The organism is Aquimarina hainanensis (assembly GCF_042684685.1).
GTDB lineage: Bacteria > Bacteroidota > Bacteroidia > Flavobacteriales > Flavobacteriaceae > Aquimarina > Aquimarina hainanensis.
Genome location: NZ_JBHULX010000021.1, coordinates 288,356 through 346,026, shown reverse-complemented (window position 1 = coordinate 346,026; position 57,671 = coordinate 288,356). Strand labels below are relative to the sequence as shown.

Annotated in this window: 34 protein-coding genes and 1 tRNA gene (2 of these 35 running past the window's edge); 23 read left to right on the top strand and 12 right to left on the bottom strand. The window is 36.5% G+C overall.

Annotated features, from left to right (window positions below; genetic code table 11):
• From ACFSTE_RS12155 to ACFSTE_RS12125, 7 genes are all read left to right on the top strand, one after another.
• Positions 1-2,473 carry the 3' portion of a hypothetical protein gene (locus tag ACFSTE_RS12155; protein WP_378257132.1) on the top strand. Its footprint begins 3,695 nt before the window's first position, so only the last 2,473 of its 6,168 coding nucleotides appear in the window; its start codon lies off the left edge, out of view; its stop codon occupies positions 2,471-2,473.
• Positions 2,474-2,547: 74 nt separating this feature from the next.
• A complete protein-coding gene (locus ACFSTE_RS12150) occupies positions 2,548-9,099 on the top strand; it encodes a leucine-rich repeat domain-containing protein (protein WP_378298158.1) in 6,552 nt (2,183 codons plus the stop codon).
• 14 nt (positions 9,100-9,113) lie between these two features.
• The gene (locus tag ACFSTE_RS12145; protein ID WP_378257126.1) at positions 9,114-9,830 is read left to right on the top strand and encodes a hypothetical protein; all 717 of its coding nucleotides are present in this window, start codon (positions 9,114-9,116) and stop codon (positions 9,828-9,830) included.
• A gap of 12 nt (positions 9,831-9,842) precedes the next feature.
• Positions 9,843-20,045, top strand: coding sequence for an RHS repeat-associated core domain-containing protein (locus ACFSTE_RS12140; RefSeq protein ID WP_378257124.1), 10,203 nt, complete (start codon positions 9,843-9,845; stop codon positions 20,043-20,045).
• Between the two features lie 5 nt (positions 20,046-20,050).
• Positions 20,051-20,797: a hypothetical protein gene (locus ACFSTE_RS12135; protein WP_378257122.1), complete on the top strand. Its 747-nt coding sequence runs from the start codon at positions 20,051-20,053 to the stop codon at positions 20,795-20,797.
• A gap of 537 nt (positions 20,798-21,334) precedes the next feature.
• The gene (locus ACFSTE_RS12130; RefSeq protein WP_176028724.1) at positions 21,335-21,583 is read left to right on the top strand and encodes a type II toxin-antitoxin system Phd/YefM family antitoxin; all 249 of its coding nucleotides are present in this window, start codon (positions 21,335-21,337) and stop codon (positions 21,581-21,583) included.
• Positions 21,584-21,844 (top strand): Txe/YoeB family addiction module toxin, encoded by a 261-nt coding sequence (locus tag ACFSTE_RS12125; RefSeq protein WP_176028725.1) that lies wholly within the window; start codon positions 21,584-21,586, stop codon positions 21,842-21,844.
• A gap of 245 nt (positions 21,845-22,089) precedes the next feature.
• Here the strand turns inward: ACFSTE_RS12125 and ACFSTE_RS12120 are convergent, their stop codons facing one another.
• The gene (locus ACFSTE_RS12120) at positions 22,090-23,169 is read right to left on the bottom strand and encodes a hypothetical protein (RefSeq protein ID WP_378257119.1); all 1,080 of its coding nucleotides are present in this window, start codon (positions 23,167-23,169) and stop codon (positions 22,090-22,092) included.
• Positions 23,170-23,462: 293 nt separating this feature from the next.
• Positions 23,463-24,881 carry a cytochrome P450 gene (locus tag ACFSTE_RS12115; protein WP_176028727.1) on the bottom strand — a complete coding sequence of 473 codons (1,419 nt, stop codon included), beginning with the start codon at positions 24,879-24,881 and terminating at the stop codon, positions 23,463-23,465.
• A 778-nt stretch (positions 24,882-25,659) separates the two neighbouring features.
• On the opposite strand from ACFSTE_RS12115, the gene ACFSTE_RS12110 reads away from it, so the two are divergent.
• Both ACFSTE_RS12110 and ACFSTE_RS12105 read left to right on the top strand, forming a co-directional pair.
• Entirely contained in the window at positions 25,660-26,376 is a 717-nt protein-coding gene (locus ACFSTE_RS12110) for a hypothetical protein (RefSeq protein WP_378257115.1), read from the top strand.
• A gap of 371 nt (positions 26,377-26,747) precedes the next feature.
• Positions 26,748-26,996 carry a hypothetical protein gene (locus ACFSTE_RS12105; protein WP_176028729.1) on the top strand — a complete coding sequence of 83 codons (249 nt, stop codon included), beginning with the start codon at positions 26,748-26,750 and terminating at the stop codon, positions 26,994-26,996.
• Between the two features lie 204 nt (positions 26,997-27,200).
• On the opposite strand, the gene ACFSTE_RS12100 is transcribed toward ACFSTE_RS12105, so the two are convergent.
• Entirely contained in the window at positions 27,201-31,523 is a 4,323-nt protein-coding gene (locus ACFSTE_RS12100; RefSeq protein ID WP_378257113.1) for a T9SS type A sorting domain-containing protein, read from the bottom strand.
• A 492-nt stretch (positions 31,524-32,015) separates the two neighbouring features.
• On the opposite strand from ACFSTE_RS12100, the gene ACFSTE_RS12095 reads away from it, so the two are divergent.
• The 5 genes from ACFSTE_RS12095 (at position 32,016) to ACFSTE_RS12075 (ending at position 39,417) form a co-directional block, all read left to right on the top strand.
• Positions 32,016-33,836, top strand: coding sequence for a type VI secretion system Vgr family protein (locus ACFSTE_RS12095; protein ID WP_378257111.1), 1,821 nt, complete (start codon positions 32,016-32,018; stop codon positions 33,834-33,836).
• 12 nt (positions 33,837-33,848) lie between these two features.
• On the top strand, positions 33,849-34,553 hold the full coding sequence (locus tag ACFSTE_RS12090; protein ID WP_176028732.1) for a PAAR domain-containing protein: 705 nt from the start codon (positions 33,849-33,851) through the stop codon (positions 34,551-34,553).
• Positions 34,554-34,711: 158 nt separating this feature from the next.
• A complete protein-coding gene (locus tag ACFSTE_RS12085; protein ID WP_378257108.1) occupies positions 34,712-37,918 on the top strand; it encodes a toxin VasX in 3,207 nt (1,068 codons plus the stop codon).
• Positions 37,906-38,655 carry a hypothetical protein gene (locus ACFSTE_RS12080; protein ID WP_176028734.1) on the top strand — a complete coding sequence of 250 codons (750 nt, stop codon included), beginning with the start codon at positions 37,906-37,908 and terminating at the stop codon, positions 38,653-38,655. Before ACFSTE_RS12085 ends, ACFSTE_RS12080 begins: the two co-directional genes overlap by 13 nt.
• Before the next feature lie 27 nt (positions 38,656-38,682).
• The gene (locus ACFSTE_RS12075) at positions 38,683-39,417 is read left to right on the top strand and encodes a hypothetical protein (protein ID WP_378257106.1); all 735 of its coding nucleotides are present in this window, start codon (positions 38,683-38,685) and stop codon (positions 39,415-39,417) included.
• Between the two features lie 178 nt (positions 39,418-39,595).
• Here the strand turns inward: ACFSTE_RS12075 and ACFSTE_RS12070 are convergent, their stop codons facing one another.
• Both ACFSTE_RS12070 and ACFSTE_RS12065 read right to left on the bottom strand, forming a co-directional pair.
• Positions 39,596-40,471 (bottom strand): clan AA aspartic protease, encoded by an 876-nt coding sequence (locus ACFSTE_RS12070; protein ID WP_378257104.1) that lies wholly within the window; start codon positions 40,469-40,471, stop codon positions 39,596-39,598.
• Between the two features lie 268 nt (positions 40,472-40,739).
• Positions 40,740-41,822: an amidohydrolase family protein gene (locus ACFSTE_RS12065; RefSeq protein ID WP_176028737.1), complete on the bottom strand. Its 1,083-nt coding sequence runs from the start codon at positions 41,820-41,822 to the stop codon at positions 40,740-40,742.
• Positions 41,823-42,224: 402 nt separating this feature from the next.
• Here ACFSTE_RS12065 and ACFSTE_RS12060 point away from each other — a divergent pair, with 402 nt between their 5' ends.
• From ACFSTE_RS12060 to ACFSTE_RS12050, 3 genes are all read left to right on the top strand, one after another.
• Positions 42,225-42,698: a T9SS type A sorting domain-containing protein gene (locus tag ACFSTE_RS12060; protein ID WP_176028738.1), complete on the top strand. Its 474-nt coding sequence runs from the start codon at positions 42,225-42,227 to the stop codon at positions 42,696-42,698.
• Positions 42,699-42,708: 10 nt separating this feature from the next.
• Positions 42,709-44,415 carry an Lcl C-terminal domain-containing protein gene (locus ACFSTE_RS12055; protein WP_378257101.1) on the top strand — a complete coding sequence of 569 codons (1,707 nt, stop codon included), beginning with the start codon at positions 42,709-42,711 and terminating at the stop codon, positions 44,413-44,415.
• A gap of 663 nt (positions 44,416-45,078) precedes the next feature.
• Entirely contained in the window at positions 45,079-45,288 is a 210-nt protein-coding gene (locus ACFSTE_RS12050) for a hypothetical protein (RefSeq protein ID WP_378257099.1), read from the top strand.
• A gap of 488 nt (positions 45,289-45,776) precedes the next feature.
• Here the strand turns inward: ACFSTE_RS12050 and ACFSTE_RS12045 are convergent, their stop codons facing one another.
• The 3 genes from ACFSTE_RS12045 to ACFSTE_RS12035 form a co-directional block, all read right to left on the bottom strand.
• Positions 45,777-48,431: a fibronectin type III domain-containing protein gene (locus ACFSTE_RS12045; RefSeq protein ID WP_378257097.1), complete on the bottom strand. Its 2,655-nt coding sequence runs from the start codon at positions 48,429-48,431 to the stop codon at positions 45,777-45,779.
• Between the two features lie 487 nt (positions 48,432-48,918).
• Positions 48,919-49,089 carry a hypothetical protein gene (locus tag ACFSTE_RS12040; protein WP_176028742.1) on the bottom strand — a complete coding sequence of 57 codons (171 nt, stop codon included), beginning with the start codon at positions 49,087-49,089 and terminating at the stop codon, positions 48,919-48,921.
• A gap of 169 nt (positions 49,090-49,258) precedes the next feature.
• A tRNA-Cys gene (locus ACFSTE_RS12035) sits at positions 49,259-49,331 on the bottom strand.
• A 1,092-nt stretch (positions 49,332-50,423) separates the two neighbouring features.
• Here ACFSTE_RS12035 and ACFSTE_RS12030 point away from each other — a divergent pair.
• Positions 50,424-50,654, top strand: a complete 231-nt coding sequence (locus tag ACFSTE_RS12030; protein WP_176028743.1) for a hypothetical protein — start codon at positions 50,424-50,426, stop codon at positions 50,652-50,654.
• Positions 50,655-50,751: 97 nt separating this feature from the next.
• On the opposite strand, the gene ACFSTE_RS12025 is transcribed toward ACFSTE_RS12030, so the two are convergent.
• Positions 50,752-51,294 (bottom strand): flavodoxin, encoded by a 543-nt coding sequence (locus tag ACFSTE_RS12025; RefSeq protein WP_176028744.1) that lies wholly within the window; start codon positions 51,292-51,294, stop codon positions 50,752-50,754.
• Between the two features lie 97 nt (positions 51,295-51,391).
• On the opposite strand from ACFSTE_RS12025, the gene ACFSTE_RS12020 reads away from it, so the two are divergent.
• From ACFSTE_RS12020 to ACFSTE_RS12005, 4 genes are all read left to right on the top strand, one after another.
• Entirely contained in the window at positions 51,392-51,742 is a 351-nt protein-coding gene (locus ACFSTE_RS12020; RefSeq protein ID WP_176028745.1) for a hypothetical protein, read from the top strand.
• A gap of 248 nt (positions 51,743-51,990) precedes the next feature.
• Positions 51,991-53,178 carry an enoyl-ACP reductase FabV gene (gene fabV, locus ACFSTE_RS12015; protein ID WP_176028746.1) on the top strand — a complete coding sequence of 396 codons (1,188 nt, stop codon included), beginning with the start codon at positions 51,991-51,993 and terminating at the stop codon, positions 53,176-53,178.
• Positions 53,179-53,296: 118 nt separating this feature from the next.
• Positions 53,297-54,418, top strand: coding sequence for a pentapeptide repeat-containing protein (locus ACFSTE_RS12010; RefSeq protein WP_378257093.1), 1,122 nt, complete (start codon positions 53,297-53,299; stop codon positions 54,416-54,418).
• Positions 54,419-54,488: 70 nt separating this feature from the next.
• A complete protein-coding gene (locus tag ACFSTE_RS12005) occupies positions 54,489-55,067 on the top strand; it encodes a nitroreductase family protein (protein ID WP_176028748.1) in 579 nt (192 codons plus the stop codon).
• A 91-nt stretch (positions 55,068-55,158) separates the two neighbouring features.
• Here ACFSTE_RS12005 and ACFSTE_RS12000 read toward each other — a convergent pair whose 3' ends face one another.
• Positions 55,159-55,605: a hypothetical protein gene (locus tag ACFSTE_RS12000; protein WP_176028749.1), complete on the bottom strand. Its 447-nt coding sequence runs from the start codon at positions 55,603-55,605 to the stop codon at positions 55,159-55,161.
• Between the two features lie 193 nt (positions 55,606-55,798).
• On the bottom strand, positions 55,799-56,194 hold the full coding sequence (locus tag ACFSTE_RS11995) for an endonuclease domain-containing protein (RefSeq protein WP_378257090.1): 396 nt from the start codon (positions 56,192-56,194) through the stop codon (positions 55,799-55,801).
• Between the two features lie 154 nt (positions 56,195-56,348).
• On the opposite strand from ACFSTE_RS11995, the gene ACFSTE_RS11990 reads away from it, so the two are divergent.
• Positions 56,349-57,113, top strand: a complete 765-nt coding sequence (locus ACFSTE_RS11990) for an XRE family transcriptional regulator (RefSeq protein WP_176028751.1) — start codon at positions 56,349-56,351, stop codon at positions 57,111-57,113.
• On the opposite strand, the gene ACFSTE_RS11985 is transcribed toward ACFSTE_RS11990, so the two are convergent.
• Positions 57,114-57,671: the 3' portion of an App1 family protein gene (locus tag ACFSTE_RS11985; protein ID WP_176028752.1), read on the bottom strand. The gene runs 438 nt beyond the window's last position; 558 of the gene's 996 nt are visible here — the last part of the coding sequence; its start codon lies off the right edge, out of view; the stop codon is at positions 57,114-57,116.

Sequence of the window (57,671 nt, the reverse complement as noted above, 5' to 3'; positions counted from 1 at the left end):
AACAAGTTATGTAGAAAAACCATTTGGAAAAGCGTTCTTCCCTAATGCCAAGGTTACCTATGGAAGAGTCACAGTAAAAAACCTGAAAAGAGAAGGTATTACCAGACATGCAACAGGAAAAGTTGTAACAGAATTCTATACAACCAGGGATTTTCCTACCCGGGTAGACTATACCAACATTCATAATCAGTTAAGTAGTAACAAGGATCAGGTGCTTCAGAATTTGATCAAGAGCTTTTTAGGAATGCCGGTAACAGTCACTAATGATTTTACCCTGTCTCAGGGATATGTTATCCGTACCAATGATATGGATGGGAAGGAAAAAGGGAGTTACGTATATCAGGAAGGGATGAAAGACCCTATCTCTACCGTAAGAAATATATATCATACCAATACATCAGATGCTACCCAATTAGAAAACAAAGTACCGGTACTATACAAAGACGGACGTATAGAAACCAATCGTCAAATAGGAGTCACATATGATGTAATTAATGATTTGAGAGAGAGTTATTCTTCTTCCAGATCCGCAGGATTTAATGCCAATGTAGCCGTATTCTTTCTGGCGATTATTCCTACTATTTTTCCAACAGATAATACCCATATCAATATTGCACATAGTGCTATTACTACCAAGGTCATTCATCAAACGGGAATTCTTAAAGAAAAAATAGTAACAGATTTAGGAGCTCAGGTTAGGACGACTAATGAAGTATGGGATGCAGAAACCGGACAGATATTATTGACCAAAACGGTCAATGAATTTGATGATCAGTATTATTCTTTTAATCTTCCGGCATACTGGAGTTATGAGAATATGGGGCAGGCATCCAGAAACCTGGGGAATAAAGGAACGTTAACAGCTTCCGGAATTTACTTTATGCTGGCAGATGCCCATAAATATCTGACGACAGGAGATGAATTATTAATTCAATATCTGGATGGAAGAGAAGAGCGTGCATGGGTTGCCCGATTTAATGAATCAAACACAGGAGTGGTTTTACTGGATCATAAAGGAGTGGTCATAAACTCAGAAGGAGGAGCTATCCGATTTAAAGTAATGCGCTCCGGGTATCGCAATTTACAACAGGCAATGATGGGAGGAATTACGATGATGAATCATCCGCTTAAAAATACGAATGGTCAGTGGGTTCCTCGTCTTACGGAGCAAAGCTTTTATCAGGCAGCAAATGGAAATCCGTCGGATCAATTACGAATTGTAAATGCCAATGCCGTTGCATACGATGACTTCTGGAACTGTCCTTGTGAATATGGTTTGGAAAGCATTCCATATGCGAGTCCGGATTCAGAGGAACTGGCAGACCTTCCGGTTGAGGAATATGGATTTAACCCTTATTTATACAATGTAAGAGGAAATTGGAGAGCAGAGAAATCATATGCTTATCAAACAGAGCGAATAGGAGTTATACAAGGAAATTCAACCAAGAAAAACACCCGTAAAGAAGGATATTATAAAGAATTTACTCCATTCTATACACTACAAGGGGATCGTTGGGGATCACATCCCGAAGCCTTGAATCAATGGGCTTTTGCCAGTGAAATAACCCAGTATAATGCATTTGGGACAGAGTTAGAAAATAGAGATGCATTGAATCGTTTCTCATCTGCACAGTTTGGGTATAATCATACACTACCGGTAGCAGTAGCTTCTAACAGTAAGTATCGCTATATGGGGGCAGACAATTTTGAAGATTACAGCTTTCTGAATACAGATCAAGGTCATTTTTCCTATAAAGAGCCTGTTACAGAAGACGGTAATGAGGGGATTCAGGTATCTACGGATCATGCTCATACAGGAAATACCAGTTTATTAGTTCCAACTAATAATCAGGCAGGAGTTACTACACAACTTCAGGGAGAAACCATCCCGGATAATGATTATGATGATGACGGATGGAATAATGATGAAGATAATTGCCCATTTACTTTTAATAGTGATCAGGCAGACTATGATAAAGATGGAATCGGAGATGTATGTGATGATACCGCAGAACCTATTATTGTGAGAGAATCAATCCAAAAAACAGGACAGTTTGGAAGATGGAGAAAGCAAGCAACTTTTACAATCCAGGGAACACCTAATACCGAAGTCGTATGCAAAATTACGGTGAATAATCAAGGTTATGAAGGAGGTTGGGTATATGTGAATGGATGGCTGGATACCGATAGATGGTTTAACAGGGATAAAATGGAATTTACCGTCACTTTAGACCCTACCGGACGTGCTTTTATTCAGTTTGAGGCGAGAGCACATCGGGCGACAGATAGTACCGGAGCCTTTAGATGGGCCACTATTCCTAATAGAATTAATCTGGACTTTAGAATTCTTGGGGTGATCCATGCTAATAATGTTCAAACTCCTGTAAGTAGTAGTGAAGTGATACAATTGGACCCAGTCGGATGGAAAAGCCATGGGGGAGGACAAGGACTTTTTAGTATTCCTGGAGAATAGCGATTTATTGAAAATATTCAATTAGTCTCATAAGAAAAATACCAAACTCTATTTGATAAAATAATAATAGATACATGAAAACAATATTCAAATATTTTCAACTTGTATTCCTTTTTGCGTGGATGACAGAGGGATATGCAGATGATATAATACCCACGTATCCAAGTCAGGCATCATGTACTGTCTCAGAAACAGAAAAACAAGCGTTACTGGATTTTTATACGGCGACAGATGGTGCAAACTGGAAGAATACTCGTGCCAACAATAAGGCTTGGAAGTCAGACATTCCCATATGCGATTGGCATGGAGTCACTGTTACGAATGGTCATGTGACCAGAATTAACCTTCCGAATAATAATCTTAATGGCGAAGTTCCTTCAAGTATCTCTAATCTCACAAAACTATCTTATTTGGCACTTAACACCAATAGGGTATCAAAATTACCAGAAACTATTGGGAATTTATCAGAATTAAGAACCCTGGCATTAGTGCGAAATAACCTGACTACTCTCCCAAATGGGATCGTGAATTTACCGAGGATTGAAAGTCTTGTTTTTAGTACAAACGGGTTGAGCAGTTTACCTGCTGGAATAAATAAGCTAACGACACTCAAAGGGTTGAACCTTACTCAGAATAAATTTTCAGGAAATATTCCAGAAGAAATTTTTGAATTGGTAAACCTACAGACATTAACAATGCGACAAAATAAGCTGTCAGGAGTAATTTCTCCTAAGATAGGAGCGCTAAAAAGGCTGAATCATATCGATATAGGGTTTAACAATTTTACGGGGGCTATCCCCAAGGAAATACAAAACCTGACATTACTGACTACCCTCAAAATGGATAACAATGCTTTGGTTGCAATTCCTGATGAAATTCAGGCTCTCAAGGCGATGATAACGTTGGAGCTTAGCAAGAATCAAATAAAAGCAATTCCTAATGGGATCACCAGGCTTCCTAGGCTTAAGTTACTGTATTTGTCCAATAACAAAATACAAGGTTCTATCCCTAAAGATTTTGTGAATAATACTGCCTTGGTAGGGATTTATTTATCATTTAATGAATTAAGTGGAACGATTCCTTTGGAATTAGGGAATATGCCTTCTTTAAAAACATTGACGGTTGATAATAATCAACTAACGGGAACGGTTCCAGAGAGTTTAGCTGCGAAACTGAGCGGTTTTAATTTTCATGAGAATAAATTAGAAGGAAGCATCCCTTACTTTACTAAAAGTGATCTTAGATCATTCTCTTTTTATGGGAATAAATTTGTGTTTTCTGATTTTGAAAATAATCATGTTAGTTATAAAAACCGGGCCAGGAATAATTATCGGTATGCTCCTCAAGCTAAGGTAGACCAACCAGTGAGCAAAACAATAGATGCCGGACAAACGATCACCTTATCAAGTACGGCGTTGACAAGTCCTAATAATAGTTATCAATGGTATAAAACAGTTGGAGGGACTACCACAGCCATTACAGGAGCCACTAATAAGAACCTGGTTATTTCTAATGCCAGTACAGCGGATGCCGGAGTGTATCATTTTTTAGCGACAAATAGTATTGTTACAGATCTGACATTAGAGCGCCACCCGATTACCTTGACAGTCATTGAAGATACTTGTGGAGTTTCTGAAGTGGAAAAGCAGGCACTATTAGACTTCTATACCGCTACCGGAGGACCTAACTGGAAAAATACAGTAGAAAATAACAAACCCTGGGACCCTGCTATTCCTGTATGTGATTGGTATGGAATAACAGTGACCAATAGAAAAGTAGTAACGATCCATCTAAGTAATAATAATCTTTCTGGACATATTCCTTCAGGAATTGAAAGGTTGATTAATCTGAAAACACTCCGTTTAACATACAATAGTGAACTATCTGGAGAAATACCAATATCTATAGGGAAATTAGAAAACCTTAGAACACTTTCTTTGACTAATAATAATTTGTCAGGAGCGATTCCTAAGGAATTAGGAAGTTTAACAAACCTTACTCGATTAGTTCTAAATAGTAATAATCTGACGGGAACAATTCCTGTAGAACTAGGTAATTTAAAAAAGATGGTTTCCATGCTAATTAGAGCAAATAAACTAACTGGGGTTGTACCTAAAGAATTAGCAACAATCGATGGATTATGGGAGCTGTTTTTGGATGGAAATGAGTTGACGGGAAGTTTGCCTTCTGATATAGGAAGACTTACTAATCTTAATCACCTTTCTTTATCTAATAATAAATTAACGGGAACGATTCCTGTAGAATATGGAGGATTACTAAAATTGACATATTTAGCATTGTCTAATAACAAATTATCGGGTGTAATACCATCAGAAATTTTTAGTATTCAGAGTTTGGAAAAAGTTATTTTGGATCGTAATAGTTTTGAAGGGAATATTCCGTCAGGAATTTCAGAATTACCAAATTTAGAGCGATTATTGATAAATAATAACCATTTCGAAGGAAAGCTTCCAAAAATAAATTCCTCCTTACTTCGGTATTTGCATATTCAACATAATGATTTTGTGTTTTCTGATGTAGAAGATGATCAAGTATATTATAAAGAAAAGATTCAAACTCGCTACATATATAATCCTCAGGCAAAAGTGGATCAGATAGAAGCTAAAAACGTTAGTATAAACCAATCTATTACTTTAACAACGTCAGATTTAACAAGCCCTAACAATAGTTATCAATGGTATAAAACCGTGGGAGGAACCACCACAGCGATAACAGGGGCTACAGATAAAGAGTTGACCATTTCTAATGCTGATATGACAGATGCCGGAGTGTATCATTTTTTAGCGACGAATTCAATAGTAGAGGGTCTGACATTAGAGCGTCACCCGATTACCTTGACAGTCATTGAAGATACTTGTGGAGTTTCTGAAGTGGAAAAGCAGGCACTATTAGACTTCTATACCGCTACCGGAGGACCTAACTGGAAAAATACAGTAGAAAATAACAAACCCTGGGACCCTGCTATTCCTGTATGTGATTGGTATGGAGTTATAGTAAATAATGGAACAGTAACAGGATTAAACTTAGGGAGGAACAATTTGTCAGGAAACTTAGTATTAGCTCCCTTAGCTTCATTGCCAGAATTAAGTCATTTGAGCTTAGGAATCAATAATCTGTCAGGAGAGATTCCTATGAGTGTCGAAAACTTATTCAAGCTCTCATATATCAACCTAGAAAGTAATAAACTAACAGGAAGCATTCCCGAGGTATTGGCAGATTTAAAAAAATTAAGTTTTATATCGTTTGCCAAGAATCAGTTAACGGGAGAAATCCTTCCTGAATTAAGTGCATTGCCAAATTTAAAAAACTTATACTTAAACAATAATCAATTAACAGGAGGCATTCCTAATGACCTGGGTATAATAACGAATCTGGAATACTTGGATATAAGTTTTAATAAGTTATCCGGTAGTATTCCTAGCTCATTAGGACAACTAACAAAATTAAAATGGCTAGCGGTAAATAACAACCAATTAGAAGGTGTACTTCCTGCTACACTAGGGCAACTGGTAAACTTAAATCGTTTATATGCATCCAATAATCAGTTATCAGGAGAACTTCCGGTAGCGTTAGGAACGCTTACTGCCTTGAATATTCTGGATTTAGCAAACAATAAGTTATCCGGTAGTATTCCGGGATCGCTTGGAAACCTGACTAATTTGACCAATGTATATCTTAATAAAAACGAGCTGTCAGGCAATTTACCAGAAGAATTGACGCGATTGACCCGATTAAAACAATTATTTCTACATGATAATAAACTATCAGGAAAAATCCCTGCTGGTTTTACCAATATAAGTTTTGTAAAATTATTTTTTAATACCAATCAATTCGTGTTTTCCGATTTCGAATCAGAATATACTACTTACAAACAGAGAATTCAGTTTTTTGAATATGCCCCGCAAGCAAAGGTAGATCAGCCGGAGAACCACATAATTCAGCTAGGAGGGGAGATTATATTAACCACCACTGATTTGACCAGTCCTAACAATAGTTATCAATGGTATAAAACCGTGGGAGGAACCACCACAGCGATAACAGGGGCTACAGATAAAGAGTTGACCATTTCTAATGCTGGTATGACAGATGCCGGAGTATATCATTTTTTAGCGACGAATTCAATAGTAGACGGTCTGACATTAGAGCGTCACCCGATTACTTTGATCGTGAAAGAGCCTCAGGATTGTAGTGCGCTTACTTGTGAGGAGGTTATCGTAGATGCGTTAAATTTTGTAAAGAATAATAATGGGATTACTAATACTCAAGTACCATTTGTACTAACAGATGTTCCTTCGTTTTTTGATACTTGTATTGATGAGTTTTTTAAGATAGGACAAGAAGATACTTTGGTTTGGGAAAATATCAATGGACTAAATTATAGTTTTGTTCTTAGGTTAAATGATGCCATTATTTTTAAAGTAGATAGCTCATCACCTGCGATGTATAGTGAATCAATAGTGTCTTTTTCGGCAATTAATGTTGCGAATACATATCAGGAAATTGTATTTATTAATACGGACGGAGTAGAAACAATCATGCGTACTAAGGGATTCGAAATCAATTGTAATCCATGTACTGATTGCCCGGTAGGCTTTGATTTGTGCCTGGGAGGGAATACCGAAGAATATCCGATTGTCTATAATTTGATTCCACATGGAGATCATATCAACTGGTATCTGACAGAAACAGGAGGAACACCATTAGAGGATAACACCCCAATTTCTACAGAGGCAGAAAACCCGGGAGGGGTTATTTATTGGTGGGACGATACTACGGATGGGTCTGATACTCGAATACCTCAGGTAGTTACGGTAAGTACCAACCTGCCAGAAGTAGAGGAATTTCAGATATTTTCGGCAGGAATGCAAGCCACCATTGGAGACTTACAAGCTACAGGAAATAATATCGAATGGTATTTACATCCAGCAGAAGGAAACCCACTTCCTGCAGATACCCCTTTAGAGCATTTACAAAGTTATTTTGCTCAGGGAGCCGATGCTACCTGTCGAGCTGCTGTAGTGGTAATGCTACAGACAGACACCCCACAAGGAGACGGGTATCAGACACTTTGTAAGGGAGCTACTTTGGCAGATATTGTATTACAGGTAGCTGCAGGATCCTCTATTAAGTGGTATAATCAGCGCACAGGAGGTCAGTTACTTCCTGCTACTACAGCATTAGTGCATGGGGTTACATATTATGCGACCCAATTAGATCAATATGGAGGAGAAAGCGAAGATAGAAAAGAAGTAACAGTCAATATTATTGAAGTATTTCCTCCTTATGTACCTTCTACAGAACAAGTGTTTTATGCCAATCAATCTCATACCATAGCAAATTTATTGGCAATAGGAAATGGGATTCGTTGGTATGATCAGGAAGAAGGAGGAATTGCTTATGCACCTACTGAGACATTAGTAGATGGACAATATTATTACGCTGCACAGCAATCCGAAGCCGGTTGTACAGGAGACAGGCAGGCAGTATTGGTTCGTATTCTGGCAGAAGAAGCCCCTACCTTATTCGGGTGTGAAAAGTTTAAACCCCGTATTGGAGATCGATATGTGGTTAATGCCTGGGTACGAGAGCAAGGAGTTACTCCTGTAAACCCAGATATCAGAGCATTTAATGATAGTGAAATAAGCCAATTATTTGTCGAGTTATTAAATCATTTAAAAGATAAAGTACTTAGTGCTGATTCAGATATATATCATATTCCAGCCATATATATACCACATAGTGAAACCGCAAACCTGAATTTTGATCCTATCGTATCTTATATAAAAGATACAGAAATTGACGAGCGAAAATTAACCGTCTATAATTTCTCTTTGGAGAAAGACACCTATGGTCGTACGATTGGTTTTTCTTTTTTCTTAAATAAAAACCAAACAGCAAAAATAATGTACCAATCCCCCAAAGTAAGAAAGAGGGGAACTCTGGGAGGAGTAAGTATTCTTGATTATCGCTATCCCATCAGAGATAATGCAGACAACATACGAATAGATTTTACAGATGTAAAAGTAGTAAATGACCAACTTCAGCTTATATCCGATTTTGAGATGAATAATGCAGGAGCTTACTCGACCTCATTAACCAATCATACCGATGTGGTTTCAGGAGTTTCCCCGGTAGAAGAAACAGTTACTTTCTACGAATATGAAGAGATTCCGGGGTATCAGCCAATCACCTATATGAACGCACTGGTGGAGATACAATATAAAGATGCTAATGAAACGGTTATGGAGGCAGATAAACTGGTATTTATTCCTAAGGGACCTGTTATTGATGGATGGCAGCAAGTTTCTGGAACTTTTGTGATTCCAGTAGCAGCACATCAGATGACGATGTCACTAAAAAATATAGCCTCGGATATTAATGTGTACTTCGATGATATTCGTTTTCATCCCTATGATAGCTCTATGAAAACATTCGTATATGACCCGATAACACAACGATTAATGTCAGAATTAGATGAAAATAATTTTGCAACCTTCTATGAATATGATGCAGAAGGAGGATTGATCCGGGTGAAGAAAGAAACTGCCAAAGGAATATTTACAATTCAGGAGAGCAGATCAGGAAACGTAAAAGCAACAGACTAATAAAAGAACAAGCGATGATATCATTATATAGATATATCCTCATGCTCACATTACAAGTAACAATTGGGTGTTACAGCTGTTTTTCACAGAAAAGTGCAGCGGCAGTGTTAGCAGATTTTGAGAAAAACTACACGACAAATGATTCCTATGATTTGGCATTGGTATATACTATGTATAAGGGATTTACAGGTCATAAAATAACAGAGCAATATAAAGGAAGTTTGTACAAGGAAGGGACTACTTTTCGTATGACGGCTATGGAAAATGAAGTGGTTCAGTTTGATAAGAAACAATTAAACATAGATCATCAAACGAAGCAAATATATATAAGAAATAAAGTAAAAGAGGTAGAAAACCCAACCCATATTGTCAGGTTACTACAATATTATGCACCGGTAACAATGCAGACAAAAGCAGATCGCTACATCATAGAAATGGCTATCAAAAACAGCCAGTTACCGCTCCCTTTCCAGAAAATGAGGTTACATATCCACAAAGAGACAAAAATACTATTGAAACAAACATTGTTTTTTGCACAGAAACAGGCATTTGTAACAACCGATGGAAATGAATTAGACACAGCTCGACTCGAAATAGAGATCGAAGAGCAGGCATTGGAAAAACGAGTTTCACCGATTACACTTTCAGACTATGTTATCACTGGAAACTCAGGATATATAGCTGCAGACAATTACAAAAATTATAACATAATAGATCAAACCAATCGATAGCACACTATTATTATGTACGATACGAAACATTATTTTAACCGCATTTTTATAGGATTTTTTATCCTGCTTTTAGGACCGTTTAGGCTTCTTGCTCAGGAAAAAGAAACGTTTACACCTGATCAGATACAACAAGCACATCAGGGGCAGACCTCTTTAACATATACTTCTCCCTTACTGGAGGCACCTCAGACAGTAGATGAAGATGTATATGGATATGTACGTTTGGAAATAAACAAGGACACCCCTCCGTATACCCGTTATGACTTCTCAATAACTTTAGAAGTGCAGCAAGTACTTGCTGATGGACGTATAGCGACAGATGTAGAAGTACATAAATTAACAGTAAAAAACAATCGAAAAGGAGGTGCAGGACATCATATTGCTCAAAAAGCATGTATTCTTAGGGGAGCATATGGTGCTGTTGTAAATATACGTACCTATTCCTATAAAGACATTGCCAATGGCGGTATGGTAGATACAGAAGGAACCATTCCGGCAAATATTCAGTTGACGATAGGGCATGCCAAAGAACGTTTTGAAACGCTATCGACAACTCCTCCACTGGTATCCACCCCTGTGATACATAATAAAGAAATACAATTTGCATGGGAACCAGTAGCAGGGGCTAAAGCATATGAACTGGAATGGACCTGGATAGATAATTACGGAACACAACATACAACCCCTTTAGGAGCAGATCAGATAGCTCTGTCAGAAAAAACATTTCGTCAGAATAATACCAGGGTTCGGGTATCCGGTAGAACCTACCGTATTCCTTTGGTATACGACAAAGGATATTTAATATACAGAATTCGGGCAGTTGGTCATTTTTTGGAAGATACAAACCGGGAGAGATATGGAATGTGGAGTAGTGGAGACATACCAAAAAATACAGTAGCAGACTGGCCACATACTTATGAAATAACAGCGGAACATGAAGCGGCTAAAAACTGGCAGTTCCAGACTTCCTATGCAGAAGAAGGAAAGAAAAAAGAAGTGGTAAGTTATTTTGATGGAAGTTTACGTAATCGTCAGACAGTTACTAAAATAAATACAGATAATCATGCGGTGGTAGGAGAAGTAATCTACGATGCACAAGGAAGGGCAGCTGTAGAAGTATTACCCGTTCCAACAGCAGATGAAAAATTACAGTATTATCAGAATTTTACACGAACACATTCCGGGCAGGCTTATACATATGCCGCTTTTGATAAAGACACTCAAAATAGAATTGATACCCCTAATGACGATAAAAGAATGGGCACCCAGTCGGGAGCTGCTCAATACTACTCATCAGAAAATACACTTACGGATCCCTTTAGAAACAGGGTGCCGGATGCCAAGGGATACCCTATGTCGCAAATCGAATATACAGCTGATAATACAGGACGTATCCGAAGAAAAGGAGGAGTAGGTGAAACACATCAGTTGGGGTCAGGACATGAGATGGAATATTTTTATGGGGTTCCTGAACAAAAAGAATTAAACCGCTTGTTTGGATACTCAGTAGGAAAAGCTTCTCATTACAAGAAAAATATGGTGCTGGACCCTAATCGTCAGTTAAGTATAAACTATATAGACCCGGAAGGGCGCACGATTGCTACGGCCTTGGCTGGATATAGCCCTGATGCTGTGATCGGATTGGATGATGAGAAAGATGAAAGTGGATTACATAAGCAGTTATTAACAGATTTATTAGGGAAGATCAGACGAACTGATACAGATACAGCCGAGGATAATAATAATTTGCAGAATACAGGCAATTGGGGAGAAATAAGAGATAGATTGATGTATGCGGCCAATAAGATGGCGGTGCATCAAGAAACCAGAAAGTTTATGTATGCCCTTACTCATGATCAACCAACCTTTATTTTTGAAACTGCAATAGGAGAAAATCAAGTATGTGAAGCGCATTATCCAATGGCATATGAGTTATCGATAGATATAGTAGATGAGGAAGCAAATAGCTTGATGCCTACAGCAGTTGATCGTATGCCGATTATTTTGGAAGGCACAGCATCCAATGGGATAACATTAGACCCTTTAGAGGTACCAGTACAGCGAGGAAGTTTTGCCATTAGTAAGGCACTAACGGTACATAAGGATAAGTTGCAAGAATATGCAGATGCCTATATCGCCCGGTTACAGAATCCGGAAGATCCATGCTATGTAGCACCTACCAGTGTTTATACGACCCCTTTGTTATTAGATGGATGTTTCAGTACCTGTGAAGAATGTACGGATAGTTTGTTGGCAGGACATGCTTCAGTAACGGTTGCCAGACAGGCATATGTAGAGGAAGAAATAGCGAGTTATGATCCGGCACAGTTAGCACTACTAACCGCAGAAGAAAGAACACAGTTAGAAGAAAGTCTCGCTAAACAATGGGATCAGGCATTGGAAGCCTGTAATGCTCCTTGTGCTGATGGAAGTGTAGGCGCAGATGAAGATACTACAGGGTCAATTAGTTGTCAGTCAGCCAGACAACAATTATTGCAAGATATGAGACCTCTGGGACAGTATGGAGGAGAATTGCAGGCAGGGGGTACTAATTTGATTACTGTTTTTAACGACAATAATCGATTGTTAAGCACCCGATTAACAGAAGAGGTACATAATAGCTGGAGAAACCCCAGACATGATATCTATGATTCCAATCCTACATCAGGGACAGCATTATATACCGCTGGACACTATTATGACAGAGAAGGTACCATTAGCTATGTAACAGTGCAGCGAGAAGTAACCATTACACAAGATGGAGAAGAACTAATCAATTATATACCAGAGATAGTGGAAGGAAGCCCTCTAGAGGAAGATGCTGATGACCCTTCTAAAGCATATGTAGAACCTCAATACCTCAAAGAAGTAGCAGATTTTTTGCATCCTGACAGATGGCAGGATAGCTGGGCCAATTCTTTATTGGTATACCACCCGGAGTATGAATATTTACGTTATAGTCAGGCTGTGTGCGACCTAAAAGTAGCTAAGGCGGGAACAACAGATGTCTTTTTTAATCCTGATGGGTATGATACATATCTGCATTCGATTACCAGTTTTGACGAAGCAGTGCAGAAAGGAATGTTATCCGCTACGGCAACTACTTTATCAGATCAGGACCCGTATTTTTCAAGAGCACTTTCAGGAGGCTATGAAAGTAATACACTTTTTACTGCCAGAAAAACAATTATAGAAGAAGCGTTGACCAGTAATTATGACGGATCTAATGCCTCATTGATGTCTTCTGTATACAAAACCATTGCATGTAATACCTTACAGACATGTACGGTACCGGCAACTACTGCAGCTATTTTTGGAGCAGTAAGTAATTTGCAAGAAGAGCAGAGAAACAAATTTTGGAATTCCTATAAGACAAATTACATCGCGGTAAAACAACGTATTCTGTCTACATTTAGAGATGCGTATGCAATGAAAAATGGGTTTTACAATGGATGTATTGGGGTGTCAGAAGCTCCGGCAAGTATTATTACCCGATTAGATACCTATCACTATACAGCAGTATCTGCTTTGCAAACCTATCTGAACGGAACAACAGATGCCCTATGCGAGTATTCCGAAGTTACTGCCTATAGGCATAAGCAAAAACGTTTTGAGCCTACTGATATGTATTATAATTCCGGAGCAAGTATTGAGACCGTACTTGCTGATATGGAAGAACAGATTAACTACAATTATTATATCAATACCGGAGTATGTCCATTAGCAAGAGATTTGGAAATGTACTGGGAAGGATACTTTATGGCGATTAATGAGCAAGGGATTAGTCCGGTATCTGCCTATGAATATCAGGGGAACTATTTTACAATTGCCTTGTATGAAGAAATGGGAGGTGTCTTTCCTGCGAGTGAGGCTGTACAGATCGTAGGGTCGGTTAGCGGGAACCAATTAACCCAGCAACTACAGGTAGGAACCGTAATAGAAGGAGCGACACATACACTTAATATTCCGTCAGGGCTTAGTTGGAACGATTATGGACAGGGATGGCACATTACTCATATAGGAAATATATACTCCGTGTATAATGCTTCTCAAAAGAACTTTTCCTATCAGCTAGCAGCAATGATAGAAGATCAGGGAGTACAGAAAGAAATTATTGTATCTGGAACCACAGAGGCTCGTATCGCCGAATGTAGTGTTGGAACTCCGAATGGGGTGGGAGTGTTTTTAGGAGCAGGAAATACCTGGGATGAGACAGGAGACTGTAATATAGAAAGTGCTGTGTCAAAAGTATTACCTACCTTATTAAATGAGCTGATCTCTTTAGGACAACTTAATGCAACCTCTTATGAAATAGGTCAGTTAACAGCATATGCAGATAGTTATCTGGCTCAGTTTTTTGGTACAGGAAGCAGTGTGCTTTGGAATACAGAAGGAACAGGAGTCTATACAATTACTGTAGATGGGGTAGAGAAAATGCGATGGAATCTGGACGAATCATTTCCGAATCAGGGAGAAGTCAGTGCCGTTAGTTTTGGCCTGCAAGAAGGGGTGTCCAATACCATCATAGGGCAGACCGTACAAATTACCTGGGCAGGAAAAGAACTTACGATTGCAGGAAGTGCAGGAGAAAATGAAGAACGCATTCTTAACTTTTTGTGTTGTGGGGATATAAATGATCATTTGAGTCCTGCGAATCCGATATGTATTGATGATTCTCTGGAACAGCGATTTGGAGAGGATATAGTTATTCTTATTAATAAAGCATTATCAGAAGAGATATTAATATCAACAAATGAAAATAAGCTTTTGCCTATTAAGGGATATTTGGAATATACTGAGTTTCTGCAAAAGTTTTTGACAGCTAATACAGCTTATCATTGTGAGAAAAATCCTCGAAATAATTGTAATGATAGAATAGATTATTCAAATCAAAATCATGTGTATTTACATTTTAATAGGTACGGGAGGAATTTATTATTAGGGATTTGGTTTTCAGATATACATTTTGTGAGTTTTAATATTACTGGAGGAGTTCCTAAAGATAATTTTGAAAGTGTAAGAGAAATAACAAGAATAGAAAGGGTTAATGACTATAGTAATTTCAGGATTTTTTATAAAAGTAAAGGGAATGACGAAGAACTTTCAATGTATTCTAGATTAGTGCAAGCAAGGATGGATATTCCTATTGTTTCCCATTTTAGAGAAGTTTCATTTGATTGTGAACTATTAGATAAATATTTACAGGTACCCTTACAAAGAGAGCCTGATAATCTTGACAATATAGATGTATCTGTTTGTCTAGAGAATGATATTATAGAGAATCAATTAGAAGAAGTATTAAAGAGAGTGTTTAATGCACAGTTAGAAGCAACCCGAACAAATACAAATGTTCCAGATACAGTTTTTGATGAGTTGTTTTTTGATGAACCAATTAGACTTAATGATCGTTTTAAATACATATTAGAACCATATTATTCCACAGCTAATCATTTGATTGATAAAGGACTTATATATCAAAATGAATTTGATAAGTATAGAGGGTATTCTAAAGATGATTTATCAGGGGGAGTAATTGGATTTTCTAGTACGATTTCCATTGATTTAATATCAGGGCAAGAACCATACCAGTCACTTTTATATCTTAATTTATGGTTTGAAGAAGACTTTTATGATGTAGAAGAAATTCTTGATCTACGAATTTTAAGGTCAGGTGATACTCATTTGAATTATACTAGTGTAGGAGGAAGTATGTTAGCAATTGAATATCGGGATATTCATGGAATAACTCATCTGGCTAAAAATGTACAGTTTTCAATCAACCGGTCTGAAGTAGGTTTTAGTGAACCCTTTTCTAGATTTCAATTTCAAATACCATTATGTGAATTACTATCGGTAGATATAAATACTGTAGCGAGCAGAGCTGAAAGTACAACTAAGGGAGAAGTTCATTTTAATGAAGTTGAACAAACAACAGGTATAGAAGAAGTAGAGGTTCCTGCTCCGCAAAAAACAGTATTTACCAGAGTTTCTCAAACTACTTTTGCTACACGAGTTAATGCGTCTTGTGAAGAACCTTGTGTCCCACAACCACTACCTCCGGTTAGTTGTACGGGTGCTTTCGCTACCTATGAAACTATTTTACAACGTATAGGAGATACCGAACAAACCTATACTCAGGAAGATTTTTGTAAGTACCACCTAGGGTATTTGGTCTCAGATTATAATTATTATTTACAGCGTTTTAATGTCCGGGATACTCAATCCTTATTTTATATGACGATTATGGATTTTGGAGCTACAGATTTTAATTATGGCTATAGCGATATGGAATCTGTAATCAATGCCTATAAAGTTTATATAGATGGAACAACTGCCGACAACAGGGATTCCTGGAGAGAATTTACAACCAGTCATTTACTGGCACTACAAGCTACAGGAAGCTGTATCCCGGTTCCGGATCCTTTCCTGATCGATATGGGAGGAATATCAGCACCTGATCAGGAGCCTAGTTGTGAAAAACTGACCAAGAGTATTCATGAGACGTATATGCAGGATACTTATGAGGTGTATTTGGAACAGCAACGAGCTCGGTTTATCAAAGCCTATATTCAGCAGGCAACTGCAGGAGTCGTAGAACAGTTTGATATGGAATATTTTGATAAGGAATATCAATATACACTGTACTATTATGATCAGGCAGGAAACCTGATACAGACCGTACCTCCTCAGGGAGTAGATCGATTTACAGATGAAGAATTAGAAACAGATTCGGGAAGTGGATCTCTGAATGATCGTATTAATAGTTATCGGGCTGCTAATACCGAAATAGAAGATGCTTCTTTATTACCGGATCATACATTGCAAACGCAGTATACATATAATGCACTAAATCAATTAGTATGGCAATCTACTCCGGATGGAGGAGTCACCCGATTTGCCTATGACCCTCTGGGACGTATTATTGCATCTCAAAATGCAAAACAGTTAGCAAGTAATACGTTTAGTTACTCAAAATACGATGGACTAGGAAGAATAGTAGAAGCAGGGGAGTTTGTACCCAAAGTACCAGTTGCGATTACAGGTACTACCGGAAAATTAGTGAATACAACGACCGGAGAAGTGGTGTCATTGCAATCGTATCCGGATGCGATTTCTGATATCAGACATGAGGTAACCCGAACGCGATATACAGAACCGGTAAGTTATGCAGCTGATATTTTTAATACAATTCCTGTATTGGATGAAACGGTTGCTGCTACAGCACGTAATCGGGTAACTGCCGTTTTCTATTATGACATTTGGAAAGATGATACAACCCGGGAGCGCAATTATCAACATGCGACGTATTATCACTATGATATTCATGGAAATGTAAAAGAACTGGTACAGCACAATAGATTATTGGCTTTGTCTCAGGAAGATCCGTTTTCCGGGATAAAACATGTAGAATACGAATACGACCTGATCAGTGGGAATGTAAATAGGGTTGTTTATCAAAAAGGAGCAGTCGATCAGCTGATCCATCGATATACATATGATGCGGATAACCGGATTATTGAGGTAGCGACCTCTACCGATGGGTATCTGTGGGAGAAAGATGCAGGATATGCCTATTTTGCTCATGGTCCATTGGCACGTACGGTATTAGGAGAAGAACAAGTACAAGGACAAGATTATACCTATACCCTGCAAGGATGGTTAAAAGGAGTTAATTCGGATATGCTGAATTCAGAAAATGACCCGGGTGCTGATGGAGTAGCACAAACGGCTAAAGATGTATATGGATATGCATTGGGATATTTTGAACAGGATTATCAACCCATTGGTGCGATCAATGCATTTGTAAAAACAGCTGCAGCAACCCAGAACCCGGCAGACCTGTATAATGGGAATATCAAGCAGATGACAACAGCACTGCTGAATCATAAAGAAAAGCCCAAAGGATTACAGTTCAATCATTATCGATATGATCAGCTAAACCGAATTAAGTCCATGCAGGGGTATGATATTGCCGGAGCAACAGTAGCAAACTATGCGAGTTCTTATAGTTATGATCGCAATGGAAACCTACAAACCCTGAACCGAACGGCAGTAAACAAAAAAGGGAAACCGGTACGTATGGATGAATTGAGTTATACCTACAAACCGAATACAAATCAGTTGGATCATGTTACAGATGCAGTTCGCAGAAAGAAGTTTAATGATATTACCACTCAATCAGCAGGGAATTATACCTATGATGCTATCGGGCAATTGACCAAGGATGAAGCAGAAGGAATTACAGCCATTACATGGCGGGTAGATGGTAAGGTTAAATCAATAACCAAATCCGATCAAACCCGAATCCGATTTGCATATGATGGATTAGGAAACCGAATTGCCAAGATTGTAGCACGCCCGAATAAAAAAGAAAAAGTAACTACCTATGTCCGGGACGCACAAGGGAATGTAATGGGGGTGTATACGACGAATGAATCCGATCCGGAGCAGATTTCTGCTCAGAAGAAAGTAACACTGACAGAGCATCACCTCTACGGAAGCAGCCGCTTAGGACTGGAAGAAAAGAAGGTACGAATAAAAGCACAACCAGCAATGGCTCCAAGAAAAGTAACGCAGAAGTTAGGAGATAAACGTTTTGAACTAAGCAACCATTTAGGGAATGTGCTGAGTGTGGTTTCTGATCGAAAAATCACCGGTACTGGATCAACAGGTCAGATCCTGCATACATATGATTTTACCGGTTGGGAGCGGATACAGGATTACAATGACTGGAATCCATATGGACCAGCTGTCATTACCACTACTGATGATGTACTGCATGCAGCAGTTGATGATGCCAGGGAAGGAATTATCCATACGATGCTTACCGAACCAGGGAAACAATATACTGTGGCATTTGATCTGGAATTACTTACCTCCCCCGAAATACGAGTGGAAACCGAAGTTTTTGGAGAACTGCTTACTCATATGATTATTCAGCAAAGTGGAAGACATCAGATTTCTTTTACGGCGACTCAGGTAGTAACCAATATCAGTTGGGCACGAACCAGGGATAAAGATGAGGTAGTAGATACTTTTATCTTGGATAATGTAACAATTACGACTTCTGACGAAGTAGATAGTGATGTAAAAAATAATAATGTTATCTTTACAGCAGACGTTCTTAGTTATAATGATTATTATCCTTTCGGCTCTTTGATGCCTGGGCGTCACGGGAATTCATCTGACTATCGCTACGGATATCAAGGTCAAGAAATGGACAATGAGGTTAAGGGTGAAGGAAATAGTTTAAATTATAGATTTAGAATGCATGATCCGAGAGTGGGGAGATTCTTTGCAGTTGATCCGTTAGCTAGTCAATATCCTTATAACTCTCCTTATGCTTTTGCCGAAAATCAGGTTATTTATGCAGTCGAACTCGAAGGTTTAGAGAAAAGAATTATCATAAATAATAATCTTCATGGGTATGATAAATCGAAAATTTTTGTTGTTGAGCCCAAAGATTTACAAAATGAAACACATGAATATGTAAAAAGTTATTTGAGATTTGCTGAAGGCTTAAAGCAATTTGGTCTTATTGATGAAGGTACAGATTTACATCTTAAATTCATAGGTGCAAAAACGGAAAAAGAAGGCGGAGATTTTGTTCACTATGGTCAACACGAAGCTATTTGGACTATTGGTGGAGAGACAATGAGAGTACCTCTTGACATTCCATATGATGCAACCCATATAGAAGGATCAAGTTTTATTGATTATCCTTTAGCTCTAGTAGGTGGGGGATTGTATACGAGAATGTTTAGGGGAATTACCCAAAAGACAGTTGCGAATACAGCTGTAGGTCAAATGTTTAAACATTTTTACGGTACTACACGAGGTAGACTCATTGAAAAGCTAGCAGCACAAACTAAGTATAAAGGCTGGCAATGGTTAGATGATATATCTTCTAATTTTCCAACTTTTGATTTTATTAAGGCGGGTACTTTCTCTTCATTTAAAACATTTAAAGGAAATAGTTTTCCTTTGACTACCTATAAAGGTTATATTAATAAAATCAAGGATAAAGTTACAAATGGCTTTAAATTCAAAGGCGTTACTTATTCTCCTAAAGAAGGTGTGTTAGATATTTTAGTTCCTGAAAATATTGTCAAGGAATTTACCAAAGAAGGAGGGAAATTTTATGATAGTTTTCAAAAATTAATTAAGCACGGTGCGGAAAATGGGGTTAAAGTAAAAGTTAGCTCTAAATTGTAGACAAAATGTTATTTAAAAAGAAAAAAAAAGATTATTCAAAAGAATCCGTTTTTAGATTCTGTTGTAGAACAGATAAGTTGTTCTTGAATTTCTATGAGTTTTTAATTAATTCTGAAAAAATTGTAGAAAGCGTAATTGGAGAAAACGAGTATTTTGATGATTTTAAAAAAAACATCAAAAATGAAATAAAAAATGGTCTTATAATCAGTTTTAAAGGTGGAGAAACACTCCACCTTTCAATAAATAAGCATAAAAATGCTGACCTTTTTTGTTCGTCATTTTACTTTTTTTATCAAGAAAAAGAATTAATTGATTCTTTTGAGAAGTTTGTTTTGGAATCCAGTAATTTATATTATGCGGTTTTAACGAACTATTATGATGTGAAATGGCAAAATGAAGAGTCTATTGCAAATTATAAAGTAAATAATAAGTCTACGAAAGGATTAAGTTATACTGAAGATTTATGGGGGGAGAAATGCATTGATATATCAAAAAATTCCGGCAGAAGTGTATTTGAAGATGGCATTTCTTATATAGCTGGGTATTGTTCTTGGTTTAGTAGTGATTTTAAGATTAATTTAGCTCAAAAATCAAATGCGGATTTTGCCTTTTCTGTAACAGAATTAAAGAACAATCTCTTGCGAGTTCAGCTATTTGAAGAATTTTTGCCTAAGAATTTTTCGTTGATAAGAGATAAACAACGTTTATTGTTAAATCAATTACTAGATTTTGAAGAAAAAAATATTGAATAATAAGCTTTTAATTTATGCTTTAGCTGTATTAATTTTTCTATTACTTTATTTTGGATTAGGGAATTTCATGCAAGGAGTTCTTTTTGAAAAAATTGAATATTTTACTGGTTATCTCTTTTCAATTTCCCCAGATGACGCAAGTATGTCAAAGTAATGGCTACCATGAGAATCTTTCTCGTGGCGGGTATGAGTAAGCAATAGCAATAAATATAAAAGCTGCCTTGCATTAAATTGTGAGGTAGTTTTTTTGTGTTTTAGGAGTAAGCTAATCTAGCTTTAGCATCGGGTCTGTGGATTATTAATCCCCAGATAGTGGGAGTATGTCAAAGTAACAGCTACCGCGAGAATCCTTTCTCGTGGCGGTAATGAGTAAGCAAAAGAGTACTATATAACTGTCTTGTCCTAAAATTATTTTAGAAATTACTGTGTTAGGCGGTATAAAATTAGAAGGATTAGACAGGATGCACGTAACGGTAAACAACTTGGATCTATGTAGTTTAAAAGTACCTGTTTAGGTACTTTTTGTATATTTGTATTATGGAAACAGTAAATTATACAGAATTTCGTTCAAATCTAAAACATTGGTTCGATAAAGTAATCAATGATGTAAGTGATATTATTATCAAGCGTAAAAACGGAAAAGACCTCGTTTTAATATCATTAGATGAATACAATTCACTAAAAGAAACAACCTATTTGCTAACAGGGAAAAACAGAGATGTTTTATTAAACTCTATCAAAGAACTGGAAGCAGGAAATGGTATAGAAAAAGATTTAATTGAATAGATGAAGTTAACGTGGTCTATTTCTTCTTGGGAAGATTATTTGTATTGGCAGAAAGTCGATAAGAAAATAGTAAAACGGATTAACGAACTCATTAAAAGTTGTATGCGAACACCTTTTGAAGGCATTGGAAAACCCGAAGTTTTAAAAGGTGATTTACAAGGGTATTGGTCAAGACGAATAACATCAGAACATCGATTGGTTTACAAATATGAAAATGACCAATTACTAATTGCAGCTTGTCGTTATCATTATGGGAAGTAAAATCCTTACAACATAAAATCCAGTATTCTCGTTCCTCAAATATTGCTGTATTTATGCTGTTCCCGCCGTAGAAAGCCAGCTATGTTTTTATAGTTGTAAACGACATTTTTTAGCAATTTGCTTCGCAATATTAAAACAAGTACTATAAAATAGTCTTCCTGCACTGAAACTAGTTACTACTGACTTTATGTACTATGAATTCGTTAATAGTGTACTTCGTAACTCCAGAAAACAGTAGCGGATTATTAATCCACACTATGTACACTGGTAATTTCATAGCCTTTAAAATAAACAACTGTTATCCCATGTACGTCTTCAATGGATGACCAAAAGGATATCAGCCATTCTTCCTTATCCCTGTTAAGAATACCCACATCATTAATACCAATGTCGAAATCGGCAGCTGTCATGGTAAAATCCTTAAAGTTTTGTATTACCTGATTTTTGAGTTCCTTATTTAATATCAAAGGATTTTCTTTTTTAGCATCTTCAAAAAGTAAATTGCATAAGGCAATTTCATAATCAGATTTAGTCTCGTAGAAATAGTCCGTGTTCTTATCAGCTATTGCTTGTAATATGTCTTTTTGGTATTGACTTTTGATAAGAGACATAACCGCTTTTTTTCTTTTCGGGTTTTTATAATCCTCAATGTGTTCCAGTAGCTCATTTAATGTATCTCTAAAGTCACAAACATACCCTACCTCTCTTTTTTCATCCAATGCAGATTGAGACTTTTGGATTTTTTTTCCGATCTCTTTCCTGTAATAATCATAACTATGTAGTTGTTTTTCATCAGTTTCCTGTTTTTTTTCTTTTTCATTGACTTGCAATGCTATTTTATAAAACTGTAGCGCCTGATCAAAATCACACACATAAAAATAATCATCCGCAATTCTCTCTGCTATATAGCTTTTTTTCTCACATTCGAACTTTTTCTTCCAGATTTCTACAGAAAGGTGGTGAGGGATTTCGCTACAAAGGAGCGATAAGAAATTTTCATCTTTTTCATTTTTTATAGCGGTATACGCATGTCTGGTTTTGAGGTAACACTTTTGATAATTTTCTACGTTTTCTTCATAACTATTGTATAAGGTTTCTCTTTCTTTTCTGGTGAGGGTCATATAATCATTGATCGAAGTCGACTCATGTATGATAGCATCATTAATATATATCTTTGTTTCTCCCCACCATTCCGGAACTTCAAAATCATGTATGGAATCACATACCTGCAAGCTGATGTTTTCTTTTTTGATTTTTTTAGGAGAGTTACAAAAAGTAAAAGTCCAAAACAGTAACGTTATAAAAGATAGTTTTCGTAATAGCATGACTGGTGTTTGGTTTCGTTGATGTTGTTTTTATGCGTTATTCAGCAACATACACTTAGAACTTGTTTACACTTTTTTTATTTGCTAAAAAAATACTGTTTTTTCTTCTGTAGTGTTGTTCTGTAGCTCAAAAAAGCTTTTAACATCACTAGTATCATCCAATTTTTGTTTAACGTCAAAAAGCATAGACGAGTTCTTTCTATAAAGCCGCAGTAATTGTACAAAAACTAATTGATATTACCTAAAATGGAAGAGATTCCTTTGTTTTTTGGGTACTATTTATAAAAAGGAGCTTAGAAAGAAGATACCGCAGTAAAGTGCACGTATAAATTTTCAGGGTATACAATAAAGGAATGCTTTTCGGTAACGGCTTCAGGAGATATGGATAGGGAAAAGTCAAAATGTTTGCAAAGCATGGAAATCATAGTGGTCATTTCTGCCATTGCCAGATGCATTCCCGGGCAAAAACGAGGACCTCCCCCAAACCCCTTGACAATATCAGGATGGTGTTTGCGATGCATAGGGCATTGATCCGCTCCCCAACGTTCTGGAATAAATTGAGTTGCCTTGTCAAAATATTCATCTTGTCGCTGCGGATATCGATTTAATAAAATCAACCGGGTATCTTTCGGGATATGAAGTCCCAGAACAGTACAGTCTTCATTCGCTTGTACAATTTGTTGTGTAGTCGTAGGATGCAAGCGGATTGCTTCTTGTACAACTGAATTGGCATATGATAATTGCTGATGCTGTTCATAAGAAACAGGGGTGGCGGTTTTCGGATAGCAATCAAAAGCTTCTTTGCGGACTTTTTTGATCATTTCCGGATGCTGAGACAGATAATAAATAATCCAGGATAAAGAACTGGAGGTAGAATCCTCTCCGGCGAGCAACATGGTAAAAATGTTACCATATACTTCAGTATCACTGAAATCTCCTTCGTTGTTTTCCGCTAAGAGAGCTTCCAGGAAATTAGTAGGTTGTTGATGTCGTTCAGGGTGATTGGCTAAGGTAGCTTTAGCATGCTTTATAAATGAATAAATGGTTTTTTCAATGGCATGCAATGATTGTTGTAGCTGCTTGTCTTTTTTTCGTTTATAAAAACGCCAGATTGGGATAGGTGCCACTGTACGTTCATTAACCATCGCAAATATCTGTTCGAGATGTTGTTGGAATATAGCATCTTTCTCATTGATAGCATCAAGCTCATATCCAAAAGCAATAGCGGTTGTTACATCAATAGTAAATAGCATAAACTCTCTTTGGATATCAATCTGTTTGCCTGCGGTAGCATATGTTTTGAATTTATGAAGAAGGGTTTCACATTTTTGAAGTACAGTAGGATAATACGCTTTTACTTTTTTAGTACTTAATGACTCAGCGGTTAATCTTCGATGACGTTTCCAGTCTTCGCCTTCGGCATTGAATACTCCCTTAATGCCCATTTCCTGGAGTACACTATCTATTTTTGGTAATCGTCTGAATTGCTGGGGACGCAATTTGAGAATGCGGTGATTGAGCTCAGGGATTGCAGATGCTACAAATCTTTTTCCAACCAGGTTAATCGTAAATAATGGACCACATGTAAGGACTGCATCTTCTAAAAACTGATGTTTTGTAGAGGATTTGAATTGTGGATAATGCCCTATTATAAAATGTCCCTTGGGAGAAGGTAAATCAGAAAGGGTAATAGTACGAAGGTCTAAAAGCATAATATATCGGTTTACAGGGAGACAAAAATAAATAATAAGGAATGACTACAATAATTTCTATATAAAGTGTTAAACAATATTAATACACGTTAAAGTAAATCGGGATATAAAAGAGTATGATATTTTAGCACTTATGGAGCGTACTAAACAGAAAATGTTTGTGCATCCAGGAATTAATGGTAGAAAAGGCTGTCGGGTAGGGCGGCCTTTTTTTATGAAAGATAGAGAACGTAACCCTTCGATTAAGAAAGTTTCAAAGTATACGTATTTCCTAAAAAATTATTACTTCTATAATGTCTCGTATGCTTACCTGAAGAAAGGAGTACTAAACAATTCGTTAAAGAATATTAATCATCGTTAAAGTAGCTGGAAGAACAAAGAAAGAAATCTATTTTTGACCCTAAGAATGACAGTGACTCCTATTTGTTAGGTTTATAGATAGAAGTAGTAGTTTATACATATTCAAGACGTGGAGTCATCTGTCAGTTTCCTCATATTAGTACTGAAAAAGAGCTGCGTAAGCAGCTCTTTGTTTTTTCTAAAGGGTCGTGTACTTCTTTCACATTTTAAGATAACTTTTGTAATTCCGAAGCAGGAGAAATAAAGGACTCCGGTTATCTTTGAGAATTCCCATAACAATATATAGTTTTTTGAAAAAACAAGGAAGAAATGCTGTATACTGAAATGATTTGCAGTGTTTTACAAATGGTCGATGACTAGTCGTTTTTTTAAATAATTAAATGTAGTGAGGTTTCCGAGATATTATAAAATAACACAGATGAAAAACATATATCTAATTATGATGGCAGGGATGCTGTGTAGCTCCTGTTTTATGAATGAAAGCACATCCAATAATCGTCATTCCGAGAAGGAAGACTTAGTAACAGCAGAAAAAAAGAAAGTACAACAAATAAAAGTGGCTGATTTACCGGTTCATATCGACAGTACCCAGTATTTGATACATCCTGTAGGAGTATATGAGATAGAAGAAAAACGAAGCAAGACACGAATGGGATCGTATTCAGGTTATGGGGCGCAAAACTTCAAGGTCTCTACACAAGTAGGAGATGAAATTTCGGGAAATATGAACTCGATTACATTTCAGCATATAGAAACAGGAGTAGCACATGAGTTGACCAATAAGGATGTACGTATTATTTCGGCTACTTTTTTGCGGGATATTTTTAATACAACTAAAAAACAACTGTTGGTATATCAGGTGATCGATGCTGATACAAATAAAGATGGGGTTAAAAATTATCTCGATCAGAAATCCTTATATATCGGTGCGATGGGAGGTGGTGGATTTACCAAATTGACACAGCAGGGACATGAGTTGATTGACTGGAAAGTAATTGCAGCGACCAATAAATTGTTTTTTCGAAGTGTTAAGGATATAAATAAAAATGGAGTATTGGAAAAAGAAGATGTGGTTTCACATCATGTCATAGACTTAGAAAAAGAAACGTTGACACCGGTTTATTATCAGCTTTAATTCCAAAAAAATATTTTTCTTTTACGAATAGGTTTTTATAGAATAGAAAGGTTAGTGTAGGAAAAATAGGGGAAGATGTCTTTTGTCATAAGAAGGATGTAACTGATCGTGTTTTTTGATATTATTTTTTTGTAAAAAGTGGAGTTGTGTAAGTTAAAGTTACTATTTTGTATAGACTTATGCCGATGATGCTTTGAAGCTACTGAAACAGAAAAGAATATTTTTCTTTTTCATCTAAGATAAAAAGAGAGCTGCGAGAATCGCAATTTCTATTTTTATTGGTTAGATAGAAGGGAAAAGAGAAGTTTTAATTCAGTACTTTGAATTATTATTTGGTATGGGATCCTTAGACTTTTAAAACCAACTAAATAATGACACGATTTGAATTTAATATTCTCCCGCATCGACACAAATGCGATATTGTTTTTTCATCAGGGAAGTTTATACATGCTATTAATACGGAAGATGTCAAAACTGCGGTGTATTCCGTAGCTCTTTTTTTTGTAGAAGTTATTTATGATGAAGAGGGGAAAGAAGTAGTCGGCTTTCATAGTTTTGAAGATGGATTTTTACTATATCGTTATGCCAGAAGTATTAGCGCAGCATTAAAAGATAAGTAAATTACCTCATCGCAGGGATATAAAGTATTTACAGAAAGTGATTTTTAATTTCGAGACTGGTCTTGAAAAGAATACTTTATGTGAATGTTTTGTAAGCTTGTACCGAGGTCGCTAACTAGCAATGTACTATGCTGATATATCTAAAAAAGGAAAGCCGGTCAATTTTGACCGGCTTTCTAAGATTAAATAAAGAAGGGGGTTACTTTATTTAATACCTATTTTCTTCGTCGCAGACCACTTGTCTCCCTGAACTTTGATAAAGTAAATTCCAGAAGATAATGAAGGGAAATCTCCGGAATCGATATCGATCGTATTCATTCCTTTTGAAATTCTGTTAGAAACTACTTTTCCAATGCGTTCCCCATTAAAACTATAAATCATAATATCAATTGTTTCTTCTTGTGGAGATGATAGCTCAACAAAAACATGTTCTGATGCTTCAATAATTGTCGGGTACACTTTTAGCGTATTTTCTGCAGCAATTGCAATTGTACAGTCTTCTACATAGACAGTAATTTCGTCAGCTCCAGTACAGTCATTACACCCATCTACGGTTACTCGATAAGTAGTTGTTTCCGTAGGAGAAACGACAATGCTTCTGGTGATTTCACCTGTCGACCACAAGTAGGTAACCTTATCGGTATTAGATTGCTGGGCGCTTCTTACGTTTATTACAGGTTCTACACAATCTCCCAGATTAAAATTAAAATCTCCAAAAGATTCTGCATCTCCTTCTATAGAGAACCATCCGGATCCTCCATTAGTTCCAGGAGTTGCTTCAAAATTATTAGCATCTATACCTAACTGGAAAGCAGGACCTCTTCGGCTGATGGTATAACTTAGATCACCTCCAATTTGCGTAATGGTTCCGGTAAGCTCCGTGTAATACACCCATTTGGAAGAGTCTTCTTCCTGGTGACAATCGTTTCCTTTAGGACTATCAACAGGAGGAGTTGCGGTAAGGCCGGAAAAAGTAGCGTTTACCACAAAGGTGGTGTTTGATACATTGTATTCAAAAACTCTACCCTGTACAGTAGCAGTTCCATCTGCATTTTCTTTCCAGGTCATATCTATATTTCTGAACCATCTTCTGATTCCATTATCATTTATGAATACGACGAAGTTATGTGGTCCTCTACAGTAATCGGTATCCAGTAGCTTGTATTCATCACATATCTCACAGTCTCCATCTGCTTCAGCAGTAGCAGTTAATACAATCTCATCTCCTAAACAGATGGTTTGATCTTCTCCTGCATCTACAGATAATTCATCTACAGTAACAGTAACACTGTCTTCCGCGGTACAGTCATTATTGTTTACAGTCACGGTATAAGTCGTAGTTTCCTGTGGACTTACTTCGATACTCGCTGTTGTTTCTCCGGTAGACCATAGGAAGTCCCCCGATCCGGTAGCAGTAAGCGTCACACTCTCTCCTAAACAAATCATTTCATCATCCCCTGCGGCTACTTGTACATCATGAACGATAATTGTTACTTCTTTAATAACTTCGCAATTTCCTTCTGTAGCAGTAACCGAATAGGTAGTAGTTTCTTGCGGGCTTACTTCGATACTATTCGTAGTTTCTCCTGTCGACCATAGGAAATCTCCGGATCCAATGGCAATCAAAGTTGTACTTTCTCCAAGACAGATACTTTCTGCAGGAGTTACTTCTATATCTACCGTTGGATTATGTACAGTAACAGTTACTTCATCAGTAGCTTTACACCCATTTTTGGTCGTGGTTACGGTATAAGTCGTAGTTTCTTGTGGACTCACTTCGATACTCGCTGTTGTTTCTTCAGTAGACCATAGGAAATCTCCCGATCCGGTAGCAGTAAGTGTTACACTTTCTCCTAAACAGATCGTTTCATCATCTCCCGCAGTTACCTGTACATCGTGAACAGTGATGGTTATTTCTTTGATAACTTCACAAGTTCCTTCTTTGGCAATAACTGAATAGGTGGTGGTTTCTTGCGGGCTTACTTCGATACTATTCGTAGTTTCTCCTGTCGACCATAGGAAATCTCCCGATCCAATGGCAATCAAAGTTGTACTTTCTCCAAGACAGATACTTTCTGCTGGAGTTACTTCTATATCCACCGTTGGATTATGTACAGTAACAGTTACTTCGTCAGTCGCTTTACATCCATTTTTTGTAGTGGTTACAGTATAGGTAGTAGTTTCCTGTGGACTTACTTCGATACTCGCTGTTGTTTCTCCGGTAGACCATAAGAAATCTCCTGATCCGGTAGCAGTAAGTGTGATATTTTCTCCTTTACAGATACTTTGATCAGCACCAGCATCTACTGTTACGGTATTTACTATAACGATTACCTCATCTGTAGCAGTACAATTATCATTTGATGTTGTTACGGTATAGGTTGTGGTTTCCTGTGGGCTTACTTCGATACTGGCTGTCGTTTCTCCTGTAGACCATAAGTAATCTCCTGTTCCGGTAGCGATTAATGTTACTGTTTCTCCAAGACAAATTGTTTGATCTGCTCCGGCATCGATACTGGCGGTATTGACCGTAACGATAACTTCATCTATAGCAGTACATCCATTTTCAGTAACCGTAACCGAATAGGTAGTGGTTTCTTGTGGACTCACTTCAATACTTTGTGTGGTTTCTCCGGTTGACCATTTATAATTACCCCCACCAGCAGCGGTTAATGTAGCAGTTTCTCCCAGACAAATTGCCTGATCAGCACCTGCTTCTGCGGTCACATCAGTTAATGTTATTTTCACTTCGTCTGTAGCTTCGCAACCTTCACAGTCTTTTACAGTAACACTGTAGTTCCCTGCCTCTGTAACGGTAATGCTTTGCGTGGTTTCTCCTGTAGACCATTCATAAGAGATACCTCCGGTATTTGCAGTATCAGTGATATCCATCAGGTCACCAAACCATTCGGTACATTCACCAAAAGATCCTCCTGTCCACGCACCCATTCCGAATTGATTACTGTCGAGAGATGCTCCGTCTGCCAAAATGTAGTGATTACCTCCTCGAGTTAATACGGTATACACAGTGTCATTTACTGTTATTGTACCAGAGAATGTTCTGTAGAATGTTCTGGCACTTCCTAACCCATTTTTATAGCATTGGGCATTCCAGGTGTTTCCTCCATGTGTTTTGTTTGTCAAAGTGATATTTACAATTCCTACCTCTCCATTTCGGGATACAGTACCTGTAATAGTTGCAGTATTGTCTTCATATTCAGTAAGAATTAAATCATTTCCAGCTTTCCAGATAAGATGAGCCCCTCTACACCCGGCACCTCTCTGAAAGATAACTCCGTTACCAGGAGTGGGGAAACAACCTCCAGAGGTGTCTGCATCGGTAATTTTATACACTTTAGAGATAGTGTTACATTCAGAAGCTCCATTTACTTGTGCGGTTAAGGTAACTTCTTCTCCAGGACAGAAAGATTGATCCTCCCCAATATCTACTGTAAGATTTTTTACAGTTACAGTTACTTCATCGGTAGCCTGACAGTTTCCATCAGTAGCTGTTACGCTATAGGTTGTTGTCTGATCAGGATTTACCTGGATACTTGCGGTCGTTGCTCCGGTAGACCAGCTAAAGTTTCCTGTTCCATTTGCCGTTAGTGTAACGGTTTCTCCTGCGCAAATAGTCTGATCTTCTCCAGCATCTACACTGGCATCTCCCTCACTAATCGTAATGCTATCTGTAGCGACACAATTGTCACAGTCTTTAACGGTTACTGTATATGTTCCAGGATTGGTTACATAAATAGAAGGGGAGGTAGCCCCATTAGACCATTGGTAGGTTGTATTTGTGTAATTATTTCCAGCAACACAATCCATCATGATATGAATATCTCCTACTGTATAAGAGAAATGAGAAGTGCTGAACCAAAAAGAACTTCCGACTTTATTGATGTCTCTATCATTGGTGTTTGCTCCCTTACCTAATTGAAGAGGACCTCCTCTTCTAGAAAATGTAAATGACATGGGGAACCACCAGCCTCGTTCTCTGACAGAACCTTTAAAACCTGTATAGAATTCCCAGCTTTCTACGTTGTGAACTCCTCCTGTACAAACATTTCCATATGGATTATGGGAGTATTGCGTGGTTTTTCCCCAGAACTCAGCATCTAAATCATAGGTTTTTCCACCTTCTTTGATTGTTCCTTTGAGAGTTGCTCTACCATTTCCGGTTTCTTTCCAAACCAGATGGTCATTGGTAAATACCTTTTCTCCACCAAAGCGGGAAGATAGTACCATTACTAGTCCTCTTCCTTTTTTACAATCATTGGTGTTTCGAACTCTGTACTCTGTACAGTCTCTACAGGTAGATTGTCCGGTAACAACAGGGGTAATTCTGTATCCATCTCCTTCACAGAGATCAATATCACTCCCTGCATTTACTTGCAGGTTACATCCATAAGAGGTGGTAGTGGTTGTTTTAGTTGGGTCGATGTCTGTGAAACTTGACCCCCAAATAAAAATGTGTACGAGCACACAATATAGAAATGGGGTGTTTCTAAAAGTAGTTTTTTTCATAATGCTTAGTTAGATTTGTTGATTGTTAGTTAGTTAAGCGAGGACTAATTTAAATGTTAAAATTATGCGAAGCAGGAAAAAAGGAAAATAATCGTTGTAAGTGTTAAAAAAATCTACAAATAACATTATTCCGTATACTAACGATGGTAAAAAAGTATTTTTTAGGAAGTTGTATTTGTTTTTTAAGGATGCTTTTACGGATAAATTTAGGCAGTTTTGAATACTGAAATTTTATCATTAATCATTTTGAACAAGAGAAAGAAATGATTGTAGATTGATTACTCGTTTTGTGGTTATAAGTTTCCCAAAAGGAGTAAAAAAAGGAAGGTTTTAAAGGAAGAAAAGTCTTAATGAAATCTTAAAAGTCTAAAAAAAGGCTAAAAAAGGAGGAAAAACCCCTGTTTTACGGTATAGGAAAGCAGAAAACTTATAGCTACTTTTAGCATATCTTATTAGATATTCATTTATAAACCTAAACAAGCACACAAGTCAATGGCAACGCTCAGTACTACCCAAATAGCGATTTCGGGAAGGGTCATTCCTTCGTTTCGCAGCTTATCTATTCAACAACATTTAGGGGATCATCACCATCTCGAATTGGTGTGTAGAACCGATGTATTAGAGCATGCTTCTGATGAAATTATAGGGGATAGCAAAGATTTTTTAGGAGAAACGATTACTGTACAAGTACAAGCAGATACACAGTATGAAGGTTATCGCGAATTACAGTTCAAAGGATTAATCACAGCAGTTAATGCGACCAAAGCACATCAGTCCGGAGCTTCAGGAGATATTGTGATCATTGAAGCAATGAGTACCACGGTATTGGCAGAAGATGGAATCCACACGACTTCCTATATAGATCTAGCTCTTTCAGAGCTGTTAGAACGAACCTATCAGGGGTATGATGTAGGGAAGTTAGCCACTGCTTTTACTCCCAGACAATCTGATACCATTCATTATAGTGTACAAAAAAACGAAAGTAATTTTGCCTATAGTGCCCGCTTAGCAGCTAGTACGAATAACTGGTTCTATTACGATGGCGTACAACTGGTTTTTGGAACCCCTTCTTCAGAAGAAACTCAACTTGTATACGGAAGAGATCTGGAATCTTTTTCAGTACGAATGCATCCTAAACCTAATAAATTTGCCTATGCAACACAAGATTACTTAACTAATGAACTGTATCAGAAACGAAGCAATGAAGTCGCAACCGCTGCAGCAGGCTATCACAGTCTGGCGACCAATAAAGGGAATGTACTCTATAGCAAGGAAACCAATATCTATCATCACGGAGTAACGGATCAAAATCTCCAACAACGTTTTGAGCAGCAAGTAGAGTTCCATACACAAGCTATAGAATCCAAGCAGGTGATTGCTCATGGTGTCAGTGACAATCCCGGAGTACATTTAGGAGCAGTTATTCAGGTCGAAGGCTATGGAAGCTTTCGGGTAATTGAGGTACGCCATACGAATATAGAAGGCGGAAATTACAAAAATCACTTTCAGGCAATTACCACAGAAATAGATGTATATCCTTTAGCCACTATGTTACAACATCCGGTTAGTACTATCGAAATAGGGAAAGTAACGGACAATGCTGATCCGGAGGGGATGAGCCGGGTAAAAGTACAATTTCCTTTTCAGGAAATTACCGGAGAGACCACTCCCTGGATTCGGGTATTAACACCTCATGCCGGGGCAGATAAAGGATTTCATTTTATTCCGGAAATCGGAGAAACCGTAGTATGTCAGTTCGAAAATAACCATTCAGAACGTCCCTATGTAGCAGGGAGTTTATATCATGGAGTCGCTAAGGCAGAGAACTGGCAGAGTGAGCAGAATAATGTCAAGGCTATTCGAACCCGAAGTGGTCATACCATAGAACTCAATGATACCGAAGGAGAAGAAAAGATCAATATCTATGATAATGAAGGTAGTATCATCACCTTCGATACACAGGCAAAGTCACTATATGTTCAGTCAGCTGAGAATATGGAGTTTACAGCAAAGAATATAAGACTTGTAGCAGAAGAAAACATAGATATTCAGGCAAGAGGAAACATCAATACAGCCTCAGAAGGGGATACATCCATTCTCTCAGAAGGAGCGACAAACCTTCAGGCTACAGGAGATACGACTATAAACAGTGATGCGAATGTAACGGTTGAGGCAAGCAGTAATGCTGAGTTTAAAGGACAGCAAGCAGTAGTAGAAGGGCAATCCGTAGCGGAATTAAAAGGACAACAGACGACTGTTCAGGGTCAGATGACCGCCTTACAGGGAGCTAGTGGTAAAGTAGATATAACCTAAAAAAATAGTATAATGCCAGGACCCGTAGCCACCCAAGGAAGTATGCATACCTGCCCCATGTACAGTGGAACAACACCACATGTGGGAGGACCTATTATGCAGGGAGAACCTAATATTTTGGTAAATAATAAACCAGCCGCAACTATCGGTAGTATGTGTGCCTGTGCAGGGCCTCCTGATACCGTAGCTCAGGGAGCTCCTAATGTTTTTTTTAATGGAAAACCAGCAGCCTGTTTAGGCGATATGACCGCCCATGGAGGAGTGATTAGCTCAGGAGAACCCAATGTGCTAATCAGTAGTGGAAGTGCTACTCCTTCTGTAACCATGCCAAAAAATAAAATACCATTTCCAAAGATATCTATTATGAATCGTCTGTTAGGAAATGCAAAAGAAGCAGAGGAGAATCAAAAAAAGCTACAGGAAGAAAAGGAAGAAGGAGACCCAAGAATTTACAACTTGCAATGGGTTAAGGAAAGAGAGGTGATCCGAAAATCAAAGGTACTCAAAGAAGCAACCTTACGAGCTTATGTATACAACATTCCGGATGGAGATACCGTAACCTTTACCATCAAAAAACCAGTGTCGCGTATTAATGATAATGAGACAGCATCAGCAGATGAAGAGTTAATCACTTTATCAGGGACAGTACAAGACAAAAAAGTGGAAGTTGTATGGGAATTTGAGGATCCTACAGAAGAAGAAACCTCAGAAGAATAAACAATAGATGATCGGCTATTTTGAGCTGTATTGATTTTTAGAAATAAAAATCTACATACTACAAAAAGAAAGAAGACCATCTTTTTATAAAAATGACAATCGAATTTGCCATACCCCAATATGTATGCAAAATTCTCTTTTTTTAAAACCGAAAAACAATGGCAGAGGAATTAATAAGCTATCAAGAAGAAGCATATAAAGAGATTGTAGGAGAATATTATTTTGAGTGTTCTCATGCGGTGGCTGATACCGTAAAAAGCGCTAAGGTAAAGACATTAAAAAAAGGAGTAAAACTTCACTTGTTCCGTTATGGACTTGTAGAAACAAAATCAGCGCATGATACTGCCTTTGACTATGAAAGTACTATTGGGACTCAAAACCCGGATGGTACCACTACTAAAAAAGATAAGTTTACTGTTGAAGAGGTCACTGTATCGAATTCGGAATTACCAGAACTGGATAACTTTTATTGCGCCCGTACTTTTTTAAGACCAGGGTATATCTATATTATTAATAAAGATAATAATAATGAGTATAAGGAATATCAGGTTAATGAATCCGGGAAGCTGACCGGGATTATCTGGTATCGTGGAAATAATGGGGATGTGAGAAAACCAAATGGGAATACACATTCATTTATTACCATTCCTAAACCGGGGACCTATTATATAGGATATTCTCCTGTACAATGGAGTAGAGCATACTTTGATGAAATCAATGGTAATGATGAAAAGAAGGAGGCACATATGCAGCTTATTGATTGCTCAGGAATTGAGATAGGAAATCCTCCAGAAGGAGATGAAATCGCCTCCTATAGAGATGTAAAGATTGTATCGTATAAACAGCATCCGCAACGGGGAGAAGTGCGTACAAACCTCAGAGAGATCCATGCCGATGAAACCAAAGAATCAGAAGAAGGAGATAATGATTTTTATGAAGACATGTTTGTTGCTCTTCATGATCCGATTGGGTGTGCAGAAGATGTTACTTATGCATTAGGAGTGTCTTTTGTAGAACAACAAGCAATTATTCAGGCATTGCAAACAGGTGAAGATTATGATACGGTTTTAGCACGCCTGCATGCAGGAGAGGAAAAAACAAATCTGACGGATGAAGAAGAGCAGATTTATGCGTTGTTCCAAACTGCGTTAACCACATATCAGTTGATCTATAATGATGATAAAATGATTGGAGATTATGATGGAGGAAAAATTGGCTGGGGAGGAGGAGTCTATAAACCTAAATTGCTGAATATATTAGGGGTAGAATATCGCAAAGAACACAGAAGAAAAATCAGGAGTATACAGGATGATCTGGGATATATAATGAATAGTCCCTACTACCGGGATGGCTGGTGTCATTACAATCAGGGAGTTGATGATTATACACTGGATGGAAAATATATCGCTACGAATCACATGCGATTATTAGCTCAGAAGCCCCATGATGCGGATAGACACCTGGATCTCAAAAGCGAGTATGAAGATGCTGTAAAAAAATGGGAGGGCTTTTTTGCAGATACTTTAGATCCTGATACAGACGAATTAACGACCTTATTAGATACTCCGGTGGAGATCGCTTTTTTAACCGGACCTATGATCGATATCGAGAATAAGTTAGGGGGAGTCATCCGTGCTTTGACAGAGTCGTATGCTACATTGAAGATCGATAAGGTATTTATGGTAGAGCGGACCCGAAGCGTACCTGTAATGAAAACCAGGGAAGTAGTAACGTATAAAACAGTCACGGTTCAGAGTTATGAAGATGTAATGTTTAGACGTTTGCGGGCACATAAAGTCTATGGGGAAGAGGTGCTCGATGTGCAAACCAAAGAAGTAGATGCACATTTTAAGGGAAGTAGTTTTGAGCTGGATCAATCCCGGGTGGTATATGTGAAGTACAGGGGGGGAAAACCCATTGCCCGATTTCAGGTTAGTAAAGAGGTGGTACTAAAGCAAAAACTCCGGGCTGAAAATAAAATACAATTGCCGGTAAAGAAGACAGAAATTGTTCCAGAAGTAAAAGTAGAACAGTATCTGGATGAAATAGAGCAGAAATTTACGGTTCCTGAGAATAGACAAGTTAATAAGTACTCTAATGCAGAACTCGCACAAAAGTTATTTGATGGGAAAATTTTTACAGGTTCCTTAGCCTTATTACAGGTCTTTAATGCAATGAATGCATATAATGCTATAGGGAACAAGGAAGATTATAAAAATATAGTTAACTCTATTGGTATAACAGCAGAACTTACGGAGGCTAGTTTGCATTTTAGGAGATCAATACTTTTAAGTAGAGGAGTTTCGCAAAGGACAATAACCAGAGGTTTAGCAAGTAGAGCGTTGCCATATGTATCTAACTTAGGAGCAGGAATAACTGTCTTAATGTGTTCCTGGGAAGCTTTTGATAGCTATAATGCCAGAGATTATGATGCTATGTGGGCATGGACTGGGGCTGGAGCTGCTTGGGGAGTTTTTGCATTTGGAGGAACTACTTTTTCTGGAGGAATTGCTGTCGCGGGACTTGGGTTTACGCCTTTTGGTTTGCTAATAGCAGGAGTTGCCTTAGGGTTGACAGCTTTGGCATATTATCTAAAAGATACTCCATTAGAAGTTCTGTTTAAAAATAATGTATTATCAGATGAGGTGGATTTCCCATTGGTAGGTGATGAAAAACCCTGGGAATATTCGCGACGTTTATATGTGGGGAGAGATGCATTGATCCCTCCACCGACCTCTACTTTTTTTCGAGCAGATGTGTATAGAAAATGGACGGATTTTAAAGCCGCCTATCAGGATCTATTGGATGTATTGGTTTGTGCCCATATTCATTTTACACCGACCAAATTGGTACATAAAAATACCATACGTCCCTGGTCTTCTACCGTAAGTGTTACTATAACCCAATCAGATATTACGGGGTATAAGGCAGAAATTAGCTTACGGCAATTTTTGACCAGAGAAGAACAGTTAGAGTATGAGGTGTATTATTTCGAAAATGGACTGGATACAAGCCCGCAACGAATAGGAATAAAAAGTGAGCAGATCAGCATAGAGAAAATTCCCGGGAAGATTCCTAAGGCAATTATTGATTTTGAAGTGAATCAGTCAGAGTTAGTTAATAACAATACCAATTCTCATATTGTTTTTGTCTGCCGATTAGAATTAGAAATGGAGCAATACTATCCGATTGATATCGCTAATAAACCACGTTATATCGGAGCTAAATATACTACATTAGAAGAAGTGAGAGATATTAAGAAAGGACTCTTTAATACCAAGACAATCAAAGATTCGGATTTTCAGGCTCCGGTAAAAATAGATACCTTAGCGAATCTATTATCCAAAGAAGCATGGAAAAAATAAGATTAGATCCTTCAAAAAAAGTAATTATTCCTAAGCTGCCTAAGAGAAAATGGGTTGACGATCCAGAGATGAAGCTGTGTATTTCATTGATGCCAGATTTTTTTAATGATCAGATCATAAAGAATGATTCAACATTAGAAGATGAGGTGGTTGTGACTGATAATTATTTTTTAAGGACCTCAAAAAATAATATGTCAGAGATCATTATAGGAGGAGTAATATCTCTTATAGGAATATTTATTATGTCTTTAATGGAGTTCAATATTGGGGGAGTTGTTATCGGTAGTTGTTTTATTTTTTTTGGAGGTTTATTGATTGTTTTGTTCCTGACAAAAAAGGACAAAGAATTTATTTTAGATCGGGATCAGGGGTTGATGCAATATCCTAATAGCTGGTGGTATCCTTCTATTGTTACTTCTTTTAATGATGCACGGATTGTTTTACTGAATGAAGGAAAATATCAATATCCGGTATTGAAAGCATTAACCAAAGGGTTTTTAGCTTTTCCATATAGAATAGTTGATTTTCATCCATTGAATTTCTGGTCTTTTATGGTTTGGTATATGGATAAAAACAGACCATTACCTCCTGGAGATGCCTTTGATCCGTATCGTCAGCGGGATTATGAACGTAGAAAGGCAGCGGGTTTTCCTAAACCTTTATATCCAAGTGAAATCTCTACCCCAGAGGCGACGCCTGAGCAACAAGCAGAGCGAGAACGTATTGGAGGGTGGTAAAAGAAAGTTCCCTTCACTCAGAAAAACATGGAAACAATAAGATTGAACATAAAAGAAGCGGTTGTTGTTCGCAAGAGAGGGAAAGCTAAGTATGATGTAGCTTTGGAAATAGTAAAAAAACCGAAGGATAGGAATGTAACTATAACAAATAAATTAGAAAGGATTGATGATGTTTGTTTTATAGAAGACTATAATGATAAAAAGAATGGTTTGTTATTTGGAGGAGGAGCAGTTTTATTTTCATTAGTTATTTTTTTTACTGTAGGGAATACCTTAGAAAATGGACAATTTACAATCGTTATGATTATGCTCTCCTTGATAATGATCCATGGGATAATGACTATTTTTAGAGGATACCTATTTAAGAACAAAAAAGTGATTATGGATAGGGAACAGGGGCTTTGTTCATATCCTGGTTTTTGGGTGGAAAAAAGAGTGGTGACTCGATTTGATGATATGGTATTTTTTATTGTTAATGTGGGGAAAATGGCAGCACCAGTTCTAAAAGCACCACATAAGAATAAAATCACTAATTTTATCTTTGTAGCGATAGATACATTAGATTTTTTATCTTTTTATGTTTGGTATATGGATAAAAACAGACCATTACCTCCTGGAGATGCTTTTGATCCGTATCGTCAGCGGGATTATGAACGTAGAAAGGCAGCGGGTTTTCCTAAGCCTTTATATTCAAGTGAAATCTCTACTCCAGAAGCGACGCCTGAGCAACAAGCAGAGCGAGAACATATTGGAGGGTGGTAAATATTTTATAATATTATTTGATATATGTGCGTTGGGTATGACTGATAATTAAAATGTAACACCATTCGTATTTTGTTTTTTTATCAGTAAATTCAGTGTGTAATAAAGTATAAATACCTCAGTAGTAAAATTTATTTCTTGCCTTGTATCATAGCTAATCCTTATAGATTGTAGTAATCTACTTTTTTTCAATGTATTCTTGATTGAATAATGAGTTTGGCGTTAAATAGATTCGTTTTTTGGGAAAGTCGAAAAAACAATTAAATCTTTTAAGTACTTCATTTCCAATATAGTGAATTGCATGTTTTTTTATAGGTCTATTAGAGGTTAGTAATTGGACAGGAACATCGATTAATTCATGTTCAGCAATGGTAAATCGTTCCAGGTTCAAAGTAATTACAGGGATTTCATTTCCTTGAGCGCCTCTCATAACAACTCGTTTTAGTTCTTTCATTTCATTTACAGGGAAACGAGTCTTTTTTAATACTTCATTGTCAATCATTACAGTTCTCTGGTAACCTGTGTCAAATAAAAAATCTCCTGTAATTTTTGCTTTCCCTTGTGTAAGGGTACTTTTTACTAAAAATACATTGTCTAGTATTGTAAAAGGAAGCTTTGTATATGTTTGATCGTTTACAACAACTGCTGGGGTTTTTGGATGTATAACCATTAGATTTTTATCGTAATTGAGCTCCACTACTTTATCTTTAAATAAATCCCAGCCAAATCTGCCATCGGTGCCATGACCAGTTAGTTTGGCATCATATACCTTGGTGTTGTAATAGGTGTTTCCGATTTTTAGAGTGTAGGCAGAATTATACAATGTTATATTGGATTTTATTTTGTTCTGCAAGGTGTTGTTTGTCAAAATGAGTTCTGTAGTTCCGGTGTCAAAGTTTAGTAGTAAGGTATCTGTCTGATTAAGAATAGCCTGCACATATATTGTATTATGTGTATTGATATGTAGAGGAATACTGTCGCTTTCTGGATTTTGAGCAAAAGAAATCGGGGCAAAAAACAACCCTATAATGATTCGTAGTATTACTTTTTTCATATATCAGAAGGATAAAGAAGCTATATTTAGTACTTATCTACTTAGTAATCGAGGTGTAAATATGCTAAGGCTTGCCTCGAAACTATTGGTATACTGTTTACTGTATTATTATACTATAGGATGTCTTGAAAAATAAAAATGTTACTCCTGGTAGAGGATGCATTTCTTTTTTTCGAGAAACAGTCTTTTTAATATAATCTTTTTAGCTTAAAGTGACTACCGCTTACTTTTATGAATAATCTGTGTCAATGAGAGAGAAGAAGGTGTTTTAACTCAAAATTCTATTGACCAGCTTGTTTTTAGCGTCTTTATCATCTCCACATAACCATTGTATAACATTATCATGCCAGATGGCATCGCATTGTTCTTTGTTTAATATTTTTCTTTCTACAGCCAGGTCTAAAATTTTACCAGGGTATGAAGATTGTACTTCGCTTTCCATTTCACCAAGTGGGTAAGGATCATCTAATCCCATAACTACTTGTTGATAACCTTGGTTTTCTACTAATAGTTTTAGAGAGCCGGTGTCATGTACCAGAGTATCAAAAAATATATTTTTATGCCCTACAGATTTTCTGGGATGCGCTTTTCCTTCAAAAAGATCTGGACGTCCGTCAAATCCCTGAATACGTCTTCCTAAATTCATCTGTGCCAATTGTCCTCCATGAGCAAAACAAGTACGCATGTTAGGGAATTTTTCGGCATAACCATTAAGTGTCAAAAAATGATACGCATCTGCACATTGTGCTAACATCCATATCAAATGAAAGCGCCAGGCTGTATTTTCAAGCTTGATGAATTTTTCGCCATCATAAGGGTGTATTTCTATTGCGAGATTGTATTCAGAAGCCAGTTCGAAGATGGGTTCGTTTTCTTCATCAAAAATACATCTCCAGGTACCTATAGTATCCATATAGTGCGTAGGGAGACATAGTAACTGCATACCTAATTCTTTTACACAACGTTCGATTTCCCAAAGAGCTCCTCTCACAAATCCCGGGTGTACTACAAAACCACAGGTGAATTTAGATGGATGATCATGCTGTATACGGGCATTAAAGTCATTTTGAAAACGCAAGGCTTGTTTCATTTCTTCGAGTCGTAATCCGTTTCCGTATAGTTGGGATAGGTTGAGAACCACAGCATGATCTAATGAATTACGTTCCATCCAGGCTAGTTTTTCATCCAGAAAAAAACTTGAATCAGTTACGGGGCGGCTCCAGTCTTTTTGAAGCATAAATTTCCGGTCTTTATCAACCCAAAATATCCCTTTTTCTTTCATGTATTCCGGAATCTCTTCGGGATAAGGTAATAAATGAGAATGTCCGTTGATGCGTAGTTTTTTCTTCATATGGCTGATTATAGATAATTAAGATGGTTTCTGGTATTGAAGAATTTTTGATTTAACTTCGGATTAAATTTACGAAGAAAATCAGATCTATAGTTGTTGAAAGTGCTTATTTGAAGAGGGTAAATTCTCTCTGGGAAAGCTCATGAGACATTTGTTGGAAATAAATTTTCAATTTCAGGGAAAGCCTTGGGATATTATCCCCTTTGACAGTGCCAATAAATCATCAACTAAGATTTTTGAATTTTGTTGTTATCCGTCATGTGATAAACGGGTTTATCATTTATTGTAATGAAAGAAGAAACTGTTTTTGAAGTCATTATTTCTTGGTGTTAACGAGGTTTCTTTTTTTTGAACAAAACATTTAAAATTTCTACATTTGCCAACTTAGCTACCCCTAAAAACATGAAATTATTATTTAAAAATGCCTTAGCATTCATATGCATGCTGATGAATATATCTGCACCTGCGCAGGAGGTATTATCTACACAAGGAAACACCTATACTAATGACCTTATTCATTTGGATTTTACCATTGGAGAATTGGTAACACAGACTTTATCTGATGGGGCGAATGAGGTCACTCAGGGATTTCATCAAACTAATTGGAATTTGGTAGATCAGGAAGATTTTGGATCAAATCTGGAAATCGTACTATTCCCTAATCCGATAAATGATGAATTGAATATTCATATGAAGGTGTATAAAAATGTAACATATTCCATTTATGATGCACTAGGAAAACGGGTTTTGCACAGTGCACTTTTTACCGAAAAAACCTTTATTGATACGGGGCATCTGTCTGCTGGTTTTTATTCAATTTTATTAATGACTGGGGAAGAAAAGCTAAAGACATTCAAACTAGTTAAGGTACACTAAACAAAACATCATGAGAAAAACAATTCTGCCATTTTTTGTAATGGCAATGATTACTATGTGCTGTTTCGGGCAAGCTCCTGAAACTTTTAAATATCAGGCTGTAATTAGAGATGCTGGAAATATGATTATAAGTAATCAGGCAGTCGGAATGCAATTAACGATTCGGCAAGGTAATGTAAACGGAGCAGCAGTGTATAAAGAAACTTTTGAGGTTAGCACTAATGCATATGGGTTGATAAATCTCGAGATTGGCTCAGGGAACTCTTCAGATGATTTTAAGAGTATTGATTGGGCAAATGGTCCTTATTTTATAGAAACCGCTGTTGATAGCAATGGAGGAAATGATTTTTCTGTGATGGGGACAGGTCAATTGTTGAGTGTTCCTTATGCTTTGTATGCTAATACTGCGGCAAATGTGACCAACGATAAGGTTGATGATGCGGATGCAGATCCGAATAATGAGATGAATACGAGTGTTGTATTAAATGGAACCGATCTGGAGGTTACTGATGGGAAGGGGACAATCATTACAGATCTTTCTTCTCTACAGGATGGGGTTACTGATGCGGATGCGGATCCGAATAATGAGATGAATATGAGTGTTGTATTAAATGAGACAAATTTGGAGGTTACTGATGGGAAGGGGACAATCATTACGGATCTTTCTTCTCTACAGGATGGAGTTACTGATGCAGATGCGGATCCGAATAATGAGATGAATACGAGTATTGTATTAAATGGAACCGATCTGGAGGTTACTGATGGGAAGGGGACAATCATTACGGATCTTTCTTCTCTACAGGATGGAGTTACTGATGCAGATGCGGATCCGAATAATGAGATGAATACGAGTATTGTATTAAATGGAACCGATCTGGAGGTTACTGATGGGAAGGGGACTATCATTACAGATCTTTCTTCTCTACAGGATGGGGTTACTGATGCGGATGCGGATCCGAATAATGAGATGAATACGAGTGTTGTATTAAATGGCACAAATTTGGAGGTTACCGATGGAAAGGGGACAATCATTACGAATCTTGCATCTTTACAGGACGGAGTTACCGACGGGGATGCAGATCCTAATAATGAATTGCAAGAAATAAGTAGATCAGGAACAACGATTACGCTATCGAAAGGAGGAGGATCGTTTGAAGATCAGGTGGGAGTTTATACTGCCGGAACAGGAATAGATATTACAAACAATGTAGTTAGTACTACCAGTACTTGTGGATTATCTATTGGAGATACCCATCAGGGAGGAATTATATTCTATCTGGATGCATCCGGGTGTCATGGATTAGTGAGTATGGCTACAGACCAAAGTGCAGGAATTCAATGGTATAATGGAAGTGATAAAGATACCTTCGCGTATGGGAACGGTATCGGTGCTGGAGAAGGGAATAGTCAGGGAATCAGAAGGTGGCAGGGAACATGTAGTTCTTGCTATGCAAGCGAATTGTGTCAGGATTTAAACTCAGGAGGGTATACAGATTGGTATTTACCGTCTAAATATGAACTGCATTTAATGTATCAGAATATAGGACCTGGTAATGCTTTGGGATTAGGGAACGTAGGAAGTTTTTCTAATTCGATTTACTGGAGTTCTACAGAATATAGTGATGACAGAGCCTGGTGGCAATTTTTTAGGGATGGAAATCAAGGAGATGGATTAAAAGTGAATCCTTTTAATGTACGAGCGATACGCTCTTTTTAGTAGTTTAGGATTTTTTGTAATTCTCAACCAACAATTAGGTGTTATTCTTTTTAAAACATAGGCACTTTTCATATTTGAAAACTTCCAGACACATAATACTATTAAAAGTCATTCCACTATTTAAACAAAGAATGTATCGATAATATAGTTTAAAAGAAAAAGCCCTCAATCATGAGGGCTTTTGACTTAATAAGTGTGGTTAATAAATATGAATACCGTGTATAGGTTTCAAAATAGGCTTCTTATCAGTAATTAAATAGGGGAATAACATTGCAAATATACTAGTGAGAGGAGTATGGAATTTCTGCTATTACAGCTTTAACGATAGTTTGTTAATTAAGAACAGAAAACTTAAAAAGAGTTAATGATTTTAGAGAAAAAAACAAATGATATCTGCTTGATAATGATTTGAAAAGAAAAAGATAGCGTTTGAAGAGGAATTCGTTTTGTGTTAAAAAAAATTAACACTTTGCAACCACTTAATTTTAGATACAATAGCAGGTCACTTTTTCTAAATATAAAAAAGAGCGTGTTGTGAATGGATAAATATACGTGCATGGCAAGATCAATGTCCCTGAAAACAGGGGGATATCTTTTACGGATATTAGTGATGTATACGAATATGGTTGATCATAAATTTGTCTCGAACAAAATAACAAAACGATGAGTAAAATAGGGAGATATTTATTTTTTATCGGATTAATTTCTACAGTTTTAAATTTTTTGAACTATGAATTGAGAATATTGATGTGGATAGATTCATGGGGGACAGCCGTTGGTTGGGGAATTCGGATTGGTCTTACTGTTTTAGGACTTGTATTAATGATGCTGTCCAAAACAACAAAAGATGAATCGGTAGAAGTTAGTGAATAAGATAATCTCTGAGAGATTGATCTATCAAAAAAAGTGATATAGAATACCTGTATAGTGGTATACCTGACAATAATGTATGTGTTAAGTTTTGAAAGTTAAAACATCTGATGTTGTTATGATACTTAGGGGACAATGGAGGGAACATATACCTGAAAGTATAATGATACAGACATATAGTATATGGTATGTTTTTTAGAGGGACTCTGTATGCAAATATAGAGAATATATACTATTAACTGAGATGTTTGGAAAGTGGCTCGTAATCGAGTCACTTTTTTTTAGAGAAGAATTCGATTTGGTTATCATTCCCTTCAATGGTCTGAAATAGAAGGGAATGAAGAACCAAAAAGTGCTCGATGTACAGACTATAATAAAAGTGATATCTGGTAATTTAGAAAGAAACCTTTTTTTCTCGAAGTATCACTTTTATTGATTAAGAATATTGGGGGTTTGTCTATATATAGCCTGATAATCAAACAATGTTTTAATTAGTTAATAACGATTTTTTTAGGAGACAGTGTTCCGTTTTTAATAAAGTATACTCCAGATTCTATTTCGGAAATATCTAAATGAATCAGATTTCTTCCAGGAGTTACTTTTACTTCTTTCTGTAGAATTACCTTTCCTACTAGATTGATTAGTTGTATGTGAGAAGTTTGTTGTGAACCTCCCATAAATGATACACTAACTCTATCTGTTGCGGGGTTAGGGAATACACTGAGTTTTTCTACAGTAGTTTCGTCAAATGATTCTGTAGCAAATGCGCCTCCGCTACAAGATCCCAAACGTGTCCAGAAGCCGTATGTTGGATTCCAGTATGTTCCATTGTATTGAGCCTCATATAAGATACCATTGTATACTGCTTTCTCTCCTCTTCTGTATACTTTAGGGTAAGGACGCCATGCTGCTATACCATCACATAATCCTCCTGTAGTATCTTCCAATGTGGTGAATGATATCACAGTAGAATAAGGAGCATCAGTACTATTAGCAGTGCTTCCACTACCACAAGCACCTAATTTATCCCAGCGGTAGTTGTTGTTTAGCTGGTATAAGCTTCCTTCATACGTTACCTTGTCACCAGGTCTGTACCCAGTACCTCTTCTATATGGAGGAACTCCTTCACAAATGTTTCCGTCATTATTTCCATTAGGACAAGTATATTTAACTCTAACTTGATAAGTTGTTTTTGGAGAAAGTTCAGTAAGCACTTTTGATGCTTCTGTGGTTTTTGTACTTGTATATGTAGCGTCAGTTGACTTCTTATATTCTAGCGTATATGTAGGAGTACTCACGGCATTCCAGTTGATTGTAGCAGCGGTTTTGGTAATATTAGTTGCCTTCACTCCTGTAACAGCATCACAGGTGGTGTCTCCTCCTTGAGTAGTAGCAGAAACGGTATTACTAAAAGCAGATGTATTTCCTGCTGCATCTTTTGCTTTTACTTTGAAACTATAAGTAGTACTTGGGGTAAGTCCGTTAACTGTTGTAGAGGTTCCACTTACAGAACTAACCATAGTATTTCCTTGATATACGTCATATCCTGTAACTCCTACATTATCTGTAGACGCTGTCCAGGATAAAGAAACTGATGATTGCGTAGTTGCACTTACAGTCAGGTTTCCTGGAGTTGATGGCGCTGTAGTATCTCCTCCGTCGCTTCCGGCAATATATTTTCCAGAAATAGAGAAATATCCAATAGAAGAGTAATCAGAGTATCCTGATGATAAATTTCCTTCTCCGACACCATCAATTTCTATATAGTATGTACCCTTCGAAAGGTTTGTAGAGATACTTGCTTTTAACCCGGAAGGATCTGAAGAGGCTACTTCTTGTCCTTGTGCATTAAGAATACGGGCTTTTATGTTTAAGTTTGGATAATAAGGATCCGGGTCAAAGTTGAAGCTGGCATTTCCTCCTGAAGTGGTAAATGAGAAAAGGTCTTTATCTTGGCGAGTAGTAATGATACCGTTATTGTCCTCTTTTTTTACATTTCCACCAGCATCTGCAACTATGGCTGTAGCTCCATTTGTAGAGTTAGAATGATCATCTTGTTTATAACCAAATCCGTTTCTGCTTCCGGCAATAATCGCTAAATCATCTTCTTTTTGATTTGCATTGTTATATTCTCCTTTACTCCAGTGTCCAATAGGTTTGCTGGCACTCCATCCCATGATAGGGCTCCATTGTCCGTGACCAGAGTAGTAAGTAGTACCAGATCTGATTCCGTCATGTGATAATCCGAGTGTATGTCCGATTTCATGAGATCCTGTTTCTCCGGCAGATCTGTTTCCTAGGTTAAATACCCAGCAAGGATCATCTGTATTCCAACTAAAAGAGTTTAAATAAGCAACCCCTCCTGCAGATGGAGCTGCATCTTTAGTCGTTGTAAAAATACACATCATTCTTCGATTCTTAGGAGCTCTGTCAAAAACATCTCTTCGCGTAGTCACGTTGATATTAAATGCAGAAAAATCTTCCGCCATAATTCTCCAAGTAGTTAAGATCTTCTGATCACTAAAACCAGCAGGTCTAGCATTAATAGTACGACCGTTTAACCAGCGGGTGCCAGATACAACTTCTCCGTCAAAATCAAGATAGATAACAGCAGTAGCTCCAGGTAAACTTTCCAAGCTTGGTACTGCGGCTTTGGTGTTAACAGGAGCTGAAGAATCTGTAACTTCTTCAGATTCGAATTCAACACATAATAGTTCATTGATGTCAGCTTCAGCAATAAGAACATTTCCCTGATCTCCAGAAGAAATCTTATACGCCTTTTTTTGCTCATACATAATGATTTCTCCTTCTAATAATCCATTGAATTTTCGAACCGAGAATAGTGGTTCTAAACCATTGGATTTTTCCTGAAGTAATACACTTCCAATAATTGAATAGTTTGTATTATCTCCTTCTTTAATATTTATTTTGACAGATAGTGTTTCGGTGTCTGAGGTTTTAAGTGTTAGTGTACTATTTTTTTGTTGGTTTAGTACTTCTTGAAAAATGGATTCTTTTCCTAGAACATATGGGGTATCTTGTGCGGATACGATTCCTACATAGCATATGACAAATAGGATAAAAAGATGCAGTGTTTTAAAGGCACGAGGTGTCACCTCTCCTTTTTTGAAATGAAAGTTTTTCATGTGGTTTGAGTTTGTGTGTTAACAATATAATTGTCTTAGTTAATTCATTGAATTATAGAAAATTATGCCAAATACGCTAAAATCTTTTTAAATTATAACTTATTGATAATAAGATTGTTATATGTACATTAAAGAGTTAAGGTTTTAAAATATTGTGGAAATATGTAGAAAAAAAATAAATAAGTGTAGAATTTTTACACGATATAAAATTATTTTTTGAAGGGAAAACCTTCATTAGGGTGGTTGTTTACCGCTATTTGTAGTTTTTTAATGCGTATAGAGAGGGTAGAATAAGTGTTTGTCTAGTATATACAGGAGAGGATCTCTTCGAAATAGTGCTTAATCCTTTATAATAAAAATTGAGTTGGATAGCCCCTATTGCGCTCCCGAAGCAATTAGGGAAAAACAATTTTAATAAATTGTACACTATCCAACACTACATTAGTTATGATCGTTTTCGTTTTGTTTAATACTGTTCAGATCATAATTATTTATAAAATATTCTGGTTAATTTCTCATTAGAATGAGATGGGTCGAGTTTCCCTACCGGAGGATCTTCCAGAGGGTATAGTAGTTTTGTTAAACTGTTTATGTAGCTGTGAAACCATTTTTCGAATAGATTTGAAGCGGTGTATTTATGATTGATGTTCGTTTTCATTTTGATTGATTGTTGATTAAAAAAATAGTATGATTTAGTAATGATTATTTACATCTCTTTTTTTGTTTGGTAAAAGCAATTTCTTTTAATAAAAGCACTACTCTTTGTATAAGGTGTATAGTATTTCTGAGAGACAGTCAGAAAACGAGTAGTGCTTCTGGGTCAAAAGAGACAAGGGTGAGACTCGAACTCACAATAAAACAGTTTTGCAGACTGTTGCTTTGCCATTAAGCTACCCTGTCTTTTGTTTTTTTGAGATTGAAACAAAAAAAAGACGCCTTTAAGGGCGTCTCATAGTATTAACAATATAATATCACTATCATCTTTGTTGATGGCTATGGACGCTTTTTTGTTTTTTTACGTAGCTTCTACGTTGTTGGATTGTACATTTGTTTTTCATGTCAAGTGATTTATAAATTATATAAAATTGATTAGCGAATTGCTGATGCAAATATGTAGATAATATTTAATAAAACAAATCTTTTTTTGATTTAATTTACTGTTAATCAATATGTTAGTATTTGTTTTTAGAGCATAAGCACCCTGTCCGTAATACTACGGATAATAGAGTTTTATGGCAATTGTCTGTCTCCCTGTTGCTTACTTCTCAATACGTATATTTTTTACTTTTTTATTTGTTTTTCATTTTGATTGATTTTGGTACAAAAAAAAGCGTCCGATTTTTTCGGACGCTTATATATAATATCTGTTTTTATAGTATCAGTATTAAAAATACATAGAGTCCTCTTTGAATAAGTTATAAGGTTGTTTCATCGAACAAAGGAAAGTTCTGATGAGCCATTTAGACGTACTATGTGTATAAACTCTTTTCATATGTGATACAAATATTCTAAAATTGAATGAGATATACTATATTTTTTAGAAAAAATTGGGAAGGTTGTTTCAGATACTATTAAGGATGTTTATAATCGTATAAACTTTTGATACAAGATATATGTATATGACAATTCTGTGTTATGGTATGATTAGAGTATTCTTTTTTTAAAAAAAGCCGATAATCTTATGGCTTTAATTTTTGTGTAAGCTTTTTCATGCAGCGTGATTCTCGTAAAATTTTGTTAAATCCTGTGTTGAAAACTAATATAAATTACGGTTTAACCGTAAAATGTTGATTTTTAATCAACTGCATAGATGTACTTGCCGTTTCGGTATTTTGTTTATAATCAGGCTTTCATAGTGATTTGTAGGATGATTTAGTCTTTTTGGATTTATAAGTTTTTGATAGTAAATAAAATAGGGGGAAAATCCCCCTTGAGACCTTTGTAGGATGTATATATCTTTACCACCTGATTTAATTAGTTATACTATAAGGAATGACCCCGGATTTAAATATTGATAAAACCATGTTTCTAACAGATTTACTACAGTGGCTGAAGTTAGATATCAATCGTTTTATGATTGCGCTTACACATGGTGAACCTTATGAAACTATAATTTATCTATGGATTGATAAATTATACTATAAAGGAAAATCTAAGGATGAAGCATTGAATCTTATTCTTAAGGCACAAAGGATACACCTTCAAGGGATTCTTCATAATTAAAGCATACAGTAGTGTTCAATTATATTCGTAGTTACTAATAAATAACAACTACGAATATAACTGTATGTATAATCAATACTGTATTGCATAGGGCTATTTAGCCAACAGCGTTGTAAACAGTAGTTTGTTCTAATTCTGTTTTTACCTGATCAATCCATTTTTCGAGTCTTGTATCAGTAAGGTTTGATTCATTATCATTATCAATAGCAAGCCCATAAAACATGTCTTCATTATCAGGAATGACTGCCTTTGATTCTCTGAAGTTATACTCTGCAACTGGCCAGTGTCCAATGATTTGCCCTCCATTTTTTAGAATTACTTCGGCAAGAATCCCTATTCCATCTACAAAGTATTCTGTGTATCCTACCTGATCTCCCAATCCATAGATAGCTATTACCTTATCAGTGAAATCAATTTCCTGAAACTCATCAAAAAAGTCTTCCCAATCACTTTGCAGATCTCCATCGTACCATGTAGAAAGCCCTAATAGTAGGATGTCATATTGTTCGAAATCATCTTTTGAAACATCACATACTTCGTGAACATCAATCTGATCAGCTCCCCAAGCTTCTGTTAAGTCTTTAGTTACGTCGTCAGTACATCCGGTATCAGAACCATAAAACAGACCTATTTTCTTCATCTATTTTTCTTTTTAGAATTTTTAAGAACAAAAATAATCTATTTTAAATTATTCTAAATAAGAATAATCAATAAATTTGTAGAATAAAAAGTAAACCATGCATACATTAACTGCTTTATATAGCAACGACTATGGTTCCGGATATAAAATACAGATAGTAGAAGAAGAACCTTGTGAGAATATACAACTATGGCTTGATGATATCGGATTTATTATGACCAAGGAGGAAGTTCGGGGTTTTTTATCTGTAATTAGGTCTGCCCAGGTATTTTGCAAATGCCCTAAATGCAAAGAAGAAGGACACAAAGCAATAAAATTTAGTACCATAAGAGCTGAAGTAAACTTAAAAGCTGACAGGGGTGTACTCAAAGGATTAGAAGATTTGGTTCTGGGGATATTATTTCATCTGGATTATGATGAAATGCTAGTTGATAATAATATACAATAGAAAAGAAGAGGTTGTATATGCAAGCAAATTTCCTACAGGTATTCCTGTAGAATGCATCTTTCTATTCCGAGTATTGATGAATCAATACACTAAGGGTATTTGTTTCTATATACGTTCTTAATTAGATTCCTCAACATTAAGAGATTTTCTCTTAATGGATTACTGTAGATTGCTTATTTTAGTCAACAAAATATGATCAGATTTATAAAATCAGATGATATGTTTTAATTCGCTAAAAAGATTTATTGATGATTATAGAACCAAGAACTAGAGGGTTTATTTGCCTTACATCACACCCTAAAGGATGTGAGCAAAATGTGAAAAATCAAATAGAATATGTAAAGACCAAAGGAGAAATCTCCGGTCCTAAAAAAGTATTGATAATAGGAGCTTCGACTGGTTTTGGTCTTGCCTCTCGTATTACAAGCGCTTTTGGCTCGAAAGCAGCAACTGTTGGGGTCTTTTTTGACAAACCAGGAACTAAAGGGAGACCTGGTTCTCCTGGATGGTATAATTCTGCTGCTTTTGAAAAATTTGCACACGAAGAAGATATCTATGCCAAAAGTATTAATGGAGATGCTTTTTCTAACGAAATAAAAGAAAAGACCATCGCATTAATTAAAGAAGATTTGGGGCAGGTCGATTTGGTTGTGTATAGTCTGGCCTCTCCTGTTCGTACACACCCAGATACAGGAGAGCGATTTAAGTCTGTATTAAAACCAATTGGAGGTTCTTTTAAAAATAAAACAGTAGATTTTCATACAGGGGTTGTTTCTGATATAGAAATTCAACCAGGAGATGATAAAGATATTGAGAATACGGTTGCCGTAATGGGAGGAGATGATTGGGAATTATGGATAGATGCCATGAAAAAAGCAGAAGTATTAGCTCCTAATGCAACTACCATAGCATATTCTTATATTGGTCCTGAGCTGACAGAACCGGTATATAGAAAAGGAACTATTGGAAAAGCAAAAGATCATCTCGAAGCTACAGCATTTACTATTTCCGATAAATTAAAGGACATAGGAGGAAAAGCTTATGTATCTGTCAATAAGGCTTTAGTTACGCAAGCTAGTTCCGCTATTCCTGTGATTCCATTATACATATCATTATTGTATAAGGTAATGAAGGAGGAAGGAATACATGAAGGATGTATAGAACAAATGTATCGTTTATTTAATGAGCGATTGTATACAGGAGATATAGCATTAGATGAAAAGGGACGTATTCGTGTTGATGATTGGGAAATGAGACCGGATGTACAAGAAAAAATAGCTGCTTTATGGAAAGAAGCAACGACAGAAACCTTGCAAGATATCGGTGACCTCAAAGGATATGAAACAGACTTCTTTAATCTATTTGGTTTTAAAGTTGATGGCGTTGATTATGATCAGGATGTAAACGAAGTTGTTGAGATTTCCGGCATCGTTTAAACATAGAACTGTTGCGAATGCTTTTGTAATGATCTATATTGTTATAGGAGCATTTTGCTTTATTAGCAACAGAGCAAAATACTAGGGAGAATTAAGTTAATACTAATATTTTTTTAGCGTGGAACAGCAGGAATATATAACTCGGTTAGAGAATGAAAATAAGGAACTTAAAAAGCAGTTGGGTAAAATCAATAAGCAAAAGCAAAAGTCAAATAAAATAAAAAAAGGACTTATTGGTTTGTTGAGCGTACCTCTTTTTGGAGTTCCTTTAAAAAAGAGTATTAGTAATGCTATTCATGAATATAAAGAACGGAAATCTGTATCAGTAGATACTGTATCAGATGTAACCTCTAACGTTATTTGGCGTGTCACAAGAATTGGTTTGTTTGCTATTTTAATGGCGGTAATCCCTTCTCTGGTTTTATTGTATCAGACAAAATTATTGTATAATCAAAATGCAATGATTAAAAGTCAAAACAGTTTGATAGAAGCAGATAGACGTTCTTCTTTGGTAACTGTTATGGGAGATGTTCTTAGCGATGTAAACCAGGAACTAAAAAATAAAGCTAGTGGAGAACGAAGTATTAGCAGGACATTAGAAGCTAGAATTGTGAGTCTCTCTATGGCGATGAAACCATATCAATTCAAAGAGAATGATCAGTTAATAGAAAAGCCGATTAGCCCAGAAAAGGGACAGCTGTTGTTTGCCTTATTGAGAAGTCAAATAGGGAAGCAGTCTTCGAGAGATATTTTTCTTACTGGAGATTTTAACTACACAAGTCTTAAAAATGCCAACTTGGGAAGAGGAGCGTTACTACAGTTTGCAAGGCTAAATCATTCTGATTTTAGTGGTTCGGAGATCGTGGAAGGAAACCTCAAAAGAGTAGAGCTTAAAGAGGCGAATCTTACAGGGACTTTTTTGTCAGAATCAGACCTGAGTCAAGCAAATTTGTACAAAGCGGATATGAAAAAAGCCGAATTGATAGGGGTTAATTTTACAAATGCAAATCTGTTTGGAGTAGATTTAACCGGGGCTAATTTGTCTGAAGCGACACTCTGGGGAACAAAATTAAAGAAAGCAAATTTGACAGCTGTGAAATTGGATAATGCTATTGTACATAGAGAAGACTGGATTGCATATGTGTCTGATTCGTTGGATCTGGATGGGGGAAGTGATATTAGGAAGAACTATAGATTAAAGAAGCAAGGTAAAAAACAATTTCTCATAGTTGCGAAATAAGGAGTTGCTTCGATAAGAAAATAATGAAGATGCAAAAATCTTCGTTTTAATGTTTTGATTTTAAAAAATAATGATAGAAAAAGAAATTAATAAGCTGATGAAAAATCGAAGATCGATTTTTCCTGCTCAATATAATGATACAGCAATTACCAATGAATTTATAAATACTTTATTAGAGAATGCGAATTGGGCACCGACGCATAAAATGACCGAACCATGGAGGTTTAAGGTGATTCAGGGAGAAGCCAAAGAGCGGTTAGGAGCTTTTCTGGCGGATACTTATGCAGATATTACTGATGATGAGAACTTTTCTCCGTTTAAGCATAAAAAAATAAAAAACAACTGCAAAGCTGCTCATACGATTATAGCAATTTGTATGCAGCGGGACTTAAAAGAGCGTGTTCCAGAGTGGGAAGAAATTGCTTCTACAGCAATGGCAGTTCAGAATATGTGGTTAACATGCACGGCGAATGATATTGGGTGTTATTGGAGTAGTCCTAAGCTAATAACGTATATGCATGAATTTTTTGAATTAGGTGAAGGAGAAAAATGTTTAGGCTTCTTTTATTTAGGAGGCTACGATAAGGAAGATGTAGAGCTGGTTTCAAAAAGAAATACGATCGCAGATAAAGTAGAATGGATGTCGTAAAAAAACAGAAATACAGATATAAAAAGAGCCACATAAATATATGTGGCTCTTCTGGTTTTATGCAATATGCATTGCATAATTATAGGTTGAATTACTGAGCTAATTTAGCGCTTAATTCTTGTAATTTTTTAGCAGCAGCAGTAGTGTACTCTCCTAATTTTTTAGCGTCTTCAGCAGTAAGATCTTTTGTGAATTCCTGAGCTTTAGTAGCTAATTCCTGACCTTTAGTAGCTAAAGAAGATAAAGCAGTAGCATCTTTGCTTTCAATTGCTTTTGCGTAATCAGCAATGTATGCATCATAAGCCTTAACGTATTCTTGAACAGCAGGGTTGCTGAAAGAAACAGCATCAGTAGCTTCAGTAACAGCTTCTTTTACTTCTTCTTTTACTTCAGTAACAGCTTCTTTTACTTCTTCTTTTGCTTCAGTTGCAGCTTCTTCTACTTTGTCAGCAGCATCTTGAGCTTTATCAGTAGCTTCTTTACATGAGATAACTGATAAGAACATTAGAGCAATTGCTCCTAATAAAACTTTTTTCATAATTGATAAAATATGATTTAACGGGTTATTAAACTCCAAATTTAATATTTTATTTCATATTACTCTGTTTTTTTATAGTAACTATTAGAAATAATAAGTTTTGATAAAAGAAATAATAGTTTTTGTAGGGGTGAAAATATGAAGTAGTGTATATAAACTCTTTTTTATCAGTTTTTTGTGTATAATGGTTTGCTTAGTGTATTGCTTTGTTAGCTGTATGAGTTACTGAAGAGGCAACATGATTGTTTTTTAAGTTTCTCAATATTTCATCCATATCAATTAGTATCTGATAATCTGTATACCTTAATACGGTTATGCCTAGAGAAGGAATACATAGCTTTTTAGTTGCATCCTGATTATAGATGTCATACGATTCATGTGTATAACTGTCTATTTCTATTGCAACCTTAGAAACCGGACAATAAAAATCAAATTTATAATTTTCTATAGTGTAGTTTCTTAGGAAGTTATATCCTTTTTTGGTTAATTCTTTATGTAATTTTTCTAATGTTGACATGGCGTTGTCCAATGAATGTCGAATGATTTTTTCTGTAGTAAAAGAAGTTGTTGAGATATATGATGCTGACATAAAAGTATCTGTATTTGTATTTTTTCCAAAATTATGGAATATTTCCATTTGCAGCAAATAAAAAACAATAAAAAAAGGAAATATTCCTAAATTGCGTATCTTTGTGTAGTAAAGATTCCAAATTTAACCTCAAAAATATTCTAATACTCTTTCTATGGGAGATACTTCAGACATTATAAAGCGATTTAAACAAATAAGGGAAGATCACAGATATACACAATCTGAATTTGCTAAATTACTAGGAATAAAAAATTCAACAGCAGATATAGAAAGAGGGAAAACAAAAATTTCAGGATTAGTAGTGGCTAAATTGTTGGAACACTTTAATATAAATCCTCTGTGGTTGTTTGGAGAGAGTAATAAAAAAGAAATTTATTGGAATAGTGTAGATGTCTCTCCAAAAGTAGTAACAGTTGATAGCACTGATAATGAAAATATGGTCTTGGTTAATATTAAAGCAGCTGCTGGATATCCACATAATATTCAAGATGTAGATTGGTATCAGCAATTACCGGCTTTTGATATTCCTCTGCCCGAATACAGACATGCTAGCTATAGAGGGTTTCAGGTAGAAGGGGATAGTATGTTGCCTTCTTTAGAACCTAAAGAATGGGTAATTGGCAAAGGAGTTGCATCGTTGGCGGAGATTGGTAATAATAGTATCTGTGTTGTCGTCTTGGCAGATAGTGTACTGGTTAAAAAGATTCGCAGAAGTGATGATAATACCGAAGTTACATTAATTTCTCTGAATCCTGAATATCCTCCGGTAACAATAGCATCTCACGATATTATGGAATTATGGGAAGTCAATAGTAAGTTGAGTTTTAATATTGATACGACGGGAGAAACATTGGATATTAAAAAACTTCAGGATGCGATGATGAGTTTAACCGAGGAGGTGAGATCTTTAAAAAAATAATTATTTGATGAATCCTGCTTTTTGCGCATGTTGTTCTGCCTCTGCAGAAGAGTGAATGATAAGCGTGGGACAAGAGCTGTGAGTATCAATTAGTTTTTGGATTCTCTGTTCTTTTTTTTGGTGATTTACACTTCTTAAATAAATTGCCAGGATTCTATCTGGATATTTTTTGGTAATAGCGATATAAATATCAGCATCTTTTTCTCCACAATCACCAATCAATATAAATTTCATTTCAGGATAGGTTGTAAGAAGGTTGATGATTTCTTGTTCTTTGTGTGGTATTTTTGGTTTTGGAGTTTTGTCAAATGGAGTCCTGAAATCTCTTAATAAAATGGGACCTTTAGGAAAACTATAAGTGTTCAGAAATGCAGTGAGATAATCGTATAGGTTCCAGGGGCTGTTGCTTACATAAAAAATAGGGTTTTTATGAGAAGGGCTGGTTCCTTGGTGTAGTTTTTTATAAAAGTCTACTGTGCCTTCTAGTGGGAGTCTTTTATCGAAGTTTTTAAAAAGAGTATTTATAATAACACGCCATTTAAATAAAGAAGTAACTCC

What these genes read in the sequence shown, in the direction of transcription:
- ACFSTE_RS12150 (WP_378298158.1), top strand. Translation starts at nt 2,548, where the DNA reads ATGAAAACAATATTCAAATATTTTCAACTTGTATTCCTTTTTGCGTGG.
- ACFSTE_RS12145 (WP_378257126.1), top strand. Translation starts at nt 9,114, where the DNA reads ATGATATCATTATATAGATATATCCTCATGCTCACATTACAAGTAACA.
- ACFSTE_RS12140 (WP_378257124.1), top strand. Translation starts at nt 9,843, where the DNA reads ATGTACGATACGAAACATTATTTTAACCGCATTTTTATAGGATTTTTT.
- ACFSTE_RS12135 (WP_378257122.1), top strand. Translation starts at nt 20,051, where the DNA reads ATGTTATTTAAAAAGAAAAAAAAAGATTATTCAAAAGAATCCGTTTTT.
- ACFSTE_RS12130 (WP_176028724.1), top strand. Translation starts at nt 21,335, where the DNA reads ATGGAAACAGTAAATTATACAGAATTTCGTTCAAATCTAAAACATTGG.
- ACFSTE_RS12125 (WP_176028725.1), top strand. Translation starts at nt 21,584, where the DNA reads ATGAAGTTAACGTGGTCTATTTCTTCTTGGGAAGATTATTTGTATTGG.
- ACFSTE_RS12120 (WP_378257119.1), bottom strand. Translation starts at nt 23,169, where the DNA reads ATGCTATTACGAAAACTATCTTTTATAACGTTACTGTTTTGGACTTTT.
- ACFSTE_RS12115 (WP_176028727.1), bottom strand. Translation starts at nt 24,881, where the DNA reads ATGCTTTTAGACCTTCGTACTATTACCCTTTCTGATTTACCTTCTCCC.
- ACFSTE_RS12110 (WP_378257115.1), top strand. Translation starts at nt 25,660, where the DNA reads ATGAAAAACATATATCTAATTATGATGGCAGGGATGCTGTGTAGCTCC.
- ACFSTE_RS12105 (WP_176028729.1), top strand. Translation starts at nt 26,748, where the DNA reads ATGACACGATTTGAATTTAATATTCTCCCGCATCGACACAAATGCGAT.
- ACFSTE_RS12100 (WP_378257113.1), bottom strand. Translation starts at nt 31,523, where the DNA reads ATGAAAAAAACTACTTTTAGAAACACCCCATTTCTATATTGTGTGCTC.
- ACFSTE_RS12095 (WP_378257111.1), top strand. Translation starts at nt 32,016, where the DNA reads ATGGCAACGCTCAGTACTACCCAAATAGCGATTTCGGGAAGGGTCATT.
- ACFSTE_RS12090 (WP_176028732.1), top strand. Translation starts at nt 33,849, where the DNA reads ATGCCAGGACCCGTAGCCACCCAAGGAAGTATGCATACCTGCCCCATG.
- ACFSTE_RS12085 (WP_378257108.1), top strand. Translation starts at nt 34,712, where the DNA reads ATGGCAGAGGAATTAATAAGCTATCAAGAAGAAGCATATAAAGAGATT.
- ACFSTE_RS12080 (WP_176028734.1), top strand. Translation starts at nt 37,906, where the DNA reads ATGGAAAAAATAAGATTAGATCCTTCAAAAAAAGTAATTATTCCTAAG.
- ACFSTE_RS12075 (WP_378257106.1), top strand. Translation starts at nt 38,683, where the DNA reads ATGGAAACAATAAGATTGAACATAAAAGAAGCGGTTGTTGTTCGCAAG.
- ACFSTE_RS12070 (WP_378257104.1), bottom strand. Translation starts at nt 40,471, where the DNA reads ATGAAAAAAGTAATACTACGAATCATTATAGGGTTGTTTTTTGCCCCG.
- ACFSTE_RS12065 (WP_176028737.1), bottom strand. Translation starts at nt 41,822, where the DNA reads ATGAAGAAAAAACTACGCATCAACGGACATTCTCATTTATTACCTTAT.
- ACFSTE_RS12060 (WP_176028738.1), top strand. Translation starts at nt 42,225, where the DNA reads ATGAAATTATTATTTAAAAATGCCTTAGCATTCATATGCATGCTGATG.
- ACFSTE_RS12055 (WP_378257101.1), top strand. Translation starts at nt 42,709, where the DNA reads ATGAGAAAAACAATTCTGCCATTTTTTGTAATGGCAATGATTACTATG.
- ACFSTE_RS12050 (WP_378257099.1), top strand. Translation starts at nt 45,079, where the DNA reads ATGAGTAAAATAGGGAGATATTTATTTTTTATCGGATTAATTTCTACA.
- ACFSTE_RS12045 (WP_378257097.1), bottom strand. Translation starts at nt 48,431, where the DNA reads ATGAAAAACTTTCATTTCAAAAAAGGAGAGGTGACACCTCGTGCCTTT.
- ACFSTE_RS12040 (WP_176028742.1), bottom strand. Translation starts at nt 49,089, where the DNA reads ATGAAAACGAACATCAATCATAAATACACCGCTTCAAATCTATTCGAA.
- ACFSTE_RS12030 (WP_176028743.1), top strand. Translation starts at nt 50,424, where the DNA reads ATGACCCCGGATTTAAATATTGATAAAACCATGTTTCTAACAGATTTA.
- ACFSTE_RS12025 (WP_176028744.1), bottom strand. Translation starts at nt 51,294, where the DNA reads ATGAAGAAAATAGGTCTGTTTTATGGTTCTGATACCGGATGTACTGAC.
- ACFSTE_RS12020 (WP_176028745.1), top strand. Translation starts at nt 51,392, where the DNA reads ATGCATACATTAACTGCTTTATATAGCAACGACTATGGTTCCGGATAT.
- fabV (WP_176028746.1), top strand. Translation starts at nt 51,991, where the DNA reads ATGATTATAGAACCAAGAACTAGAGGGTTTATTTGCCTTACATCACAC.
- ACFSTE_RS12005 (WP_176028748.1), top strand. Translation starts at nt 54,489, where the DNA reads ATGATAGAAAAAGAAATTAATAAGCTGATGAAAAATCGAAGATCGATT.
- ACFSTE_RS12000 (WP_176028749.1), bottom strand. Translation starts at nt 55,605, where the DNA reads ATGAAAAAAGTTTTATTAGGAGCAATTGCTCTAATGTTCTTATCAGTT.
- ACFSTE_RS11995 (WP_378257090.1), bottom strand. Translation starts at nt 56,194, where the DNA reads ATGTCAGCATCATATATCTCAACAACTTCTTTTACTACAGAAAAAATC.
- ACFSTE_RS11990 (WP_176028751.1), top strand. Translation starts at nt 56,349, where the DNA reads ATGGGAGATACTTCAGACATTATAAAGCGATTTAAACAAATAAGGGAA.